51 protein-coding genes and 4 other annotated features (1 of these 55 running past the window's edge) are annotated in these 57,671 nt (G+C 35.6%); of the genes, 35 read left to right on the plus strand and 16 right to left on the minus strand.

Annotated elements, in window-relative coordinates:
• Positions 1 to 2: 2 nt before the first annotated feature.
• A complete protein-coding gene (locus DN394_RS15560; RefSeq protein WP_097918201.1) occupies positions 3 to 503 on the minus strand; it encodes a hypothetical protein in 501 nt (166 codons plus the stop codon).
• Between the two features lie 466 nt (positions 504 to 969).
• On the opposite strand from DN394_RS15560, the gene DN394_RS15565 reads away from it, so the two are divergent.
• The 4 genes from DN394_RS15565 to narI are packed head-to-tail and all read left to right on the plus strand — an operon-like array spanning position 970 to position 7,375.
• A complete protein-coding gene (locus DN394_RS15565) occupies positions 970 to 4,653 on the plus strand; it encodes a nitrate reductase subunit alpha (RefSeq protein ID WP_098092141.1) in 3,684 nt (1,227 codons plus the stop codon).
• Positions 4,643 to 6,118: a nitrate reductase subunit beta gene (gene narH, locus DN394_RS15570; RefSeq protein ID WP_000692672.1), complete on the plus strand. Its 1,476-nt coding sequence runs from the start codon at positions 4,643 to 4,645 to the stop codon at positions 6,116 to 6,118. Before DN394_RS15565 ends, narH begins: the two co-directional genes overlap by 11 nt.
• Positions 6,119 to 6,137: 19 nt before the next feature.
• Positions 6,138 to 6,668 (plus strand): nitrate reductase molybdenum cofactor assembly chaperone, encoded by a 531-nt coding sequence (narJ, locus tag DN394_RS15575; protein WP_097918199.1) that lies wholly within the window; start codon positions 6,138 to 6,140, stop codon positions 6,666 to 6,668.
• Between the two features lie 17 nt (positions 6,669 to 6,685).
• Positions 6,686 to 7,375 carry a respiratory nitrate reductase subunit gamma gene (gene narI / locus DN394_RS15580; protein ID WP_097918198.1) on the plus strand — a complete coding sequence of 230 codons (690 nt, stop codon included), beginning with the start codon at positions 6,686 to 6,688 and terminating at the stop codon, positions 7,373 to 7,375.
• Between the two features lie 93 nt (positions 7,376 to 7,468).
• Here the strand turns inward: narI and DN394_RS15585 are convergent, their stop codons facing one another.
• Positions 7,469 to 8,161 carry a Crp/Fnr family transcriptional regulator gene (locus tag DN394_RS15585; RefSeq protein ID WP_000185186.1) on the minus strand — a complete coding sequence of 231 codons (693 nt, stop codon included), beginning with the start codon at positions 8,159 to 8,161 and terminating at the stop codon, positions 7,469 to 7,471.
• A 278-nt stretch (positions 8,162 to 8,439) separates the two neighbouring features.
• Between DN394_RS15585 and moaA the strand changes: the two genes are divergently transcribed.
• From moaA to DN394_RS15625, 8 genes are all read left to right on the plus strand, one after another.
• Positions 8,440 to 9,453, plus strand: coding sequence for a GTP 3',8-cyclase MoaA (gene moaA / locus DN394_RS15590; RefSeq protein WP_097918196.1), 1,014 nt, complete (start codon positions 8,440 to 8,442; stop codon positions 9,451 to 9,453).
• Between the two features lie 17 nt (positions 9,454 to 9,470).
• Positions 9,471 to 10,484: a molybdopterin-synthase adenylyltransferase MoeB gene (locus DN394_RS15595; protein WP_098092142.1), complete on the plus strand. Its 1,014-nt coding sequence runs from the start codon at positions 9,471 to 9,473 to the stop codon at positions 10,482 to 10,484.
• Positions 10,485 to 10,526: 42 nt separating this feature from the next.
• A complete protein-coding gene (locus DN394_RS15600; protein ID WP_098092143.1) occupies positions 10,527 to 11,816 on the plus strand; it encodes a molybdopterin molybdotransferase MoeA in 1,290 nt (429 codons plus the stop codon).
• Positions 11,817 to 11,859: 43 nt separating this feature from the next.
• Complete coding sequence (locus DN394_RS15605) at positions 11,860 to 12,330, plus strand: molybdenum cofactor biosynthesis protein MoaE (RefSeq protein ID WP_097918193.1); 471 nt, start codon at positions 11,860 to 11,862, stop codon at positions 12,328 to 12,330.
• The gene (moaD, locus tag DN394_RS15610) at positions 12,327 to 12,560 is read left to right on the plus strand and encodes a molybdopterin converting factor subunit 1 (RefSeq protein ID WP_097918192.1); all 234 of its coding nucleotides are present in this window, start codon (positions 12,327 to 12,329) and stop codon (positions 12,558 to 12,560) included. The genes DN394_RS15605 and moaD overlap by 4 nt, the downstream gene beginning before the upstream one ends.
• An 80-nt stretch (positions 12,561 to 12,640) precedes the next feature.
• Positions 12,641 to 13,810 carry a nitrate transporter NarK gene (gene narK, locus DN394_RS15615; RefSeq protein WP_098092144.1) on the plus strand — a complete coding sequence of 390 codons (1,170 nt, stop codon included), beginning with the start codon at positions 12,641 to 12,643 and terminating at the stop codon, positions 13,808 to 13,810.
• Positions 13,811 to 14,077: 267 nt separating this feature from the next.
• The gene (locus tag DN394_RS15620) at positions 14,078 to 14,275 is read left to right on the plus strand and encodes a PspC domain-containing protein (protein ID WP_000737854.1); all 198 of its coding nucleotides are present in this window, start codon (positions 14,078 to 14,080) and stop codon (positions 14,273 to 14,275) included.
• A 185-nt stretch (positions 14,276 to 14,460) separates the two neighbouring features.
• Positions 14,461 to 14,838 carry an STAS/SEC14 domain-containing protein gene (locus DN394_RS15625; protein ID WP_097918190.1) on the plus strand — a complete coding sequence of 126 codons (378 nt, stop codon included), beginning with the start codon at positions 14,461 to 14,463 and terminating at the stop codon, positions 14,836 to 14,838.
• 152 nt (positions 14,839 to 14,990) lie between these two features.
• On the opposite strand, the gene DN394_RS15630 is transcribed toward DN394_RS15625, so the two are convergent.
• The 7 genes from DN394_RS15630 to DN394_RS15660 all read right to left on the minus strand — a co-directional run bounded on the left by DN394_RS15630 (position 14,991) and on the right by DN394_RS15660 (position 22,457).
• On the minus strand, positions 14,991 to 15,461 hold the full coding sequence (locus DN394_RS15630; RefSeq protein WP_097918189.1) for a precorrin-2 dehydrogenase: 471 nt from the start codon (positions 15,459 to 15,461) through the stop codon (positions 14,991 to 14,993).
• Entirely contained in the window at positions 15,454 to 16,164 is a 711-nt protein-coding gene (locus tag DN394_RS15635; protein WP_097918188.1) for a sirohydrochlorin chelatase, read from the minus strand. The genes DN394_RS15630 and DN394_RS15635 overlap by 8 nt, the downstream gene beginning before the upstream one ends.
• Complete coding sequence (locus DN394_RS15640; RefSeq protein WP_098092155.1) at positions 16,161 to 17,585, minus strand: uroporphyrin-III C-methyltransferase; 1,425 nt, start codon at positions 17,583 to 17,585, stop codon at positions 16,161 to 16,163. Before DN394_RS15640 ends, DN394_RS15635 begins: the two co-directional genes overlap by 4 nt.
• 58 nt (positions 17,586 to 17,643) lie before the next feature.
• A complete protein-coding gene (gene nirD / locus DN394_RS15645) occupies positions 17,644 to 17,961 on the minus strand; it encodes a nitrite reductase small subunit NirD (protein WP_141498596.1) in 318 nt (105 codons plus the stop codon).
• Positions 17,962 to 17,976: 15 nt separating this feature from the next.
• Positions 17,977 to 20,382 (minus strand): NADPH-nitrite reductase large subunit, encoded by a 2,406-nt coding sequence (gene nirB / locus DN394_RS15650; RefSeq protein ID WP_098092145.1) that lies wholly within the window; start codon positions 20,380 to 20,382, stop codon positions 17,977 to 17,979.
• 211 nt (positions 20,383 to 20,593) lie between these two features.
• Complete coding sequence (gene ric, locus DN394_RS15655; protein WP_098092146.1) at positions 20,594 to 21,301, minus strand: iron-sulfur cluster repair di-iron protein; 708 nt, start codon at positions 21,299 to 21,301, stop codon at positions 20,594 to 20,596.
• A gap of 202 nt (positions 21,302 to 21,503) precedes the next feature.
• Complete coding sequence (locus DN394_RS15660; protein WP_098092147.1) at positions 21,504 to 22,457, minus strand: excalibur calcium-binding domain-containing protein; 954 nt, start codon at positions 22,455 to 22,457, stop codon at positions 21,504 to 21,506.
• A gap of 208 nt (positions 22,458 to 22,665) precedes the next feature.
• Here DN394_RS15660 and exsG point away from each other — a divergent pair, with 208 nt between their 5' ends.
• The 3 genes from exsG to DN394_RS15675 all read left to right on the plus strand — a co-directional run bounded on the left by exsG (position 22,666) and on the right by DN394_RS15675 (position 25,067).
• Positions 22,666 to 22,818 carry an exosporium protein ExsG gene (exsG, locus tag DN394_RS15665; protein ID WP_000395678.1) on the plus strand — a complete coding sequence of 51 codons (153 nt, stop codon included), beginning with the start codon at positions 22,666 to 22,668 and terminating at the stop codon, positions 22,816 to 22,818.
• 216 nt (positions 22,819 to 23,034) lie between these two features.
• Positions 23,035 to 23,244: a hypothetical protein gene (locus tag DN394_RS15670; protein WP_046959276.1), complete on the plus strand. Its 210-nt coding sequence runs from the start codon at positions 23,035 to 23,037 to the stop codon at positions 23,242 to 23,244.
• 239 nt (positions 23,245 to 23,483) lie between these two features.
• Positions 23,484 to 25,067 (plus strand): esterase/lipase family protein, encoded by a 1,584-nt coding sequence (locus tag DN394_RS15675; RefSeq protein WP_370458313.1) that lies wholly within the window; start codon positions 23,484 to 23,486, stop codon positions 25,065 to 25,067.
• 185 nt (positions 25,068 to 25,252) lie between these two features.
• Here the strand turns inward: DN394_RS15675 and DN394_RS15680 are convergent, their stop codons facing one another.
• Complete coding sequence (locus DN394_RS15680) at positions 25,253 to 25,801, minus strand: preprotein translocase (RefSeq protein ID WP_097918182.1); 549 nt, start codon at positions 25,799 to 25,801, stop codon at positions 25,253 to 25,255.
• Positions 25,802 to 26,271: 470 nt separating this feature from the next.
• On the opposite strand from DN394_RS15680, the gene spoVS reads away from it, so the two are divergent.
• Positions 26,272 to 26,544, plus strand: a complete 273-nt coding sequence (gene spoVS / locus DN394_RS15685; protein ID WP_000427790.1) for a stage V sporulation protein SpoVS — start codon at positions 26,272 to 26,274, stop codon at positions 26,542 to 26,544.
• A 112-nt stretch (positions 26,545 to 26,656) separates the two neighbouring features.
• On the opposite strand, the gene DN394_RS15690 is transcribed toward spoVS, so the two are convergent.
• Complete coding sequence (locus tag DN394_RS15690; protein ID WP_097918181.1) at positions 26,657 to 27,403, minus strand: hypothetical protein; 747 nt, start codon at positions 27,401 to 27,403, stop codon at positions 26,657 to 26,659.
• A gap of 109 nt (positions 27,404 to 27,512) precedes the next feature.
• Here DN394_RS15690 and DN394_RS15695 point away from each other — a divergent pair, with 109 nt between their 5' ends.
• The 13 genes from DN394_RS15695 (at position 27,513) to ileS (ending at position 45,798) form a co-directional block, all read left to right on the plus strand.
• A complete protein-coding gene (locus DN394_RS15695; RefSeq protein ID WP_097918180.1) occupies positions 27,513 to 28,160 on the plus strand; it encodes an HD domain-containing protein in 648 nt (215 codons plus the stop codon).
• Positions 28,157 to 30,052 (plus strand): ABC-F family ATP-binding cassette domain-containing protein, encoded by a 1,896-nt coding sequence (locus DN394_RS15700; protein WP_000783183.1) that lies wholly within the window; start codon positions 28,157 to 28,159, stop codon positions 30,050 to 30,052. Before DN394_RS15695 ends, DN394_RS15700 begins: the two co-directional genes overlap by 4 nt.
• 75 nt (positions 30,053 to 30,127) lie before the next feature.
• Entirely contained in the window at positions 30,128 to 30,859 is a 732-nt protein-coding gene (locus tag DN394_RS15705; protein ID WP_001260655.1) for a Bax inhibitor-1/YccA family protein, read from the plus strand.
• 104 nt (positions 30,860 to 30,963) lie between these two features.
• Positions 30,964 to 31,218 carry a DUF4318 domain-containing protein gene (locus tag DN394_RS15710; protein ID WP_149293955.1) on the plus strand — a complete coding sequence of 85 codons (255 nt, stop codon included), beginning with the start codon at positions 30,964 to 30,966 and terminating at the stop codon, positions 31,216 to 31,218.
• A gap of 159 nt (positions 31,219 to 31,377) precedes the next feature.
• Positions 31,378 to 31,716, plus strand: coding sequence for a single-stranded DNA-binding protein (locus DN394_RS15715; RefSeq protein WP_088080138.1), 339 nt, complete (start codon positions 31,378 to 31,380; stop codon positions 31,714 to 31,716).
• Between the two features lie 164 nt (positions 31,717 to 31,880).
• The gene (locus DN394_RS15720) at positions 31,881 to 33,008 is read left to right on the plus strand and encodes a conserved virulence factor C family protein (protein ID WP_098084134.1); all 1,128 of its coding nucleotides are present in this window, start codon (positions 31,881 to 31,883) and stop codon (positions 33,006 to 33,008) included.
• A 3-nt stretch (positions 33,009 to 33,011) separates the two neighbouring features.
• Positions 33,012 to 33,395: a thiol-disulfide oxidoreductase DCC family protein gene (locus DN394_RS15725; protein ID WP_098084132.1), complete on the plus strand. Its 384-nt coding sequence runs from the start codon at positions 33,012 to 33,014 to the stop codon at positions 33,393 to 33,395.
• An 83-nt stretch (positions 33,396 to 33,478) separates the two neighbouring features.
• The gene (locus DN394_RS15730) at positions 33,479 to 33,913 is read left to right on the plus strand and encodes a BrxA/BrxB family bacilliredoxin (RefSeq protein WP_097993957.1); all 435 of its coding nucleotides are present in this window, start codon (positions 33,479 to 33,481) and stop codon (positions 33,911 to 33,913) included.
• Positions 33,914 to 33,962: 49 nt separating this feature from the next.
• Positions 33,963 to 34,739, plus strand: coding sequence for a class I SAM-dependent methyltransferase (locus tag DN394_RS15735; RefSeq protein ID WP_149293956.1), 777 nt, complete (start codon positions 33,963 to 33,965; stop codon positions 34,737 to 34,739).
• Between the two features lie 40 nt (positions 34,740 to 34,779).
• Positions 34,780 to 34,994: a binding site (T-box leader), on the plus strand.
• A gap of 45 nt (positions 34,995 to 35,039) precedes the next feature.
• Positions 35,040 to 36,728, plus strand: coding sequence for an arginine--tRNA ligase (gene argS, locus DN394_RS15740; protein WP_149293957.1), 1,689 nt, complete (start codon positions 35,040 to 35,042; stop codon positions 36,726 to 36,728).
• Between the two features lie 175 nt (positions 36,729 to 36,903).
• Positions 36,904 to 37,782 carry a class I SAM-dependent methyltransferase gene (locus DN394_RS15745; RefSeq protein ID WP_149293958.1) on the plus strand — a complete coding sequence of 293 codons (879 nt, stop codon included), beginning with the start codon at positions 36,904 to 36,906 and terminating at the stop codon, positions 37,780 to 37,782.
• Between the two features lie 318 nt (positions 37,783 to 38,100).
• The gene (locus tag DN394_RS15750; RefSeq protein ID WP_064469581.1) at positions 38,101 to 42,303 is read left to right on the plus strand and encodes a bacteriocin-processing peptidase family protein; all 4,203 of its coding nucleotides are present in this window, start codon (positions 38,101 to 38,103) and stop codon (positions 42,301 to 42,303) included.
• Positions 42,304 to 42,402: 99 nt separating this feature from the next.
• Positions 42,403 to 42,642: a binding site (T-box leader), on the plus strand.
• Positions 42,643 to 42,696: 54 nt separating this feature from the next.
• Positions 42,697 to 45,798 (plus strand): isoleucine--tRNA ligase, encoded by a 3,102-nt coding sequence (ileS, locus tag DN394_RS15755; RefSeq protein ID WP_149293959.1) that lies wholly within the window; start codon positions 42,697 to 42,699, stop codon positions 45,796 to 45,798.
• A 51-nt stretch (positions 45,799 to 45,849) separates the two neighbouring features.
• Here ileS and DN394_RS15760 read toward each other — a convergent pair whose 3' ends face one another.
• Positions 45,850 to 46,935 carry a DUF418 domain-containing protein gene (locus tag DN394_RS15760; RefSeq protein ID WP_149293960.1) on the minus strand — a complete coding sequence of 362 codons (1,086 nt, stop codon included), beginning with the start codon at positions 46,933 to 46,935 and terminating at the stop codon, positions 45,850 to 45,852.
• Position 46,936: 1 nt separating this feature from the next.
• A complete protein-coding gene (locus DN394_RS15765) occupies positions 46,937 to 47,521 on the minus strand; it encodes a TetR/AcrR family transcriptional regulator (protein ID WP_000045221.1) in 585 nt (194 codons plus the stop codon).
• A gap of 327 nt (positions 47,522 to 47,848) precedes the next feature.
• Here DN394_RS15765 and DN394_RS15770 point away from each other — a divergent pair, with 327 nt between their 5' ends.
• Positions 47,849 to 49,360, plus strand: a complete 1,512-nt coding sequence (locus tag DN394_RS15770) for a M36 family metallopeptidase (RefSeq protein WP_064460252.1) — start codon at positions 47,849 to 47,851, stop codon at positions 49,358 to 49,360.
• A 103-nt stretch (positions 49,361 to 49,463) separates the two neighbouring features.
• Here DN394_RS15770 and DN394_RS15775 read toward each other — a convergent pair whose 3' ends face one another.
• Positions 49,464 to 49,946, minus strand: a complete 483-nt coding sequence (locus tag DN394_RS15775; RefSeq protein ID WP_000709311.1) for a hypothetical protein — start codon at positions 49,944 to 49,946, stop codon at positions 49,464 to 49,466.
• A gap of 244 nt (positions 49,947 to 50,190) precedes the next feature.
• On the opposite strand from DN394_RS15775, the gene DN394_RS15780 reads away from it, so the two are divergent.
• The 4 genes from DN394_RS15780 (at position 50,191) to DN394_RS15795 (ending at position 55,999) form a co-directional block, all read left to right on the plus strand.
• Positions 50,191 to 51,546 carry a UDP-N-acetylmuramoyl-tripeptide--D-alanyl-D-alanine ligase gene (locus tag DN394_RS15780; protein WP_141550992.1) on the plus strand — a complete coding sequence of 452 codons (1,356 nt, stop codon included), beginning with the start codon at positions 50,191 to 50,193 and terminating at the stop codon, positions 51,544 to 51,546.
• 66 nt (positions 51,547 to 51,612) lie between these two features.
• Positions 51,613 to 51,824, plus strand: a binding site (T-box leader).
• Between the two features lie 105 nt (positions 51,825 to 51,929).
• A complete protein-coding gene (aspS, locus tag DN394_RS15785; RefSeq protein WP_097993975.1) occupies positions 51,930 to 53,228 on the plus strand; it encodes an aspartate--tRNA(Asn) ligase in 1,299 nt (432 codons plus the stop codon).
• A gap of 115 nt (positions 53,229 to 53,343) precedes the next feature.
• Positions 53,344 to 53,592 (plus strand) — a binding site (T-box leader).
• Between the two features lie 115 nt (positions 53,593 to 53,707).
• The gene (locus DN394_RS15790) at positions 53,708 to 55,048 is read left to right on the plus strand and encodes a sodium-dependent transporter (protein WP_088092678.1); all 1,341 of its coding nucleotides are present in this window, start codon (positions 53,708 to 53,710) and stop codon (positions 55,046 to 55,048) included.
• Positions 55,049 to 55,084: 36 nt separating this feature from the next.
• Positions 55,085 to 55,999, plus strand: a complete 915-nt coding sequence (locus DN394_RS15795) for an alpha/beta fold hydrolase (RefSeq protein WP_097993977.1) — start codon at positions 55,085 to 55,087, stop codon at positions 55,997 to 55,999.
• A 35-nt stretch (positions 56,000 to 56,034) separates the two neighbouring features.
• Here DN394_RS15795 and DN394_RS15800 read toward each other — a convergent pair whose 3' ends face one another.
• Entirely contained in the window at positions 56,035 to 56,610 is a 576-nt protein-coding gene (locus tag DN394_RS15800; RefSeq protein WP_097993979.1) for a nucleotidyltransferase family protein, read from the minus strand.
• 24 nt (positions 56,611 to 56,634) lie between these two features.
• Positions 56,635 to 57,432, minus strand: a complete 798-nt coding sequence (locus tag DN394_RS15805) for a lipid II flippase Amj family protein (RefSeq protein WP_087982567.1) — start codon at positions 57,430 to 57,432, stop codon at positions 56,635 to 56,637.
• Between the two features lie 191 nt (positions 57,433 to 57,623).
• On the opposite strand from DN394_RS15805, the gene DN394_RS15810 reads away from it, so the two are divergent.
• A protein-coding gene (locus tag DN394_RS15810; protein ID WP_097993981.1) for an HAD family hydrolase crosses the window boundary here: on the plus strand, positions 57,624 to 57,671 show its start. Its footprint extends 618 nt past the window's final position; the window shows 48 of its 666 coding nt (coding positions 1-48); its start codon is at positions 57,624 to 57,626; the stop codon falls past the right edge of the window.

Consider the following 57,671-nt stretch of genomic DNA (forward strand, 5'->3'; position numbering starts at 1 on the left):
AATTATAGTAAAAGTAGATTATTATTAAACTTATCTATCCAATATTTCTCTGATGTAGGTATGAATTCAGTGAAATCTTCATATGTACCACTCCAATCTTTTGGTACATAGTTTTCATATGAGGCCGGTTCTGGAAACATTGAATATAGTATTTTATTATCAAAGTTAATTAATAAGACTGGACTATAATCTAATAGATCTTCTCCTGCATTCTTCCTTTTAATATTTTCAAGTAGTAAATAATTTAATTCTTCTTTAGTTGTTTTATATTGATTAATCCTTACTAAAAATACTTCTACATTTTCATGATCTAATACTTTTATTCCATTTCTTTCTTCCGTTTCATCATTATCTTCAATGCTTATATCTAAATTTTTATATGCATTATCTAATTTATTATAATCTAAAAACCATAGTTCTTTATCTGTTACATACCATCTAAACTCATTTTTATATATGACGGCTACTATAATGTTTTCTGCATAAAGCGGTTCTAATATCATAATATCCTCCTTTTATTATTATCTTAAAATCCTGCCATTCTGGTGTATTCTTCTCTTTATTCAATCCAAGTTGCTGACAATTCATATAGATTTCCTGGCGTTTTTTGTTCAACTATTTTCAGGATAGTTACCCTTGGTATAGTGGATTTAAAGTATTATATTTTCATTTGTTAATTCATCTAACGATTTAGGCATATCAAATTTAACTACTCCCAAATTACTTCCTCTATTATATAAGAAATTTTTTGCATATCTGTACTTCATCTTAACCTTTGCTAGAAGCAAGGAAGTAATTTAACAGTCAGTGAAGGATATGAACCCTCCACAATGATTAGATTTTCACTTTTTTATATTTTTTTCGGAATTTTTGACAATCTCTTGAACTGTGCGAAATGTCACATCTGTATTTTACAAGCTCTCTTATAGTAAGGGTATGTAAGAGAGACGTATTAAAGGAGTGAACAGTATGAAGAAGAAACCTTCAGCACTAATGAGACGTTTAAAATATTTTTCGCCAATAGATCGTTATAACGATAATCATACACAAGAAACATATGAAGATCGCGAATGGGAGAATGTGTACAGAAAGCGTTGGCAACATGATAAAGTAATCCGTTCTACACATGGCGTGAACTGTACTGGTTCATGTAGTTGGAACATTTATGTGAAAGATGGAATTGTAACTTGGGAAGGGCAGGAGCTTAACTATCCAACAACAGGTCCAGATATGCCTGACTTTGAACCACGAGGATGTCCACGTGGAGCGAGTTTTTCTTGGTACATCTATAGTCCACTTCGTGTGAAATATCCGTATGTACGTGGTGTTCTTTGGAGTATGTGGCAAGAGGAATTACAAAATAACAAGTCACCACTAGATGCTTGGAAAAGCATTGTGGAAAACCCTGAAAAAGCACGTAAGTATAAGCAGGCGCGTGGTAAAGGGGGATTCGTTCGTGCGAATTGGGATGAAGTATTACAACTCGTTTCAGCTTCTTTACTTTACACAGTAATGAAATACGGTCCAGACCGAAATGTTGGTTTTTCACCAATTCCAGCTATGTCGATGTTAAGTCATGCTGCAGGTAGCCGCTTTATGCAACTTATGGGCGGACCAATGCTTAGCTTCTATGATTGGTATGCAGATTTACCACCAGCTTCTCCGCAAATTTGGGGTGATCAAACAGATGTACCAGAAAGTAGTGATTGGTATAACTCCGGATACATTATGACATGGGGTTCAAATGTACCGATGACGAGAACACCAGATGCTCACTTTTTAGCAGAGGTTCGATATAAAGGAACGAAAGTCGTTTCTGTAAGTCCTGACTTCGCTGAGTCAACAAAGTTTGCGGACGACTGGATTAGTGTGAAACAAGGTACAGACGGTGCACTTGCGATGGCAATGGGGCACGTGATCTTACAAGAATTTTACGTAGATAATCAAGTGGAATACTTCACAAAGTATGCGAAGCAATATACTGATTTTCCTTTCTTCGTCACATTGAAACAAAAAGGAGATCAATTCGTTGCTGATCGTTTCTTAAATGCTTCTGATATTGGACGCGAAACGAAGTTAGGAGAATGGAAACCTGTACTATGGAACGAAAACACGAATGATTTTGCAACACCTCAAGGCACAATGGGGTCACGTTGGGATAACGAAAAGAAATGGAACTTACGTTTAGAAGATGAACAAACAGGTGAAAAGATTGATCCACGCCTTTCTTTACTTGGAATGGAAGATGCGGTTGGTACGGTACAAATTCCGTACTTCTCTGATGATGGAAACAAAGTATTAGAACGCACAATTCCAGTGAAAAAGGTTATGACAGAAGAAGGCGAAGCGTTCGTTACAACTGTATACGACTTAACGTTAGCAAATTACGGCGTGAACCGAGGACTTGGCGGACAAGAGCCAAAAGATTTCAATGATGATATGCCGTTTACACCTGCATGGCAAGAGAAAATGACGGGAGTGAAACGAGAGCTTATTATTCAAATCGCTCGTGAGTTCGCACAAAATGCTGTTGATACAAATGGTCGTTCGATGATTATTGTTGGAGCTGGTATTAACCATTGGTTTAACTCTGATACGATTTATCGCGCTGTTTTAAATCTTGTTCTTCTTGTTGGGGCACAAGGTGTAAATGGCGGTGGTTGGGCGCATTATGTTGGTCAAGAAAAATTACGACCAGCAGAAGGATGGCAAACGATTGCGATGGCAAAAGATTGGCAAGGGCCACCGAAATTACAAAACGGTACATCTTTCTTCTATTTCGTAACAGATCAATGGCGCTATGAAGATACATCTGTTGGTCATTTAGCATCACCAATTGAAGGTAACTCACGTTATCAACATCACGGTGATTATAACGTATTAGCAGCACGACTCGGCTGGTTACCTTCTTATCCGACATTCGAGAAAAATGGAATTGAATTATATAAAGAAGCTGTTGCCGCTGGTGCAACAACGCAAGAAGAAATCGGGAAATATGTTGCACAAAAATTAAAAGAAAAAGAACTGAAATTTGCGATTGAAGATCCAGATAACAAAAATAACTTCCCGCGCAACTTATTCGTATGGCGTGCAAACTTAATTTCAAGTTCTGGTAAAGGACACGAATATTTCTTAAAACATTTATTAGGTACAACAAACGGATTAATGAATGATGATAGTGATTCAATACGACCAGAAGAAATTAAGTGGCATGAGGACGCACCAGAAGGGAAGCTTGATCTACTTATTAATTTAGATTTCCGCATGGCTGGAACAGCGCTTTATTCTGATATCGTCTTACCTGCTTCAACTTGGTATGAGAAGCACGATTTAAGTAGTACAGATATGCATCCATTTGTGCATCCATTTAACCCAGCAATCGGTTCACCGTGGGAAGCACGATCTGACTGGGATATTTTCACCGCTCTTTCTAAAGCTGTGTCAGATTTAGCGAAGAAAATCGATCTTGAACCAATGAAAGAAGTCGTTGCAACACCACTTCTTCACGATACACCGCAAGAATTAGCACAACCACTCGGCAAGATTAAAGATTGGAGCAAAGGTGAATGTGAACCGATCCCAGGTAAAACAATGCCACAAATTCATGTTGTCGAAAGGGATTATAAAACGATTTATGACAAAATGACAGCACTTGGACCGAATGCCGGGAAACAACCAATTGGTACAAAAGGGATCTCTTGGTCAGCAGAAAAAGAGTATGAGCAATTAAAGAGCAAATTAGGAGTTGTTCGAACAGATTCTATTGCGAAAGGTTGCCCAGACATAAAAGAAGCAATCAATGCTGCTGAAGCGGTATTAACGCTTTCTTCTACAACAAACGGTCATATGGCAGTAAAAGCATGGGAAGCACTTGAAAAACAAACGGATTTAAAACTACGTGATTTAGCAGAAGAACGTGAAGAAGAATGCTTCACTTTTGAACAAATTACAGCACAACCGAAAACAGTAATCACTTCTCCAGCCTTCACAGGTTCTGAAAAAGGTGGACGACGTTATTCACCATTTACAACAAATGTGGAACGTCTCATTCCTTGGAGAACGATAACTGGTCGACAATCTTTCTACTTAGATCACGACATGATGAAAGAGTTTGGTGAAACGATGGCAACATTTAAACCAATTTTGCAACATAAACCGTTCCGTAAATCACGGCCTGAAGTAGAAGGGAAAGAAATTACATTAAACTATTTAACACCACATAATAAGTGGTCAATTCATAGCATGTATTTCGATTCATTACCGATGTTAACGCTGTTTAGAGGTGGTCCAACTGTTTGGATGAATAAAGAGGACGCTGCAGAAGCTGGCGTTGCAGATAATGATTGGATCGAGTGCTTTAACCGTAACGGTGTTGTTGTAGCACGTGCTGTCGTAACGCACCGTATACCGAGAGGAATGGCATTTATGCACCACGCACAAGATCGCCACATTAACGTGCCTGGTACGAAATTAACAAGCACCCGCGGGGGAACGCATAATAGTCCAACCCGTATTCATGTGAAACCAACACATATGATTGGTGGATATGGCCAATTAAGCTATGGATTTAACTACTATGGTCCGACTGGGAACCAGCGTGACTTAAATGTCGTAATCCGTAAACTGAAGGAGGTAGATTGGCTTGAAGATTAAAGCACAAGTCGGAATGGTAATGAACCTAGATAAATGCATCGGCTGCCATACTTGTAGCGTAACATGCAAAAACACCTGGACAAATCGTCCAGGTGCTGAATATATGTACTTCAATAACGTAGAAACGAAACCTGGTATTGGTTATCCGAAGCAATGGGAAGATCAAGAGAAATATAAAGGCGGCTGGGAATTAAAAAATGGTGAAATTCAGCTGAAATCCGGTTCGAAAATGAAACGCCTTATGAATATTTTCCACAATCCAGATCAACCAACAATCGATGATTACTTTGAACCTTGGAACTATGATTATGAAACGTTAACAAATAGTCCGCAGCGTAAGCATCAACCAGTTGCTCGTCCGAAATCAGCAATTACAGGTGAATTTATTGACAAAATTGAATGGGGTCCAAACTGGGAAGATGATTTAGCTGGTGGACATATAACAGGATTGCAAGACCCGAACGTAAAGAAAATGGAAGAAGAAATTAAAACGGATTTTGAAAATGTCTTTATGATGTATTTACCGCGCATATGCGAGCACTGTATGAATCCATCTTGTGTATCTTCTTGTCCATCTGGTGCGATGTATAAACGTGAAGAAGATGGGATTGTCCTTGTGGATCAAAATGCATGTCGTGCTTGGAGATTCTGCGTATCTTCTTGTCCGTATAAAAAAGTGTATTTTAACTGGCAAACGAATAAAGCTGAAAAATGCACAATGTGTTTCCCTCGTATTGAAGCAGGTATGCCAACAATTTGTTCGGAGACATGTGTAGGACGTATCAGATATATTGGGGTAATGCTATATGATGCTGATAAAGTAAAAGAAGCAGCTTCTGTTGAAGATGAAAAAGATTTATATGAATCGCAGCTTACTGTTTTCCTAGATCCAAATGATCCTGAAGTAGCAGCTGAAGCGAAAAAACAAGGCATTCCTGAAGAATGGATTAAAGCGGCACAACAGTCGCCAATCTATAAAATGATTATCGATTGGAAAATTGCCCTACCTCTTCATCCAGAGTATCGTACAATGCCAATGGTTTGGTATATACCGCCACTTAGTCCAATTATGAACATGGTGGAAGGGAAAGGAAGCAACTGGCAAGCAGAAGAGATTTTCCCTGCTATTGATAATATGCGTATTCCAATTCAATATTTAGCGAATTTACTCACTGCAGGAGATGAATCCCATATTCGTCTAACATTGAAAAAAATGGCTGTTATGCGAACACATATGAGAGCGTTGCAAATTAATAAAGAACCAAATGAAGCTGTATTAAAAGAACTCGGTTTAACGAAACAGGATGTAGAAGATATGTATCGTCTTCTTGCTATTGCGAAATATAAAGATCGTTTCGTCATCCCGACATCTCACCGCGAACAAGTTGCAGATTTATATAATGAACAAGGAAGCTGTGGTTTATCCTTCGCAGGTGGCCCAGGCTCTTGCACGACAATTTCTTAAATAATGGGGGCGGAAAAATATGAAACAAAGTTTACAAACTGCTTTTTCATGTTCTTCATTCCTTCTCTCCTACCCGGAAATCGGGTGGAGAGAAGCTTTAACTGAATTGCAAGAAGAGATTGAAGCGATTGAACAGGAAGACGTTAAAGCAGCACTTACAGCATTTATAAAGCAAGCGCTGGATAAAATGGATGATCAATTAATTGACTGTTACGTATATACATTCGATTTTGGTAAGAAGACAAATATGTATCTTACTTATATGAACACCGGTGAACAAAGAGAAAGAGGTATTGAGTTATTAGAGTTAAAACAGCATTATAAAAAATCTGGTTTTGAAGTAACAGATAAAGAATTACCTGATTATTTACCGCTATTGCTTGAGTTCTTTGCAAATGCAAATGAGCAAGACAGTGAACCAATTATGAGTAAATACAAGGAGAACATACAAGCATTACACGTTCAGTTAAAAGAAGCTGATAGTATGTATGAACCAATTCTTACGGCTGTTCTACTCGCTATCGATACATGGAGTGTACAGACAAATTAGAAAGGAGGGTTGTCAAAATGATGGATCAATTTCTATGGGTATTGTTTCCCTATATCATTTTTGCAATCTTTATCGGTGGACATATTTTTAGATACAACTATGATCAATTTGGATGGACATCAAAATCTAGTGAACTATTAGAAAAGAAAATACTCCGAATCGGAAGTCTATTATTCCACTTTGGGATCATGTTCGTAATTGGCGGTCATGTTATGGGAATATTAATTCCAGAGGCTGTATATCGTTCAATAGGTATTTCAGAGCATATGTATCATGTAGTAGCGATTAGTTTCGGACTTCCGGCAGGTGTTGCTTCTATCATCGGTTTAATTATATTAACGTATCGCCGCGTAACAGTAAAACGTATCATTGCAACGAGCACAAAGGGAGATTATATTGCGCTTATTTTATTACTTATCGTAATGCTAGCAGGACTTTCCTCAACGTTTTTAAACATCGACTCAAAAGGGTTTGATTACCGTACAACGATCGGTCCGTGGTTCCGAAGCCTCTTCATTTTCCAACCGAAAGTTGAATATATGATGGAAGTACCTGTATGGTTTAAAATTCATATTCTTGCAGGATTGGGGCTTTTCGCAGTATGGCCATTTACTAGACTGGTACATGTATTTAGTGCCCCAATTAAATATGTAAGCCGTAGTTATGTGATTTACAGAAGACGTATTCCTAATGAGTTGAAAAAATAATGTTGTTTTATATGTTTAGTAACTTATAAAGAAAGCCGAGATCTAATTGGAGACCTCGGCTTTCTTTATAAGTATAAGTATCTAAATAAGACGCTAATCAATGCTACAAACAGAAGCAGAGCAATCTTCACAAGCAATTTCACGTTTTAAAAATTGTAAATCGTGGATTGTAATCTTTCCTTTATGAATAGAAATTGTACCTTGCTTTTTTAATTCATTTAACATTCGATTTACACTTTCGCGTGAAGTTGCACAGAAATTAGCAAGTTCTTGATTCGTTAACGGTAAATCGATGAGAATACCATTTTCTTTTAATACACCGTAACTATTTGTCATTCGAATGAGAGTAGAATAAAGGGCACCTTTTTTGCCGTGTAATACTAAATCTCGGAACTTCGTTTGCATTCTTCTTAAATGTTCACTAATCCATTTCATAAATTCAAATACAAGTGCGGGCTTTTGGAGTAATTCTCTTTCTAACGCTTCACGCTTTATAACGCCTACTTCAACATCTTCAAGGCATTTTGAATTTAATAAATACTTCGCATCGTCCGTGAACAATGTTAATTCTCCAATAATGTCATATGCTGAACAAATTCGAAGTGTTAATTCTTGTCCGTCAGCACTAAGTTTACTAATTTGTACTTTTCCTGAGTGGATAATATAGAGTTCGGTTGCCTCCATACCTTCTTGAAAAATAAAACTACCTTTTTTTATCTGCATTTTATATTCAACAGATGCAAGTAATTCCTTTAAATCTTGAGATAATTTCATACTGTTTGTCACAGCAATCACCTTTCTTCTTATAAGCAATCCATTTCCTATTTTGAGTGTAAGTATGCTGGAAATGCAAGAGATATTTGAAAAATATAGTGAAATTTCAATGACCGTAAGGAGTAGGCACTGAAGATGTGAACAAAATTCGAACGGATTTGTGAAGAATTTTTGAATGGGGAAAGTGATGTGAGAAAAGTCACATTGAATATGTAGCTTCTTTTTTATAATAAAGACAAATGAAAAATTGAAAACTTACTAAGGATTGCAGCAGAAAAGAAGGGATATAGATGCACGAGAAAATGAAAGATTCTTTAGAACGTCCACTTCAAGATTTACGTATTTCAGTTATTGATCGTTGTAATTTTAGGTGCACATACTGTATGCCTGCTGAAGTGTTCGGATCTGATTACGCTTTTTTACAGGAAGAGTTTTTATTAACTTTTAATGAAATAGAAAGACTAGCTAGATTATTTATAAGTATGGGAGTTGAAAAAATTAGACTTACTGGCGGTGAACCGTTATTGCGTAAAGACTTACCGAAGTTAATCGCTAGACTTACAAAGCTAGAAGGTTTAAAAGACATTGGGCTCACAACAAACGGAATTCATTTAGCAAAACAAGCTAAGGCACTAAAAGACGCGGGATTAAAGCGTGTAAATATTAGTTTAGATGCGATAGAGGATCACGTCTTCCAAAAAATTAACGGAAGAAATGTAAGTACAAAACCTGTACTGAAAGGAATTGAAGCAGCGAAGGCAGCTGGATTAGAAGTAAAGGTAAATATGGTCGTAAAAAAAGGAATGAATGATAGTCAAATTCTTCCTATGGCTCAGTATTTTAAAGAACAAGAAATACAGTTACGTTTCATTGAGTTTATGGATGTTGGCAGTACGAACGGATGGAACTTTGAACAAGTTATTACGAAGGAACAATTAATAGAGAAGATTAATCGCGTATATCCGATTGAGCCTGTTCAACCTCGTTACTTTGGAGAAGTTGCGAAATTGTATCGATATGTAGGGAGCGATGCCGAAGTTGGATTTATTACTTCAGTATCTGAGTCATTTTGTTCTTCTTGTACGAGAGCTCGTATTTCGGCAGACGGCAAGTTTTATACGTGCTTATTTGGAGAAAAAGGAACGGATTTGCGAACGCTTCTTCGAGAAAATATTTCGGATGCCTCACTATTAAAAATTTTACAACATACATGGCGATATAGAACAGATCGATATTCAGATGAAAGAACGGTGGAAAGTACAAATAAACGTCCAAAAGTTGAAATGTCATACATTGGCGGATAGCGAAAGGAGGATTCTCTATGCAAGAGCGATATTCAAGGCAAGTATTGTTTTCTGGAATTGGTGAAATGGGACAAAGCAAAATAAGAGAAAAGCAAGTGCTCCTAATCGGTGCGGGTGCACTAGGAGCTGCAAGTGCGGAAGCGCTCGTTAGGATGGGAATTGGGAAATTGACAATTGCCGATCGTGACTACGTCGAATGGAGTAATTTACAGCGGCAACAGTTATATACAGAAGAAGATGCAAAGCATTGTAAACCGAAAGCAATTGCAGCGGCAGAACATTTAAGAAAGATTAATTCTGAAGTGGAAATTGTACCAGTTGTAACGGATGTCACAATGCAAGAAATAGAAGAGTTAACAAAAGAAGTGGATCTCATATTAGATGCGACTGACAATTTTGATACGCGCCTACTTATAAATGACATTTCACAAAAAGAAAATATACCTTGGATATACGGTGGATGCATTGGAAGTTACGGTGTAACGTATACAATTCTTCCTGGGAAAACACCATGTTTTCGCTGTCTAATGGATCATCCTATGGGCGGTGCAACATGCGATACAGTCGGAATTATTCAGCCAGCTGTACAGATGGTTGTTGCTCACCAAGTGACAGAGGCGATGAAAATATTGGTGGATGATTATGAGTCGCTAAGAGGAACGATGTTATCATTTGATATTTGGAACAATCAATATCTCTCATTAAAAGTAAATAGACAGAAAAAAAGTACATGTCCATCTTGTGGGAAATCACGAACGTATCCAAGTCTAGCATTTGAAGCGCAGATGAAAACGGAAGTGCTATGCGGACGGAATACAGTTCAAATCCGTTCAGGAATAAAGAGAGATCTTAATTTAAACGAAATTCAAAAACGATTACAAAAAAGTGTACATGTCAAAAAAACGCCTTACTTACTATCATTTCTAATTGATAAATATCGTTTCGTTTTATTTACAGACGGTAGGGCATTTATTCATGGAACAAATGATGTGAAAATAGCAAAACGATTATACGCAAAATATATAGGATGAACAAAAAGAGCGTTGCCCCTTATTAAAACGAGGTGAAAAAGAATGTTAGAAAAACGTATACCAATTCCGGTGGCAGAAGCAGTGGCACGTGTAATGAAATACGCTCATCAAGGTGAAATAGAAGAGGTTTCTCTTATAGAAAGTTACGGAAGAATTCTTGGAGAAGATGTTATTGCAGATCATGATGTCCCTCATTTTGATCGCTCTCCATACGACGGGTTTGCGATTCGAGCAGAAGATACAAAAGAAGCAAGTAGCAGTAATCCCATTCTGTTTGAAGTGATTGGTGAAATTGGAGCCGGTTTTGTTTTTACAGAAGAAGTGAAAGCATTTCAAGCTGTCCGTATTATGACCGGAGCCGCAATTCCAAAAGGGTGTAATGCGGTTGTTATGTTAGAGCTAACGGAAGGATTTGAAGAAAAAGAAAAGACGTATATGAAATTAAAACGCTCCTTCGCCGCCGGTGATAACATTTCTTTTAAAGGTGAAGATGTAAAACAAAATACCATCCTTGTGAAAAAAGGGACTGTTATTGACCCTGGAGTAGTGGCGCTTCTTTCTACGTTTGGTTATAGTACCGTTTACGTTGTAAAACAGCCGGTTATCGGAATTGTAACGACAGGAAGTGAACTGCTCGAAGTACATGAACAATTAAAGCCAGGGAAGATTCGAAATAGTAATTCCTATATGATAGCTGCTCAAATTGAACGAGCGGGCGGAGTTGTACAGTATTATGGACAATTCGCTGACGATTTTGAGACGTGTTATAACACTGTGAAAAAAGCGATAAAAGAAGTCGATATTTTAATTACAACTGGTGGCGTTTCGGTAGGAGACTATGACTATTTACCTGCTATTTATGAGAGATTACGAGCAAATGTAATTTTTAACAAAATAGCGATGCGGCCAGGAAGTGTGACAACTGTAGCTGAGTTAGAGGGGAAACTATTATTTGGTCTATCTGGTAATCCTTCAGCTTGTTATGTCGGATGCGAATTATATGTTCGACCAGTCATTGGAACATACTTGCATAGAAAAGATCCGCACGTATATCGTGCAGAGGCAATTTTACAAAAAGACTTTCCGAAAGCAAATCCGTTTACTCGTTTTGTAAGAGGAAGAGTGGAAATTGTAGATGGCCAATTGCAAGTTACACCAGTCGGTTTAGATAAATCTAGCGCAATTTCTTCACTTACAGAAGCAACTGCATGTATCGTCCTGCCAGGAGGAACGAGAGGGTTTGAAGCAGGAATAACTGTTTCGGTACTGTTATTAGAATCAAACGCGGGAAGTGAATGGCCGTGGGATGAACCGCTTCGATCATATAAATAATAGAAAATAGATTGCTAACCTATACAAAGATAAGAGGTGCAAAATGACACATACGTATTATGAAGTAATTGATACACCTATTTCAATTGAAGAAGTTACAAGCAAAGTAATTCGTCGTGAGTGTGGTGCGGTTACTACTTTTATTGGTACTGTTAGAGAATTTACGAAAGGTCGACGTACACTTTGTTTAGAGTATGTAGCTTATAAGACAATGGCGGAGAAACAGCTTGAGAGAATTGGTACCGAAGTAGGAGAGAAATGGCCTGGAACATATGTGGCAATTACACATCGCATTGGTACATTACAAATTTCTGATTTTGCTGTTGTCGTCGCTGTTTCTACACCACACCGGAAAGCGGCATATGAGGCGAACGAATATATTATGGAGCGTATAAAACAAATTGTTCCGATTTGGAAGAAAGAGTTTTGGGAAGATGGTGAGTCATGGATAGGTGATCAGTTAGAGAAGGTAACATATGCAAATGGTGAGCCTGGAAAGGAGATGAGTATATGATTGAAGTACTATTATTTGCACATTTACAAGAAGAAGTAAGTAAGCCAGCATTACACATAGAGTGTGAAAACATTACAGTCGCGAAGCTGAAGGAATTTCTGGTTAAGGAATATAATGTAGCAATTTCAAACGAGATTATGGTCGCGATAAATGAAGAATATGCAAATGAGGATGACATCATTCAAACTGGTGATGTCGTAGCAATGATTCCGCCAGTAAGTGGTGGTTGATTCTTTTCAGCCTAATCATGTAAGGACGTGATTAGGCTGGAGGGAATGAATATAACTATGCATACATAGGAGGGAACAGGATGAAAAGTCCTAATTTTCAATTAAGTCTACAAACTTCCAATCTAGTTATCGGTTTTATGGTATGGGTTATTTTATCATCATTAATGCCCTATATTAAAGTGGATATCCCATTAAATGCGGGACAAATTTCTATGGTAACAGCAGTACCGGTTATTTTAGGTTCTGTTCTTCGCATTCCAATTGGTTATTGGACAAATCGTTTCGGAGCAAGAAAATTATTCTTTATTAGTTTTATTCTATTATTATTTCCTGTCTTTTATATTAGTGTTGCCAATTCTATGATGGATTTAATTATTGGTGGATTATTTGTAGGGATCGGTGGTGCTGTATTCTCTGTAGGAGTAACTTCTTTACCGAAATACTTTCCAAAAGAGAGTCACGGTTTTGTAAATGGTATTTACGGTGTCGGTAACGCTGGAACAGCAATTACTTCGTTTCTAGCACCAGTTATCGCAACCTCGGTTGGCTGGAGAACGACAGTACAATGTTATTTAGTTTTACTTGCAGCGTTTGCACTTATGAACTTTTTATTAGGTGATCGTAAAGAGAAAAAGGTGAATACACCATTAATGGAACAGATAAAAGGTGTATATAAAAATGAAAAACTTTGGTTTCTATGTATCTTTTACTTTTTAACATTCGGATCATTTGTCGCATTTACAGTATACTTACCAAACTTTTTAGTATCTCACTTCGGATTAGAGAAAGTAGATGCAGGTATGCGGACAGCCGGATTCATCGTATTAGCAACAATTATGCGTCCGATTGGTGGCTGGCTCGGTGATAAATTTAATCCATTTAAAATATTAATCTTCGTATTTATCGGTTTAACACTTTCAGGTATTATCCTATCATTTATGCCAAGCATGAACGTGTATACATTTGGTTGCCTACTAGTCGCATTTTGTGCTGGTATCGGAAATGGTACAATCTTCAAACTCGTTCCAATGTACTTCTCAGAACAAGCTGGTATTGTAAATGGGCTTGTTTCAGCTTTAGGCGGACTAGGAGGATTCTTCCCGCCGCTAATTTTAACATTACTATTCCAATTAACAGGTCATTATGCAATTGGATTTATGGCATTATCAGAAGTCGCACTTGCTTGTTTAATCATTACAGTGTGGATGTATAGCCAAGAGAAACTGTTAGTGATGTTAAAAAATCATTAATAAGGAAAAAGAACCGTTCCAAAGTATTTTGGGACGGTTCTTTTAGTAATAGGCTTCGCTATGTTTTTTGCTAACTTAACAAAAGCTTGTTTCCTGAAATAATGTGGTTTTAAAATGAAAAATATAAGTTTTATGGAATTTTATGTTAAAATATGAATGTTAGATGTTATTCAATTAAAGGGCAGGTTAGTTAAAGGAATCTTAAATTTCTTTCGAAGATCGAACTCATTTTTTAATGCAAATATTTAATTGAATCGGGGTGTTTAGATGAAAAAATTATATAAGTCCACTCAAGATAAACAAGTATCAGGTGTGTTAGGTGGCTTAAGCGACAAGTATGGAATTGATGTAAGTATTCTTCGCATAGTAACTGCATTATCAGCTTTTTTTACTAGTGGATTTACAGTGTTACTTTATATAATTGCTGCAATTGTTTTGCCTACGGATAAAGAAATTAAGGGATAAATGTATGACCTTAAACCTAATTCTACAATCAGGAACTTTAAAGAAACGAGTAGATAAAGGCATTCCGCTTCTTACACGTTTAGCGTACTAGAAAGAGGCTTCCTTTGGTCAGCTTGCTTTTGTAGGGATGGGAGTATCAAGTAAGAGTGTTATGAGATTTTTACGCTAAGGGGGATGATTCTAAGTTGAATAAACGGAATATTAGAACGACAGTTTCAGGAGATTTGATTGTTACCCATCTAATTGGCCAGATTAATACAGAGGATGTGTATGAATGGTTTAATGGCTTTGAGCAGGTTTGTCAGCAATTTATTTCTGAGGGTCGGAAATACAAATTATTGGTAGATAGAAAAAGATACAAACCGAATCATTTTTCTGTTCAAAAAGTATGGAAAGATAAGTTCTTCAATGAAACCATTTTGAATCATAGTAAGGCAATTGCATTTCTTCTTGAAGAAGGGGAGATACTGCATTATTTGCAACAATCCAATACGAAAGAATCTGTGAAATTTTTTGATGATTATGAACAAGCGCTAATTTGGTTGGATGAATACCCAATATAAGAACTGAATTGCCCCAGTTGCTCGTAATATGGTATTTGTCATAAATTTCACTTACTTGTGCGATGCTAAAATGAAATCAAAACAAAAAAAACAAGCGCTTCTAAAAAACGTTTGTCCAAAGGTAATTACTATTTTAGCTAAGAAATAGATTATTATTTGTGAGTACGAGAAAGCTTTTTTATAAGTTTAGGAAATATAGATGTTAGTTCCTGCTTCAAACGTTTCGTAAACGATGGATCTTTACCAGAAGTTGAAATAGTGACAACATATTCATCATGTCGGATGACACCAGGTGTGTGAAACGATGATTCTGCACCATCACTTACAACGTTAACCCACTGGAAATCATGGGCGGCCTGTTTGACCATCATATTTATAGCATGTTGATTTGTAGCTGCATAAATAAGATGAGCATCTTTAATATCATCATTAGTAAAAGTTTTTTGCTTCCAAGTAATATAAGGAAGTTCTTTCATTTCCTTGCAAATTTCTGGGCTGACAACGGTGACGAAAGCGCCTGTATCTTTTAATCCAGACGCTTTTCGATATGCGATTTTACCTCCACCAATAATAACGACCACTTTATTTTGCAGATTAAACATAAGAGGGTACATGTTATACATACACACATTCCTCCATTCGTTCTAATAATGTTAATTTCATATATGTATCAAACTGCAGGCAATTACAAGTCGTAACGTGATCATATTTTTTTGTATGCAACTTAATTTTTTGAAGCAACAATCCGGTAAAGAGAAGGTACGGCATGACATAAACATGGGAGGCAGTCGATGTTATAGCCTTGAGCTCAGCAGTAAAAGAGGGCGCTCCTTTCGTTAAAAAGGAACAACATACTCGCATACCGAGTTTTTGTTCGACAGCTGCTCCGATTTGTTGTAACTCATGTATCGGCTGTGGATCACTGCTACCTCTCCCTACGAGTAAAATACTACTATCTTGCATTGGCATAGTTTCACGTATTCTTTTTACTACAAGTTCCACCATATGTGGATGCGTACTAAAGGGTGGTACAACTGAAAATGAGATATGTGGATATTGCTTTTGCATTTTCTCTATCTCAAAAGGAATATCACGTTTATAGTGAGCTGCTGCAAATAATAAAACAGGTACAATTATTATTTCAGTTGCGCCCTCTAGTATCGTTTCTGTAACTGCATCAGAAATGGTAGGTGTTGTTAGCTCTAGAAAAGCTATTTTTTGAATTCTTTCGTTACGTTCTTTCATAACAGATTGAATAAAGTGAGTAAATTGTTCGTTCCCTTCTTGCAAGCGACTTCCATGTCCAACATATACAATTCCTTTCATCGTACCACCAAATCTTTCTTCATAATAAGGTCTTGTAATTGCTGATCTATATTATGAAATCCGACTTTATTTGCATAGTGTAAAGTTGGAATATCAGTGTAGGAGAATGGGAGAGTAAGAATATCGATAAAGCCAAGACGTTTTATTTCTGATAGAAACGTATCAATAGAAGCACGTCCTTCAAATACAATGCTATCCCATGAGAATTCAGAAAGCATACGAGAGTGAATTTCATCGAAGCGATGGTCAATTGTATATTCATGAGTCATCATATAAGAACCCGCACCAATTTTTTCTTGAATAAAAGCAATTCGGTTAATATTTCTACCTAAATAAACAGTAGTATCGGAAGAAAATTCTGCTTGTTTACTTAGTAGCCCATATTGCATAAGTTTTTCTTGAGTGGCAACGTTCATATACTGCAGTTTCGCTTGTAAGGAACGAATATCTTTCTGATGTTTACTACATGATCGTATCAATATTTCTACACTTTCAGCTGAACAAAAAACAAGACGATCAACGTTAAAAATTTCATTGATTTGTTTAGGTGTTAATGTGTATTCTTTCTTTTTGAAAGTTGGAATTTGATATATTTCTGCACTGGACTCTTGTAACGTTTGCTTGATTGCGCTTTTTTTATTTGTTGCAGATGCAACTAAAACCTTCTTGCCATGTAATGGTTTACGTTCTTTCCAAGCGATTTGATTACGTAAGGAAACGACATCACCAACAATTGTCATTGATGGATTAGAAATATTTTCGTTTTTGACGATAGAAACAATGCTTGAAAGAGTTCCTGTGACGACGCGCTGTTTACCAGTTGTACCCCATTCAATGACGGCTACCGGCGTATCTGTTTTCTTTCCTGCTTGTAGTAAGTTTTCACAAATTGTAGGTAAGTTTTTTATACCCATGTAGTAGGCAATTGTGTCGCTATTGTGGGATGAATTATATTTTCCATGATCGGTTAAAGGGCCTTTTGCATGCCCAGTTAATAAAGTGACGCTATTACTGTAGTTACGGTGGGTGAGGGGGATACCTGCATAGCTACTAGCGGCGATGCTAGATGTAATACCTGGTACGATTTCATATGGAACGTTCGCTGCTGCTAAAGTTTCTGCTTCTTCACCAACGCGGCCAAAAATAGATGGATCTCCGCCCTTTAATCGGACAACGATTTTTCCTTCTTGTGCGAATTGAAGGAGGTGGGCGTTAATCATTTCTTGTCGCATAGTATGATTCTTTGGCATTTTGCCGCAATAAATAAGTTCACATGTTTCTTTCGTATAACTAAGAAAGAAAGGGTTTAATAAACGGTCATATAAAACGATATCTGCACGCTTTAAACAATCTATCGCTTTCTTTGTAATAAGCCCTTCATCACCCGGTCCTGCACCAACTAAATATACATATCCGTTCATCATCGCACCTCTTCTATTTTTATTTATAAGGAAGCCTGAGGAGGCTTCCTTTCGTAAATTACATGTATATATAAATGTCACCATCAATAACTTCTACTTCGTATGTTTGGATACAGCCGTCATCAGGTTTTTGAACTTCACCTGTTATTAATGAGATTTTCCAATCATGCAGTGGACAAAAGATGAATTCTCCAGATACAATTCCTTCTGCTAACGGTCCGTTTTTATGAGGACAACGATTTTCTACAGCTCGAATATCTCCATTTGAAAGACGGAATAGGGCGATAGATATACCTTTCATTTGCACCTCTTTACCGATTTGTATAGGAAGGTCTTCCGCACGCATAACTTTTATTTTTTCTTTCGTTTGTATCATTTAAATCACAGCTCCTTATTTCACAGTTTCTACTTCATACATCGCTTTTAATGACTTCGTTTCTAGTGCTTGTCCCCACGCTTCCGTATATGTGCTACGAGCTGTTTGGAAGCGTTCATTTAGCGTAGTAACCATACTTGCATCTTGTAGTATTTCTTTTATGTGATCGAAGCCTAAACGTTCTGTCCAGTAGGCAGTACGCTCTCCGTATATACCAGTCTCACGATAATATTGCATGTAAGCTGTAGCGATGCGAAGGACATCATCTTCAGTAGGAACGATCATTACAAAATCAGCTTCGCGTACTTCTGTACCACCATTTCCGCCAATATAAAGTTGGTATCCATTTTCGACACATACAACGCCAAAATCTTTCGTCAGTACTTCCGCACAGTTACGCGGACAACCCGTTACTCCCATCTTCATTTTATGTGGTGTATCTACCATTTCTAATGATTGTTCAAGTAACATACCAAGTCCTAATGAATCTTTCGTGCCGAAACGGCAGAAGCGAGAACCGACACATGATTTTACATTACGAAGCGATTTTGAATACGCATATCCCGAAGTCATATGTAAGTCAGCCCATACGTTAGGTAAATCTTGTTTTTTCACACCATATAAGCCGATTCGACTCGCACCTGTAATTTTCACAAGAGGAACATCATACTTTTTCGCAACTTCAGCAATTTTCATTAAATCGTCTGCGGTTGTAATGCCTCCGTACATACGTGGAATAACAGAGAATGTACCATCGTGCTGAATGTTACCGTTCATTCTTTCATTAACGAAACGAGATGATTTATCGTCTGCATATTCTTCTGGAATTGCCATACGTAAATAGTAATTTAAAGCAGGACGACATTTCGAACAGCCATCTTCATGTACAAAACCAAGAACATTTCGTACTTCTTTTGGTGATTTTAAGCCTTTCTCGTGAATGGCGGCTACGACTTCATCACGTGATAAAGTTGTACATCCGCACATACCAGCAGACTGCGCAGAAGCATCAAAAGCATCTCCGAGTGTATGAGATAAAACTTGTTCCACAAGCGGACGACATTTACCACAAGACCCTGCGGCTTTCGTGCATCCTTTTACTTCTTCAAAAGTAGTTAACTCTTGCTCTAAAATGGCATGAACGATTGTACCTTTCGTAACACCATTACATCCACAAATCGTGTCATCTGCACTCATTGTAGCAACGTCAAGTTCACTTTCTTCACCAGCTTTGTGAAGAAGGGAAGCGGCTGTATATTCTTGTATATCTTCTTCTTTCTTTAACATGCTAAAGAGGCGTGTGCCATCAGCTGTGTCACCATATAAAACGATACCGACGACTTTATTATCACGAATTAATACTTTTTTATAGGAACGTTTACATTCATCAAATATTGAAATTGCTTTCGTCTGATCATCTTCATAAATTTGGCCAGCAGAGAATAAATCACAACCAGCAACTTTTAATTGCGTACCGACGATACTGCCCGCATATCCATCAGTTTGTAAATTCGTTATATGTTTTGCTAATATTGCACCTTGTTCATAAAGAGGAGCAACAAGTCCATAAGCGATACCATCATGTTCTGCACATTCGCCAACTGCATAAATGGATTCATCATTTGTAAGCATATAGTCATTAACTACAATGCCTCGATTGACAATGAGACCAGCATCTCTTGCTATTTTCGTATTTGGTCGTATTCCGACAGCCATTATGATTAAATCACAATCTACAACTTCACCATCTTCAAATTGAATGCCCTCAACATAGTCTGTACCAAGAATTTTTACAGTTTTCTTTTCCATTAAAAACTTCATGCCTTGTGCTTCTAAATCTTCACGCAGAAGAGAAGCTGCTTTCGTATCTAGTTGTTGCTCCATTAAGCTAGGCATTAAATGAACAACATGTACGTCCATTCCTAAGTTGATAAGACCTCTTGCGGCTTCTAAACCGAGTAACCCGCCACCAATGACAACGGCCTTTTTCTTTTCTTTAGCGGTATCTATCATAAATTGTGTATCTTCAATAGTTCGAAATCCTGTTACACCAGGAAGTGTGGAACCATCAACAGGTAAAATAAAAGCACTAGAACCTGTTGCTATAATGAGCTTGTCATATGTAAGAGTACGATTTTTTTCTGTAGTAATAATTTTTTCTTCTCGATTAATACTTTGAACTCTTTCGTTTGTATACAAAGTTATTTCGTTTTCATCGTACCAACTATATTCATTCATAATGATATCTTGCATATTTGTTTTGCCTTGTAAAACATGAGAGAGCATAATACGGTTGTAGTTTGGATGCGGTTCATCTCCAAAAATAGTAATCTCATATGAATCACTATCATGTTTTAATATTTCTTCCATACAGCGTATGCCAGCCATACCATTTCCGATCATCACTAAACGTTTTTTCATTTTGGTTTCCCCTTTTTATGTGAAATATTGAACAAAGGATTATATTTTTATTATAGAAAATCAAAAAAGGGAGAGATGTGATATTTATCACATTTTTATAATGATTCACAAATTATTAAAATGCGGGTTAATGTGAAGGGGAGAAGTGTGGATGTTATTCACGTAATGAAAAAGCAGGACATGAGTAGAAATACTCATGTCCTGCTTTTATTTATGCTCTTGTAATTGCACGTGGAAATAAAATATTATTTTCTAAATGAATATGCTCAAATAAATCAGACTCTAGCGCTTCAAGACGCTGGTAAACAAGTCGATAAGTGCCGCAAGCTCCTTCTGGAGGAGTAAAGTCATTTGTCACTTTACGAAGTTCTTTTATAATATTTCCGGCATGATTGTGTTCATTTTCTAGTTCATCTACTACTTTACGTAACTTTGCATAGTTTTCATCAGTTGGATTTTGTTCAAATTCTAAAATTAATGGAAAATCTTCCGTTTCTTCTTTAATTAAATGCCGTTCTAATTCCATTTTAAGTTCATGAAACAGCTTATGAATTTGTGCTAAATGAGGCTGATTTGCTCCATGAACGCGTAATACTTTCGTAACATAAGGGCTTAACTGTGGTAACTCTTCATTTAAATAACGATGATGCTTATTAATTACATAATCAATCAATTCGCGATAAGAAGCATTTTTCCAATCAATTTCAGATTCATTTAATTGTTTCGTAATATGATAAAGTGTATTTAACTCTGTAATTACTTCAGAAGGTGATAAATTTCTTTCATGAATTGCATCAATAAGTGGTTTATTACCACCGCAACAAAAATCTATTCTATACGATTTAAAAAGATCACTAGCTTTCGGAAATTGTGTAACAATCTCGCCAACAATTGAAGTTTCAGTAAATGTATGTTTCATATGAATGCCTCCATAAAATTTAAATGTAATATCTAAATTAAGAATAGCGATAAATGAAAAACAATGTGGTGATTGAAATCACTTATAATGTGTCAGTTTTGAGAATAATAAAATGAGTTTTATAAAAGGAAGAGAAGGACAATTCGTCGCAATAGTTTCTGATAATAAAAAAAGAAGCTTACTAGAAGCTTCTTTTTTACTACTATTTTTCACATGCAACTCCATCACCATCACGATCAAGTTTAGAGCTATAACCTGGTTGATCTCTATATAAAGGAGCTTTCCCAGCACTTCTAACTGCGGCACAATTTGCGTAGGTTACATTACTATTGCTACCTGAAGCAGGTTGTGTTTGAGCTTGCTGTGCTTTTTTCTGTTCCTCTTGTTGTTTACGAGCTTGTTCATCAGCTTGGCGTTTTTGCTCTTCTTGTTGTTTACGAGCTTGCTCATCAGCCAGACGTTTTTGCTCTTCTTGTTGCTTACGAGTTTGTTCATCAGCCTGGCGTTTTTGCTCTTCTTGTTGTTTACGAACTTGTTCATCAGCTAGACGTTTTTGCTCTTCTTGTTGCTTACGAGCTTGTTCATCGGCTAGACGTTTTTCATCCTCTTGCTTACGAACTTGCTCTTCGGCTTGGCGTTTTTCATCCTCTTGCTTACGAGCTTGTTCATCGGCTTGACGCTTTTCATCTTCTTGCTTTTGAGTTTTTTCGTCCGCTTCTTTCTTTTCTAGTTCTTTTTTCTTCTCGCCCTCTTTTTGTTCTGCATTGTTAGAAGCAACTTTTTTACTAGTTGCTGTCGTTTTTTCAGAAGTAGGGTTTGAAATACTTAATAATGCAACAAAAATGACAAATAAAATAGCTGTGATAATAAATTGTTTTTTTGCTACACCAGTCTTTTTAATTACGGATAAGATTGCTAACACAAGGAAGAAAACAAATAAAACAAAACTTAAAATAGAAAAGAATTCAACAATTGGGTTATTAGAAGTCTCAGCACTAGTTATTATTAATACAATCGAAATCATAAAAAGAATAACGGCAGGACGACCATATTGTGTTGCTTTTCCGTTTTTCTTAAAGAACGAAATGATACATAGTATTAAAAGAATAAAAGCAATAAAAAATAAAGCTGCACCAATATTACTCAAAATCGCCATTTTTATACCTCCATTTGTAAGATTTTCACTATTGATTATATAGGAACTTATTGGATATTACACGATTTATATAAATTTAGAAAATTAGTATTTTTAATAGACTTATAAACATTTATTTTATATATAAGGAAAAATAGATATATTTCCTATTACATTTTTAAATTGAATCCATAAAGTATAATATATCGATTGAAAGGAGGGGGTTTAAATGGAATTTCAATTATTGGTAACTTGTATATTACAAGAAGGTAATGCTTTCTTTTTAGTAACGAAAGTAGACGATGTTATTACGTTAAAAGTACCGATTACTGCGGGAGTAGCAGGTTTATTCTTAGCTTTAGGTGTACCAAGATGTTCTTAATTTAAATTTCTAGAGTAGAAGGGAAGAGATATACCTTTCTCTTCTACTCTTACATAATATGATTATGTAAACTAAAATATTGTTTTGCAATAGCACGTTTAAAATGGACATGCATATACTATAATGTTTCATTGGATGTTAGTGATGAAAGGTAGTTTTCACACGTGCATGTAATGATGTTCATTAAGTTATGAAATTAAAGAGGTGCTATTATATATGAAAAGAAGAACATTTGATATTCCAGTTACATTGCGAAGAGAGTGGTTTTTAATAGAATTAGCCCATTTAACGAAAAAATATGGAATTGAAATTGCAACTAGCAAAATGGAAGCTGCACCGTTTTTAAGAGATCAAGTTACGGAATCAAAAATAGGATCAGGGCTCCAATACGATAAATATGATGATGAGTATATCATTGATTTATAAGAAAGAAGCTGCGTATAAAAGGTTATGAAATAGACCTTTTATACGCAGCTTTTTTAGCTAGAAATATGTTGAGAAATTTTTAATGAGCTGAATAGGAAAAGGAATGAATACATGTTGAGAGAATAACGTTTCATAAGAAAGGACAGTTACTATTTATTTCACCTGCAAAAATAACTAGAGTAAAAATAGTGCTTCCTTTCAAAAAAGGGGGAATGTTAATGAGGATTTTGAAAAGGTGTATGTTATTACTTCTCGCATTTTTTATTATGACTCCGATGGCTGTTAGTACGAAGGTAGAGGCGGAGGAAGTAAAAGAAATTAAAACGGGATTTCCAGATAAAGAAGTATTTACACCTGGAGAATGGTTTTTAGGTCAAAAACCTGCTAATTACGATGAGAATAAGCCTCCGATTCTTTTTGTACAAGGAAGGAATGGGAATGCTGATAGTTGGTATGGAAAGACAGTGTATCACGATATAAATGATATGTATGACTATGCTTTAAAAGCAGGTTATCAAACAGTATTTATACAATTATATGATGCTGCTGGGAAAGGGTCAGCTAGTCAGTGGGATAACGGAAAATTGTTAGCACAAAAATTAGAAGAAATATATAATCATTTCGGTAAAAAAGTTAATATTGTTGCACATAGTAAGGGCGGTATCGATACACAAGCTGCATTAGTAGGATATGGTGCAAATCGATTTGTCGGAAATGTTATTACGCTTGCGACGCCACATCATGGTTCAAATTTAGCGGATTTATCATATAGTTGGTGGGCAGGATGGTTGGCTTCTATATTAGGTCAAAAAGATGATGGTACGTACTCATTACAAATGGGCGAAATGGCAAAATTTCGTTCAACGATTGATAATAATCCAGCAGCTAAATTAAACCGTTACTATACGGCTACTGGGACTAGCTGGGGACCAGTCTTTTCTGCGCTATCTATGGGCGGGTTCTATTTGTCATCATACGGTTCAAATGATGGACTAGTAAATGAGTGGAGTGCTAAGCTGCCATATGGAACGCATTTATTTACAGATTCCAGATTTGATCATGATAATATACGAAAAGGATCTGCTGTTTTCTCTCGAATTGAACCATATTTACGTACATCAAATGTAGCTGAACCAGCGTTAGTAGCATCCAGCACTAGTTCAAATGAAAATATAGAACAATTAAATACAACTTCAAATCAAAACATTTTAGGAGGAGAATTGCCACAAAATCAGTGGATAGAGCAAACTGTTACGGTTGATAAAAAAGCTGAAGGAATCGTTTCTATCTTAACAGCGTCTTCAGATGTAGAAGTACAAATGATGTCTCCAAAAGGAAAAATGTATACAAATAAGGATAGCGTTATTACTACTGGTGAAGGTGAATCTTTCTTTGGTGGTGCGACAATTAGAACATTTAAATTTGATAAAATGGATGTAGGAGAATGGAAAGTTAAAATGATGGCGAAGCAGTCGAAAGATGCATATTTAGTTGTAAGCGATTACAATAGTGGTGCACCATTTGTTCTCCAAATGCCTACAAAAGTTAAAGTGAATAAATCTGAGTATAAACTGAAAAAATCACCTGTGGCACCTGAAATGAAAGGGGATCTTTCTATAACAGTAAGAGTAGTTAATAAAGAAGGGAAACTAGTCTCTGAATACAATGAATTACAAAAGGGTAATAACAATACGTTTACTGGTGCTTTGAAGGACATAAAGCAACCAGGAGTATATAACGTTACGATGGATATAAAAGGGACGAATAAAGAAGGACAACCGTATAATCGTACAATTGTTAAGTCGGTTTATGTGGAGAAGTAAGAAAGAATGAGGGGTTTTTAATATAAAAAGTACCGAACTTTTGTAGTAGAAGAGTTCGGTACTTTTTTCATGTTTATTAGATTAACAGAAACGTACAATGGAATTTATGTTTGATTATAGGAATCAAAAGAGCATTATTCAATAAAAAAAGATGCTGAAATAGCATCTGAATGTGAAGAGGATTATTAACTTAGTTTTATAACTGTTAATTCAACTGAATTAATACCATTATCACAAGTTGCAATACTTTGACGATTAAAACCACTATTATTTTTCAGTTGAAGAGTGGAATTAGCTGTCACTGTAACAATCGTTTCGCCTGCTAGTTGAAGACATTCGTTATTTGATGAAGTATTCATTTGGAAAGCGAAATCACCTTGACTATTAGCGAGTGGATTATTATTTAAAAATATAGTCATGACTGGAATATGTGGAAATACAGGATTTGAAGTAGTGTTAATCGTTGAAATGAAAGAAACTCTATAATCACCAGCTTGACTAAATTGTATAGTAGTAGGATTTAGTAAGGAAACTCCTCCTGCTATAGGGCCAACGTGATTAAATGGAAAAGGATCTCCAAAAGGAACAGTTATAAACTCAGTTTGCCAAAAAGTGCCGTATGCTGGACAGCTTTTTTTATGTGAATGGTCGCATGAACATTTTTTATATGAACTGGAAGAAGATTTGCATGAACATTGTTTATTTGAGTTTGAAGAATGATAGTATGAACCCAATATATTACCTCCTATTATTAATAAAATTTATACTTATAATAGTTTATGCTTGTCTTATATATAGGGTGATAGATTTGGGATATAAAGTACTTAAATGAAGAAATATAGTAATAGAATAATAGCTGTAACAGTTTTTGAAGACACAAAGGTTAATTATTTGGTGGGGGAATTCTTGAAATGTAGCAGGAGTGCTATTTAAATTGTAATTAAACCTGCAAAAACAAAACCAGTATCCTCAGTTTCAATGATGTAATCGTTTAAGTGAATCCCTGTGTTTTAAATGTTTGTATATTAGGGTTTATAGTCCTTGGACTTTATTTACGTAGTGGAGCAGGAAGAAGACGAAAAGTATCGAATGAATGTACATATGTAGCATTATTTGCTTTTGGTGTGAATAAGTAGTAAAAGATACGTTGAAATATTTTAAACCGTAACAAAAGAGCGATTAAATAATAGAGGGAGCAACTTACATGGAAAATATATTAAAAGTATCTTCAAAATCAAAACCAAATTCAGTAGCAGGTGCAATAGCTGGTGTACTAAGAACAAGTGGCAATGTGGAAATTCAAGCGATTGGGGCAGGTTCTATAAATCAAGCGATAAAAGCAATTGCAATCGCAAGAGGATTTGTTGCTCCAAGTGGTATTGATTTGGCTTTTGTTCCAGCATTTCAAGAGGTTACTATTAATGATCAAGAAAGAACGGCGATTAAATTAATTGTAGGTCCTAGAAGGAAAAGGTAACTGCAGTAATTCAGTATTGAAATGAAATTCAACATAACGAACAAAAAGTGTCACAAATGCTTATGAAATAGGCATTTGTGACACTTTTATAGTTTTGTGAGAATAAAAACCTCTAAAACTGCTCATTCTTCTCCCAAGATTCTACAATATAATGTGCAATCGTCGGGTTGAATCCTTTCCCAACTAAAAACATAATCGCAGCAACTTCTGTTAAAGCGTGTTTGTGTGATGTATGTTTTGCTTCATTTAAACCGTAATCTACCCAAGGTTTTACGAAATCTAGTACAGGTTTTTTTAAAGGTAAAAACTGTGTACCGACAACTTGTTGGATTTGTTGTTGTGTTGGTTCTGTAATTGGTCCAGGGGGTAAGATTTGTGGTTGTGTAATATCAAATGTTGGTCCAGGGGGTAAAATTTGTGGTTGTGTCGGATCAATTGTTGGTGGTTTAGGCGGTGAGACACGTGCATCGTAGTTTGGCTGGTACATTTGTTGTTGGTATTGCGGTTGTTGTGGCTGATTTACGTATGGATTTTGTTGATATTGTTGTTCTTGATTTTGTGGTGCTACATATGGATTTTGCTGAAATTGTTGTTCTTGATTTTGTGGTGCTACATATGGATTTTGTTGATATTGTTGTTCTTGGTTTTGTGGTGCTGCATATGGGTTTTGAGGATATTCATAATTAGGACGTGTGTCGTATGAGTTTTGTTGATAATTAGCTTCTTGGTTTTGCGGTGTTTCGTATGGATTTTGTTCATATTGTTGCTCTTGTTCTTCATATTGTTCTGTGTATCTTTGGTCCTGTTGCTGAGGGTAAAATGGTTGTTGTGGATAAGGTGGTTGATTATTATAGAACATATTTATTCCTCCTCCATGATGATGCTTACCACTCAGTGTATGGGCGGACAAGAAAATATGTGATGAAAAAATGCGGGCGTGTTACAATAAGTAACTGGGTGAAGATAAAATGACAAAACAAGAAAAGATTCAAAAAACAATTACTTTTGTAAAACATATTTTAGAAAAAGATGCGAGTGGGCATGATTGGTATCATATTGAACGCGTACATAAACTGGCGATTTCTTTATCCGAGCAAGAAGGAGGAAATCGTTTTATAATTGAAATGGCAGCATTACTTCACGATGTGGCAGATGAGAAGTTAAATGAAAGTGAAGAAGCAGGAATGAAAAAAGTTTCTGATTGGTTAGAAGAGTTACATGTTGAAGAAGAGGAAAGTAAACATGTTCTTCATATCATCGCCAATATGTCTTATAAAGGTGGTCATGGCGGTAAAGTGGATTCACTTGAAGGGAAGCTTGTTCAAGATGCGGATCGCTTAGATGCTCTAGGAGCAATTGGAATAGCTCGTACATTTGCGTATGGTGGAGCGAAAGGGAGATTAATGTATGATCCAGCTATTTCGCCGCGTGAAGTGATGACGAAAGATGAATATAGAAAAAATAACGATCCATCTTTAAATCATTTCTATGAAAAACTTTTAAAACTAAAAGACTTAATGAACACGAACGCAGCAAAACAAGAGGCTGAAGTTCGCCATCGTTATATGGAACAGTTTATTGAACAATTTATGAAAGAGTGGAATGCACAAATATGAAAATGTTAACTGTGGAAAACTTATCGAAATCATACGGAGAAAAACCGTTATTTGATGGATTATCATGTAGTATTACAGAAGGACAACGTGTCGGAATTATTGGTGTAAACGGTACTGGGAAATCGACATTATTAAAAATTATTGCAGGGTTAGAAACTCCTGATACAGGTGATATGACGCATTCACGTGGGTATACAATTAGTTATTTATCACAGCAACCAGAGTTTGATGAAAAACTAACAGTATTAGAGCAAGTGTTCCATGGTGATACACCTTTAATTCGTCTTCTTCGTGATTATGAACAATCGTTATTAAATATCGAAAAAGATCCAAGTAATGAAAAAGTACAGGAACAATTATTTGCAGTGCAGCAACGTATGGATGCGATGAGTGCATGGGAAGCAAATGCGAATGCAAAATCGTTATTAACGAAATTAGGAATTACTGATTTCACAGCAACTGTTGGAAACCTATCTGGTGGACAAAAAAAGCGTATTGCAATGGCGCAATGTTTTATTGAAACACCGGATCTATTAATTTTAGATGAGCCTACGAACCATCTTGACCATGAGACAGTGGAATGGTTAGAGGAATATTTAGCACGATATAATGGTGCCGTATTACTTGTAACCCATGATCGTTATTTCTTAGATCGTGTGACGAATCGTATTTTCGAATTAGACAATGGAAAACTGTATAGTTATGAAGGGAATTACAGTACGTTTTTAGAAGCGAAAGCACTTCGTGAAGAACAAGAAATTGCGCAAGAATCAAAACGTCAAAACCTATATCGCCGCGAATTAGCATGGATCCGACGTGGTGCAAAAGCTCGTTCGACAAAGCAAAAAGCACGTATTCAACGATTTGATGAGTTAAAAGGTCAAGAAGGACCAGCTGCAAAACAGTCAGTTGATATTGCGCTTAGCGGGAGTCGCCTTGGGAAAAAAGTACTTGAGTTAAAAGATGTAACGAAAAAATTCGGTGATAAAACGGTATTACACAACTTTAATCATATTGTGAAACCAGGAGATCGTATCGGAATCATTGGAGCGAATGGAAGTGGGAAATCTTCTCTTTTAAATATGCTTGCAGGTAAGCTATCTCCTGATAGTGGTGAAGTTGAAGTAGGGCAAACTGTAAAAGTTGCTTATTATACGCAAGAAAACGAAGAGATGAATTTAAATCAACGTATGATTGAATACATTAAAGAGATTGCAGAAGTTATTCATACGACAGACGGAAAAGTAATTGGTGCATCTCAAATGCTAGAACGTTTCTTATTCCCGACGCATTCACATGGTACACCACTTGGTAAACTATCTGGTGGTGAAAGAAGACGTTTATATTTATTGCGTATTTTAATGGGAGAACCAAACGTACTATTACTGGATGAACCTACGAATGATCTAGATACACAAACATTAACAGTACTGGAAGATTATTTAGAAGATTTCCCAGGTGTCGTTTTAACTGTATCGCATGACCGTTACTTCTTAGATAAAGTAGTAGATGAATTGTTCATCTTTAGTGGCGGAGGCGAAGTGCGTGAATTCCTAGGTAGTTATACGGACTTTTTAGAAATGGAAAAGACGAAAGAGCTTATTGAGAAGGCGGAAGTTCAAAAAGAGAAAAAAGTGGTAGAAGAAGCTCCGAAACAACAACGTAAACGTAAACTTTCATACAATGAGCAGCGTGAATGGGAAACAATTGAAGATACAATTGCCGAACTAGAAGAGAAAATTGAGTCAATTGGAGAAGAACTTGCGAAAGTTGGATCTGACTTCACAAAGGCACAAGAATTATCTGAAGCACAGCAGAAAACAGAAGAAGAACTAGAAAAAACGATGGAAAGATGGAGTGAACTATCAGACATCGTTGAAGGATTAAAATAAAAACAAGCTGCATATATTGAAAAGTAAAGAGAAAAACTTTACACTATTGGTAGAACCTATTTTAGGAGGGAAAAAATGAGAACATCTAATCCAATGTTGAAAAAAGAGGCATTCCGTAAAGAGGGAGCAAGCGCTTCTGCGATGACGATTGGCGGAACAGTAGGCAAAACGTTTATTATGCTTATCTTGCTACTTGCAACGTCTGTCTATTCATACATACAAATGATGCAGGGGACGATGAAGATGCCAGTGTTAATTGGTGCTTTAATCGTTGCGGCAATCATCGCATTTGCGTCAATGTTCTTCCCGCGTATTTCACCTTTTGGTGCACCAATCTATGCGGCGGTAGAAGGAGTTGTATTAGGTAGTATTTCAGCGGTTTATACAATGAAATTTGGCGATTCTATCGTTTTAAATGCTGTATTACTAACAATCTCAATTCTATTTGCAATGTTAGTGTTATATGCAACGCGTGTAGTAAAAGTAACGGATAAATTCCGTACAGGCGTGATGGCAGCAACACTTGGAATTATGGTTATGTATTTAGTCGTATTTCTATTAAACATGTTTGGTGTGACTGTTCCGTACATTCACCAAGGTGGTACAATCGGTATTATTATTAGTGCAGTTGTTATCGTAGTTGCTGCATTAAACTTATTACTAGATTTCGATTTAATCGAAAATGGTGTACGTAGTCAAGCTCCGAAATATATGGAGTGGTACACTGCGATGGGACTAATGCTTACATTAGTTTGGTTATACTTAGAAATTCTTCGTTTCGTTTCTTACTTTACGAAAAATGACTAATAAAAAAATCCTGCATGAAAAATGCAGGATTTTTTTATTTTCAAAGATAAATTGAGAATGTAGTATCATTGGATGCTGTTAATTTGGAATGAAGGGGATGGAATATGATGAAAGAGAAGAAAGGGATTATGAAAAAACTATTTTCTAAAAGTTTTTTCATAGAACTAGATGATGCTTTAACGTATCCATCATCAGAAGTTATTATTTCCACTATCGAAAGGTATGCGGTTGAATGTCAGGAACAATTGAATTTTGAGAGTAAAGTTAAACCGATTACTTTTTACTTAGAAAATGTAATGTACCATGTTGAGATAAAGATGGCTCGCGGTGGATATTACATATCATGTAGTGAAGTATAAATTTTGAAACCTTACATGTTTTAAATATGTAAGGTTTCTTTTTTGTTTTTATAACATATAAAATAATATTTTTTTACTTTAAATTATATTATTTTACGCTTTTTACCCTTCAAACATTTTTCTTTACAATGAAGAAAAATATGTGAGGTGGTATAACTTATGATGAATCGAGTTGTATTAATCGGTAGATTGACGAAGGAGCCAGAATTATACTACACAAAGCAAGGCGTCGCTTATGCACGAGTATGTGTTGCGGTAAATAGAGGTTTTCGAAATAGTTTAGGTGAGCAACAAGTAGATTTTATTAATTGTCTCGTATGGAGAAAATCGGCTGAGAATGTAACTGAATATTGTACGAAAGGGTCACTTGTTGGAATTACCGGACGTATTCATACGAGTAATTACGAGGATGATCAGGGGAAGAGAATATATAGAACTGAAGTTTTGATTGAGAGCATTACATTTTTGGAGAGAAGGCGGGAGGGCGCATCACAATAAGAGGGGACTTTAAACAATGGTTTGGGGGAATTAGGTGGAAAGAGAAAGAATGAAAAAGTATGATGATGGAAAGAAATCAGCAAGATAAAGCATCCGAGTAGGTTTAGAGAGGTGGAACATGTTACAATACAGCTAAGAACATGCAATAAAGGAGAGTTTTTTACGTGAAGATTAAAGCAATTGAACCGACGCCAAGTCCAAATACAATGAAAGTTATTTTGAATGAAGTATTACCATCAGGAGCGCGTAATAATTATACAAATGAAAATAAAGAACAAGCACCAATGCAAGTGCAAGAAATTTTGAAAATTGAAGGCATTAAAGGTGTATATCATGTAGCCGACTTTTTAGCAGTAGAGCGAAATGCAAAGTTTGATTGGAAAGTTTTATTACAACAAGTTCGTGCTGTTTTCGGCGAAGAGGTAGTAGAAGAGAGTGAAGAACAACAACTTGCTCATTTTGGAGAAGTGAAAGTGTTTGTTCAAATGTTCTTTACAATTCCAATGCAAGTAAAGTTAACAGATGGAACAACAGAAGAACGTGTTGGATTACCAGATCGTTTTAAAGAATCAATTATGAAAGTTCAAATGTCTGCACCAAATGTTGTAAAAGAACGTAAATGGGTGGAACAAAGTACACGTTACGGTAACTTTGAAGAAATCGGGAAAGAAGTAGTGGAAGAGATTGTTGCTGCTTATTCAGAAGAACGTGTAAATGAAACAGTTAAAGAATTATTAAACCAGGCAGGTGCTGTTGAAGTAACGATTCAAAAGCGTGAGCCATATAAAGTAACAGAAGAGATGATGAAAGACTCTGACTGGAAAAACCGTTTTGCAGCATTAGAGCAAATGGATCCTACTGAAGAAGATATGCCAGTATTGAAGATGGCGTTAGATGATGAAAAAGTTTCAATCCGCCGTTTAGCAACAGCGTATTTAGGTATGGTAAAAGGTGATGGGGTATTGCCGTTATTATATAAAGCGTTATTAGATCGTTCAGTAAGTGTTCGCCGTACAGCGGGCGATTGCTTATCTGACGTAGGTGATCCAGCAGCGATGTTCGTTATGATTAAATCTCTGAAAGATTCAAGTAAATTAGTACGCTGGCGTGCAGCAATGTTCTTATTTGAACTTGGAGATGAAAGTGCGATTCCTGCATTAAAAGCAGCGCAAGATGATCCGGAGTTTGAAGTAGCGATGCAAGCGCGTCTAGCATTAGAGCGTATTGAAGGCGGAGAAGAAGCAAAAGGTTCTGTATGGAAACAAATGACGGAGTCTCGTAAAGGGGAATAATGTATGATTGTTTTCTATGATAGTTGGTGCCCGATGTGTACGGCGGTTGCAGAACGTACGAAAAAATTAGATAAAAAGGGTAAGATGAAATTTGTTTCATTTCGAGATGTAGATGTAGTTGAGAAGTATGAACTTTCTCAAGAACTACAAAGCAAGATGGAACAAAGATTGTATATTTTAAAAAATAATAAGTGGTATGACGGGATTCATAGCATACATGTATTAGCAAAGGCTGTTCCATCTTACTGGTTTGCCGTGCCTTTTATAAAACTATCTATCGTACTTGGATTTGGAAGTAAAGTATACGATTATATCGCTAACAATAGAAAACTTGTCCCAGTTGGACATTGCCGTGGTGGGGTTTGTGAAATCCCTACAAAAAAATGAAATCATCGTAATCTTTCTTTTGCACCTAGTAATAGAGCGTGATATGATGAATTTGGAATGAAAGTTGAAGGAGAGATTACAAGATGTCAAATGCTTATGAAGAATACATGCGCCAAATGGTAATCCCAATGCGTCAAGAATTAGTGCGTTCTGGGTTTGAAGAGTTAACTACAGAAGAAGCTGTAACAGAATTTATGGAAAACACAGCAGGTACAACTTTAGTAGTTGTAAACTCTGTTTGTGGTTGTGCAGCTGGTTTAGCACGCCCATCAGCAGGTCAAGCAGTTGTTCGTGCTAAAAAACAACCTGATCATCTTGTAACTGTATTCGCAGGTCAAGATAAAGATGCTACTGCAAAAATGCGTGAATACTTCGGAGAAATTCCTCCATCTTCACCATCTATGGCATTATTAAAAGGAAAAGAAGTTGTTCACTTCATTCACCGTCATGAAATTGAAGGTGCAACTATGGACGAAATTATTACGAACTTAGAACAAGCTTTTGAAAAGAATTGCTAAAGAAGGGGGAGAGTAAATCTCCCTCTTTTCTTTATATAGAGGTGAAACAATGATCGTAACAACAGCAGGAAGAACAAACAAAGAAATGACAGATTACGCAAATAAGGTAGCAGCAGAATTAAATCGTTCTTTCGTTAAACGTAATGACGTACCGGTACATAAACTACATGAGCAGTATGAACAAGATGTACTTGTTGTAGGGAAAAATCGATTAGCTATTTATCCGAGAGGAACGGAAGAGTCATTTTTCTTTCATCCAAACTCAGCGATGTTTCGTGTAAAAAGGTTAATGCGCGGAGAACACGATCCGTTTGTACAAGCCACGCAATTAGAGAGCGGGATGACAGTATTAGATTGTACGCTCGGTATGGCATCAGATAGTATTGTAGCTAGTTATATTGTTGGTGAAGGCGGAAAAGTAACGGGACTTGAAGGCAATGAGTATATGGCTTATATTATGGAAAATGGTTTGAAAACATGGTCTTCAACTATTTCTGAAATTGATGAAGCAATGCAACGAATCGATGTGAAGCAAACGGAGCATTACGCATTTTTAACACAATGTGAAGACAATAGTTATGATGTCGTGTACCTTGATCCGATGTTTGAAGAAACTGTAATAGAATCAGATGGAATAAAAGGATTAAAACACTTCGCTTTGTATCATGATATTACTGACGAAACAATTGCAGAAGCGAAGCGTGTGGCGAGAAAGCGTGTCGTTTTGAAAGATCATTTCCGTAGTTCTAGATTTGAAAAACATAATTTTCACGTATACAAAAGAAAAAGTGCTAAGTTTCACTTTGGTGTAATTGACCCTTGCTAATTGTTTGAAAAGATGTATAATAAGCAATAATTAATTAAATATACGATCTGTGATGAAGAGAGTAGTCTTTTTTAGAAGGAAAGCGAGCTAGGGATGGTGTGAGCCTAGTGCGGAAGAAAAAGATGAAGCGCACTTCGGAGATGCTTCTTGAACGAATAGTAGAGTAAGCCGAGGTCCCCTGTCCTCGTTATAAACGGGAAAGTGGTTCGTAATGAACAACAAGGGTGGTACCACGGGTTAAAACTCGTCTCTTTTTTAGAGACGAGTTTTTTGTGTTTTAAAAAACAAGGAGGTTGTAGTATGGATTATAAAACGCAGTTTGCGGAAAGTTTATCTAATATTTTCACGAATGAATTAACGCAAAACCAAATTTTAGATTTAATCGAAACGCCGAAACAAGATGAATTCGGAGATGCGGCATTTCCATGTTTTTCACTTGCGAAACAATATAAAAAATCACCAGCTATTATCGCAAAGGAAGTTGCGGAGAAATTAAGTGATCCATTTTTTACGAAAGTAGAGGCCGTTGGTCCTTACGTAAATGTATTTTTTAATCGTGAAATTGTAAGTGATGCAGTATTAAAAATGGTTTTAGCGGAGAAAGAAGAGTACGGTCAAAATCACATTGGTTGTGAAAAAACGGTAGTTATTGATTATTCCTCTCCTAATATTGCGAAACCTTTTTCAATGGGGCATTTACGTTCTACGATGATAGGTAATTCATTGAAACATATCGCTGAAAAATGTGGTTATGAAGTTGTAGGAATTAATTATATTGGGGATTGGGGAACACAGTTTGGAAAGTTAATTACCGCCTATAAAAAATGGGGAAATGAAGCAGTAGTTAAAGAAGATCCAATCCGTGAACTATTTAAGTTATATGTTCAATTCCATGAAGAGGTAAAAGACGACGAAGAACTAGAAGAAGATGGACGCGCTTGGTTTAAGAAATTAGAAGAAGGTGATGAAGAAGCGGTTGAGCTTTGGAATTGGTTCCGTCACGAATCCTTAAAAGAATTTTCTCGTATTTATGAACTTCTCGGTGTTGAATTTACTAATTTTCAAGGAGAAGCTTTTTATAATAATTTAATGGAAGATTTTATTGGAATTTTAGAAGAACATGATTTGCTTGAAGAGTCTGACGGCGCGTTAGTCGTTAATTTAGAAGAAGAGGGAATGCCGCCTTGCTTAATTAGAAAATCAGATGGTGCGACGATTTACGCAACACGTGACTTAACGGCAGCTATATACCGTCAAAACACATATGCATTTGATAAAGCGTTATATGTAGTTGGCCCAGAACAAAGTTTACATTTTAATCAATTTTTCACGGTATTAAAAAAGCTTGGTTACAATTGGGTTGAGGGCATGGAACATGTACCGTTTGGGTTCATTTTAAAAGACGGTAAGAAAATGTCGACACGTAAAGGAAGAGTTATTTTACTTGAAGAAGTACTTGAGGAAGCAATAGACCTTGCAAAACAAAATATTGAAGAGAAAAATCCAAACTTAAAACAAAAAGAAGAAGTAGCAAAGCAAGTCGGCGCTGGCGCAGTTATCTTCCATGATTTAAAAAATGAGCGTATGCATAATATTGAATTCTCATTAGAAAACATGCTGAAATTTGAAGGTGAAACAGGGCCGTATGTACAGTACACACATGCACGCGCTTGCTCTATTTTAAGAAAAGAAAGTGTAGAATTTGAAACGTGTATGTTTGCATTAAAAGATGATCATAGCTGGAGCGTCGTAAAATTACTTAATAAGTTTCCACAAGTAATTGAAGCAGCCTTCAATAAAAATGAGCCATCTATTATTTCAAAATACGTATTAGATGTAGCACAATCGTTCAATAAATATTACGGAAATGTACGTATATTGGAAGAGAGTGAAGAGAAAGACAGCAGACTTGCATTAGTGTATGCTGTGACAGTTGTATTAAAAGAGGGATTACGTTTACTAGGGGTAGAGGCTCCTGAGGAGATGTAAAATAAATAGGTATACGTATCATAGTAGATATGTATGCCTATTTATTTTTATAGAAAATGTGAAAGCAGAAGTTTAATTTTATTAAATCTAAACTTTTCTAGAATTGTTTCAAGTGTAGGAATGTCCATATTAAATGGAGAATTGTAATGTCATATATAAAAAGGAGGCGTTAAACTTGGAAACATACGATTGGAACAGTAAACTAACATATTTAAAAAACACGAGAGATCTATATTACAATGATGATTATGTAAGCTTTTTAATAAATACTGTGTGGAAGGTTACTAAGCCAGTACATATCGTTGATTATGGTTGTGGATATGGTTATTTAGGCTTAATATTAATGCCTTTACTTCCAGAAGGATCAAAGTATACAGGCATTGATAGTGGAGAAACATTATTATCTGAAGCGAGAGAGTTGTTTCGTTTACTTCCGTATGAGACAGAATTTCTTGAGGGAGATGCTACAGAAATTGAATTGAAAGATACATACGATATAGCAATTTGTCATGCTTTCTTATTACATATGAGTTCGCCAAAAATGATGGTACAAAAAATGATGCATTCAGTTAAAAGGAACGGAAAAATAATCTGTTTTGAACCACATTGGATATCAAATATGTCTTCATACTCTTTAAATGGAGAGAATCAATCGGAAATTATTAGGCTAGGTGCTTTGCAGAAGTTATTTGAAAGTGACATGCAGAGAAGCGGAAAAGATGGAAATATTGGTATGAAAATACCGATATTTTTAAGTGAACTAGGCGTAAAAAATATTCAATGTAGAGTAAGTGATAAAGTGAACTTTTTAGATTCTAATATGCATCATAATGATAAACAAAGGTTGTATCATTCGTTAAAAGAAGAGGGAATTGCAGGTGATCCGGGTGATAAACAGCAATTTATAGAACGTTTAATGTCTAGAGGGTTAATATATGATGATGCGCTAGCACAATATGAAGCTGAACTCCGATTTTTTAAAGCATTTCAAATGCATTCGTCTTTAGTATATGCTCCGAATATGAAAATTACATTTGGTGACATAGAATGTTAAAAGGTAGAGGTATATTGAGGATTGTCATTTTTTGTCGGTAAGTCGATATCCACTGTATAATCGCTGATATATTTTGAAAATCGCCGATATAATTTCATGTACGGATTTCAGCTTCCAAAAGATAAGCTCCTCATGTTACGTTATTCCATTTAATTAAACAAAATATGGGGGAAAACAATCATTTTTACTATATTTTGTTATAAATTTGAATAATATTAATTAATACCATCTATTATAAGAGATTTTAGTTGAATACCTACAATATGATGTGTAAAATCTAAGCAAGTAGCAGTACAAATAAATATTCGAGGTGAATACATGCTAGATTTTAAGCAGTTAGATGCTTGTTTGAAAGACAAGAGATTTATAGATGGATTACAGGAAATAAATAATGAAATTTCATATATAAAAGAAAAGAATACTTTATCTTATTTGAAGAGTTGGCTTGCTAGTGTTCCTTCACATAAGGAGTTTGACATATTAATACGTCTTACTGATGAAGGGCTTATGCACCAATACAGTTCATTCCTCATTCGCTACGCCTACAAAAAATTCCCAAATATGAGAACGCTCTCTTTATATTGTGATGAGTTAATTGATGAGCGGAAAATACTTGAAGTAGAACAGTTGTTAAAAGACTCATTAGAAGAGGTAAGTAAAGAAGAAATAGAAGCTGATCTTTTAGCGAAAACATATTTTACGTTAGTACGATGTTTGTTGGAAATGAAACGAAATGAAGAAGCCCTAATCTATATGCAAAAGGCAGAGGAGTACAGTTCACGTGCCGTATTTGATAAATGGGGCTACGTCTATATGCATACAGGTGAATGGGAGAAAGCAGAAGAACAATTTATAGCCGGCATGCAGCATAAAGATTGTGAAGAGCTATCTACCTATTTATTATCACAATTATATGCGAATCAAGGAGAACAAAAACGTGCATTACAGCTAATTGATGATGCGATTGTAAAGTTCCCACAAGTACCATATTTTCATTTTGAAAAGGTAAAATATTTATTAGATTTAAGGAAGTATGAAGAAATGTTAGCGGTAATAGATAACATAAATAATCAGCTTCCTTATCATGCGTATAAAGCTTACTTTGTACATTTACGTGCAGAAGCGCTTTACAAAATGAATAAACTTGTAGATTTACAACAGTTATTAAAAGAAGAAAAAAGTTTAAAAGAGTCTTTATATCATAATTTAGAAAAAAATCCAGATGGAAAAAAGGTGCATTTACCGATAGTTCCTATTGTACAAAAGGATAATTATTGTGTTCCGACAAGTTTAGAAATGATGTTGCAGTTATGGGGAGAAAAATGTACACAAGATGAAATAGCAGAGTTTATTTTTGATATGACAGGCTCAAAGTTTTCAGATACTGTTTCTTATTTAGAAGAATTAGGTTATGAATATCGTTATTTTAAAGGTAATGAGGAAAATTATAAGAGACTGCTGGATGAAGGGATTCCTGTTTTATTAAGTATAGATATTGAGCATGCTTCACATGTACAAGTGCTATCTGGATATGATGATACGTTACAAGCTTTTTATGTTCAAGATCCGAACTTTATAGAACCAGTTATTGTGGAATATAGTAAGTTACAAGAAAAATATCGTTACACAGGTTGTTTAGCGATTACGTTTGTTCCGAAAGAAAAGAAGGAGCAATTAGCATTTTTAAATGAAGAAGAAAATCATTATTTTAAATCTATTTTTTCTCTTACGGATCATTTAGATGAACATGATAAAGAGGGGATTTATAACTTAGTACAATTTTTAAAAGAGACGAGTGATAATCCGAATACGTGGTTATATACGGTTAAGCATTTAGATGTTGAAGTAGATAATGAGTTTATTATATGTTGTATTGAAAAGTTAATGGAGAAGTTTCCGAACTCAGATTTTGTTAAATTGCATGGTGCGCAGTGCTTTATTCGCCTTCAAGAATTAGAAAAAGCCGGGCAAATGCTGACAAGTGTTGAGAAGAAAAATAATCGTGCTTTATATCATTTAATAAACGGAAGATATGCTTTTGAACAGGAAAGTTATATAGAAGCGATTTCAAGTTTTCGTTCATCATTACAATTAGACGCAGATCAGCCGATTGCTTGGAGTTTTCTCGCTTTATCATACATGTATATCGATCAATCTGAAAAGGCGTTGCAGTTTTCTCAAGTTGCTTTAGAACGTACTCCAGAAAGATTCACTTTAACGAATCACGGATTAATATTAATAGATTTAGAAAGATATGAAGAAGCGTATGAAATTTTTAATGACCTATTAAGAGAGAATAAAAATGAGGCACATGTATGGTATGAGCGCGCGAGATGTGCGCATCATTTAGGGAAATTACATTTAGCGATAAAAGGGCTTAAAGTAGCGATTTATTTGGATAGTAATGCACCTTACATCTATACGAAACTTTCGGAAATATACGAGTCTGATTTGAAGGATGAGGAAAGTACGAAAGAAATTTTATTAAAAGGTATTGAGAATTGTGACGATAAGGCACCTCTATACGTAAAACTCGGTGACTATCATTTTCAAAATGATAGTCTGGAAGAAGCAGAAACATTGTATAATCGTGCTTTAGAAGAAAATCATGATGATGTTTATTCTCACTTTGGACTTACGCAAGTTTATATGGCGAAAGAACAATACAAGGAAGCGAAACAATATATTCTCGGTATTGAAAAACAAATTGAAAAGAGCCAAGATTTTCTTATGAATGCGGGAATGGTTTTATGGGATGCTGAGATTGAACTTGGTGGAAATGAAGAAGGGTTTAAAGTAGCTTTGTCTAAGTTAGAGAGTGGTATAAAGCAGAGCGAATATAATGTGGCAAGTGCGTTAGATGAATATGTGAATCGAATTAAAGGAACGGTATTTGTACAAAGAGGTATAGCATTCTTAAGAACGTTACACAAAGAAAGAAATGAAATAAGCGAATACGGTTGTTATACAGGTATTTTATATGAATCTATTGGGCAGTACGGCCAAGCGATGAAAAGGTATAATAAGGCGATAGAACAAAAGGAAACGGCATTACCGTATTACCGAATTGGTGAAACACTTATGGCATTAGGGCAATTGACAGAAGCAAAGCAAGCGTATGAAACTTGTTTAGAGCTTGATGGGAATTTCGTCGGTGTACATTTACAGCTTGCGGAAATATACGAAAAAGAAGAAAACCGTTCTAAAGAACAAAGTCATATGGTTCAGGCTATGAAAGAAGAGCCGATGCATATTAATATGGAATATTTGGCACAGCTTTCAGTAGAAATGAGTCTTCAGGAAGAGTTACTGACAGAACTAGAACAATTAGCGGACGAAGCACCTGAAATATGGCGATTAGATGCGATTGCATATGTGTATGGAGCGATGGATGAAATAGATAAAGAACAAGCACAGATTGAAGAGGCACTTCAATTAGATAGTGAGCATATAGAAGTTCTATATCATTATGCCAAAGTGTTAGTGAAAAAAAGGAATGCAAAAGCAATTGAAATTGCAATGAAAGTTATACAAAAAGATGCAAATAATGAACAAATATTTGATGTGTATGTAAAAACGATAGAACAACATAAGAAATTGTCTAACATACGAGATTTTCTTCATACATTAAAGGTGAAGAAGGCAGAAAGAAGTATGGCATTTATGTATGCTGCATCTGCGGTGACGGAAAGATGGATTGAACGGCAACAAAATGAACAGCCGAAAAAATCCATAATTACGAGAGCTTTTTATCGTATGAAAAACCGTGCGAAAGAAATTTCGATTATTACTACAATCATTGATTTGTATGAAATCTCGTTAAAGTTAAATCAAAAAAATAGTATGGCAGCGCAGCGATTTTCACTATTTTACGAGAATGTGGCGATGTATAAAGAGGCGATAGATGTATTGCAAACATCGTTAGAAAATAAATGGGATTACGATGTAGCGAAGCAACTTGTAAATCTTTTCATGGCGTGTGAAGAAGAAGATATGTTACGGGATGCTTCAGAATTAACGAAGCAAATGGTTCGAGAGTTACCAGATGATTATGATACGCTTCTTTTACAAGCACAAGTATTCTTTAAAATAGGAGAAGAAAGAAAAGCAGAAAAGATTACCTTACAATTAATGGAGCAAACACCGTTTGTAAGTAGAGCGTTTCTTGCTTTAGGAGAAATGTATCAAAGTCAAGAAAGGTTTGAAGAGGCAATTCATGTATTAGAAAATGCTTCTATACATCATCCAAATGAAGCAGCAATTCTTCTTTCTTTAGCATCTTCGTATCATGGTGCCGGACAAACACTAAAGGCAGAAAAAATAACAAATGATGTATTAACAATAGATGCGAGTGATTTGTTAGCAAGATATGATCGCGCTTGTTATTTAGCACAGTTAAATAGAATTGAAGAGGCGAAGCAAGAGCTTGAAATTGTTCTTCGTGAGGATGAATCAAGATTCTTTGCTGAGCTTATTGAAGAAGATGAAGATTTAGCTGGAATACAAGAATTTAAGAAATAATTGTATAGGAATTGTGAAAAAAGGGTATAATTAAATATATATTTCGAATTAGTTGACAATTTATTGCCCAATGGCATAAAATAGCTTTTAATAAAGTATACAAATCTGAAGACGAGAACGAGTAAAATAATGAATTGTTCCCCAGAGAGCCGGTGTATAGCTGAAAGCCGGTGTGCAGACGTTATTTGAAAATCATCTCCGAGGAGCCGAGGCTGAAAATAAGTAAGCCCGGACGGATGTCTACCGTTACAAAGAACACGTATGATAGTACGTTGCTAAGTGCTATTAGCGAAGAGCTAATAGAATTAGGGTGGTAACGCGGTTAAACCCGTCCCTACTTCATAGGGACGGGTTTTTTGTGTGCTTTAAAATATTCAAAAGGAGTGATTGTAGATGAAGAAAGTAGATGTAAAAGAGTCAGCTGTAGGGAGAGAAACACGTATTCGTAAGCAGTGGAACGAGCAAAGTATTTTCGAGCAATCAATTCAGAATCGAGAAGGCGCACAGTCTTTTGTGTTTTATGAAGGACCACCAACGGCGAATGGATTACCGCATGTAGGTCATGCGCTTGGACGGACAATTAAAGATGTAGTAGCAAGATATAAAACGATGGCTGGTTATAAAGTGCTACGAAAAGCGGGATGGGATACACACGGTTTACCTGTAGAATTAGGTGTTGAGAAGCAACTCGGTATTTCTGGTAAACATGAAATTGAAGAGTATGGAATTGAGCCATTTATTCAGAAGTGTAAAGAGAGTGTATTCACATATGAGAAGCAGTGGCGTGAATTCACTGAAAGCATCGGTTATTGGGTAGATATGGATGATCCATACGTTACGCTAGAGAATCCATATATCGAAAGTGTATGGCATATTTTAGGGACGATTCATGAAAAAGGATTATTGTACAAAGGGCATAGAGTCTCACCATACTGCCCAAGTTGTCAAACTTCACTAAGTTCACATGAGGTTGCACAAGGGTATAAAACAGTAAAAGACTTAAGTGCAACAGTTAAGTTTCAAGTAAAAGATAGTGAAAATGAATATTTCCTAGGGTGGACAACGACACCTTGGACACTTCCAGCAAATGTTGCGCTCGCTGTACATCCAAATATGGAATACGTGAAAGCGAAACAAGAAGGTCATGTATACATTGTTGCGAAAGAACGTGTACAAGATGTATTAAAAGAAGACTATGAAGTATTATCTGTTCATAAAGGTGAAGAATTAGTAAACACATCTTATATGCCGCCATTTCCAATGAAAGAAGTTACAAATGGCTATCACGTTATCGCAGCAGATTTTGTCACGGCAGATAGTGGTACAGGACTCGTTCATATCGCTCCAGCATATGGGGAGGACGATTATAGAGTCGTTCAAAGTGAAGGATTGTCATTCTTGCATGTTGTAGATGAGAAAGGTGAATATACAGAAGCAGTACCATTTTTGAAAGGGAAATTTGTTAAAGATTGTGACGTGGATATCGTTCGTCATTTAGCGAAGGAAGGTTTACTGTATCATAAAGAAAAGTATGAACATAGCTACCCACATTGCTGGCGTTGTGATTCACCACTTCTTTATTATGCAGGAGAGAGTTGGTTAATCCGAACAACTGCAATTAAAGATACATTTTTGCAAAATAACGATTCTGTTACTTGGTATCCAGACCATATGAAACATGGACGCTTTGGTAAGTTTTTAGAAAATATGGTGGACTGGAATATTAGCCGAAATAGATATTGGGGAACACCATTAAACGTATGGGAATGTGAAAGTTGCGATCATCAATTCGCACCGAAAAGCATTGCTGATTTAAGAAAGCATAGTACAAAAGAAACACCGGAAGATTTGGAATTGCATAAGCCATATGTAGATGAAGTGCAAGTTTGCTGTGAAAAATGCGGAAGTACAATGAATCGTACACCAGAAGTAATTGATGTTTGGTTTGATAGTGGTTCCATGCCATTTGCGCAATATCATTATCCATTTGAAAATAAAGAGTTATTTGAAGAACAGTTTCCAGCGGATGTTATTGCAGAAGGCATTGATCAAACACGCGGATGGTTTTATAGTTTATTAGCAGTATCAGCACTATATACAGGAAAAGTACCTTATAAACGAGTGTTATCACTAGGACATGTATTAGACGAAGAAGGACAGAAAATGTCTAAAAGTAAAGGGAATGCACTAGATCCAGTTGATTTAGTAAATCAGTTTGGTGCAGATGCTTTAAGATGGGCGCTACTCGTTGACAGTGCACCGTGGAATGCGAAACGTTTTTCTGAAAGAACAGTACTGGAAGCAAAATCTAAGTTTGTAGATACATTAGTCAATGTGTATAGCTTCTATGTTTTATATGCAAATTTAGATGGGTATAATCCGAAAGAAACGTATGATGTAAAGCGGACGAAATTGGATGAATGGGTATTATCAAGATTGCATAGCACTACGAAAAAAGTGAGAACAGCACTTGATGATTATCAATTTACGAATGCAGCTCGTGAAATCGCGGCACTTGTAGATGAAGTAAGTAACTGGTATGTAAGACGATCACGTAATCGTTTCTGGGAGTCTGGTATGAATGCTGAAAAAGCAGCTGCGTATGAGACACTTCATGAAGTACTTGTAACAATTAGTAAATTAATTGCACCATTTACACCATTTGTCGCTGAAGATATTCATTTGAATTTAACTGCAAGTAGCGTTCATTTAGAGGATTATCCAGTTGTAAATGAATCACTACTTCAGCCGAAATTAGAAGAGGAAATGGATGCAGTTTTACAGGTTGTTGAACTTGGAAGAAGTAATCGTAATCAGCATTCTTTAAAAGTAAAACAGCCGTTAGCAGAACTTGTATTACTAGCGCATAATGAAAATGATATGGATTGGGAATCTTATCGTGATATCGTCATGGATGAGCTAAATGTCAAAGCGTTTCATGTTGAACTCGATGAAACGAAATATACGTCCTATCAATTAAAGCTGAATTTTAAAACAGCTGGGCCGAAGCTTGGTAAAAATGTGAATGCAGTAAATACATGGCTAAAACAATTACCAAAAGAAGAAGTGCAACATTTTGTATCTACAGAAAGAGCAGTTTACGAAGCAGCACCAGGAGAAGAAGTAGTTGTAACAGCTGAAGATGTACTGGTAGAGAAAGTCGCAAAATCAGGATTTTCTAATACGACTAACGGACAATATACAGTTATGTTAGATATGAATGTAACGGAAGAATTGTTACAAGAAGGAGTAGCTCGTGAATTCATTCGAGCGGTTCAAGAATATCGTAAGCAGTTAAATTTACCGGTTAATTTACGAGTAGATGTTATTCTTGATACAGAGGAAGAACTACAACGAACATTAACGAACCATAAAGATTTATTGGAAGAAAATTTACTCGTTAAGCAATTTACATTTGATCACTTAACGAATGAAGACGATGAACTATCTTTAGGTGAAGCGAAAGTTCGAATTAAATTAAGCGCGGCTCATTAAAGAAAAAAGGAAGTTGGAATGATTCCAACTTCCTTTTTGTATGATGGAAATTTATCCGGCTAATTTCCTCATAATCCATTCGATAGGTCCTCTAGAAAATTTCTTTCCCCATAACACACTAATTAAAATGCTGAAAATGAAAAATCCACTAGCAAATAATAAAACGAATAGTAGTGATTGTTGTTCCATTTTATTTAATAGAATTAACGTCCCAATACCGATAAATACATGGCTGACATAATGAGTTAATGTTAATTGTCCTGTTTGTACAATGGAAGTGACAAACCAATTATTTCTATATTTTTCAGCGATGTTGAGGCAAATGATTAATATAGCAATAGCGGATCCTGTAGCAGATAAAATATATAATACATTTGGTAAGATGGGTCCTGTATTAAATAAAAATGTGGCAGCCCCTTTGCCGATATATGGAATAAAAAAGTGAGTAAGCCCTTTTGATAAAAGTTCTGACAATATTGTAATTGTAATACCCAGTAAGAGTAATCTTTCTCTAATTTTCTTATTATGAAGATCTAACCTGCCAATTATCATACCGATTAAGAAGAACGAGAACCAAGGGAAAATAGGGTGATAGCCATTAAAGAATAAATTGCGAAGAAAACCTTGTATTGTCCAGAAGTCTACATAGTTTATGAATGGAGTAGGTCCTCCCCAACCTTCGAAAGTATTGAAAGTAAGCTGAAGAGCTTGTGCGATTAATAAAATAATGATAGAAAGAAAAAGTAATAGTTTTTTGCGTACTGTAATGAGTAATGCAGCGACGAAAAGGTAAACACCGTAGTAGTGTATTATATCCCCAGTCCACTCTAGTCCATATAGTAGTAATCCTAAAATAAATAAGAATAGTGATCGTTTCCATATGGTCTTTCGGCTATTAGAAATTTTTATTTTTTCATTGCTAGCAACGGCTGACCTAGTCATTAAAGTGATACCGATGCCTGCAAGTATAACAAACAAAGCAGAAGCTCTACCTTCAAATAGTGACATGAGGGTTATTAAAAAAGGGGGACCATTTCCTTCTGCACCTGTTATCACCATGAAATTAACAAGTAGCATACCAAACATCGCCAAAGCTCTAGCGAAATCTAAGCCGATAATGCGCTTTTTTGTATTCACTTCAATCCCTTCTTTCAAAAATGCTATTTACAGCTTCAATCCAAATTTGTTTATAATCTATCTTTGCATCAATCATCATAAAATTCCCGATATTATCAAGCACTAATGCTAACATATGAGCTTTTGAAACTAGATTTTTATTTTCAATTAATTGAAGTTTATTTGCTTTTGTAAGGAGTACCTCAAATCCATGTAAATATTCTGTTTGCACAGTTAGTAATCGATCTTTGTACATATTGTTTCTTGAAGATAGTAAAACATATTCTTGTAACACAAGATTAAAATAAGGGTCGTTTCGCTGTTCATCAATTATTTTAAGGCCAATTGCAATACATTTTTCAATAAAATTTGTTTTCGTAAATTCTTCTGTATGAAAATACGAAGAGAACTGCATAGCTTTACATAATTCAGTAAAAATACATTCAATCAAGGCATCTTTAGACTTAAAGTAGTAATATATAGATGGTTTTGCGATACCAACCTTCTCACCAATCATCGTATAAGTTGTTTTAGCAATACCGTACGTAGCAAAAAGGCGATAACTTGCTTCCATTATTGAAGAGAGTGTTTCTTCACTTTTACTCATAATAGATCCTCCTAAAAAAGGTTATTTAAATCGTATCATTCATTAATAATTTTTTCAACCTACCGTTAGGTAAAAAGTCTATTTTTTTAAACAGTAATATGAAAAGTTTCAGGGATAAGGAATGACTTTAGAAATTTCTTTCTAAAGTATTGTTTTCACTTTACGCATAAATATTGAGAAAATTTCACTGACCCTAAATGGAAAGGTAATAGAATTGTTTATAGAGAATTACTCGTAGATTCAATTTTTATCCCCCCATGTTGTGGGGAATGATTGCCTAGTGGTAATGGGATAAGGTTGAGCTACTTTATTAGGGGGAGTGGTTCTATGTTTAATAAAAAAATGGTGGCAATGGCAATGACTGTGCCATTAGTAATGGGGACGATTTCTACGGTTTCGGCGTTGGAAAAACAACAGCAAGTAAAGCTAGAAGCTTATTCGCCGCAGAAAAAAGCAACTGAATATTTAAAAGAAAATGCTGCACAGTATGGATTGAAAACAGACCTTTCAGACTTGCAATATATTTCTACAACAGAAACGTCAGTAGCTTCATATGTTAGATTCCAACAAGTTGTTAATGGTGCGCCTGTATTTTCAAAACAAATTACAGTTACACTTAACGGAGAGGGAAAGGGCGTACTTGCTGTTTCTGATTATCAATCCGTCAAAGGTGTGAAGGAAGTAACGACAAAAATTAGTGAAAAAGATGCAATACAAAAATCAATGGCGTATGTTGGAGAAGCAAGTGAGCAAAACTTATGGGCTCCTACAGAGAAAGAATTCGGATATATTGTTGAAGAGGGAATTGCTCGTCCAGTATATAAAGTTGTAGTCCATTCTAATAACCCGTTTGGTGCATGGGAAACATTTATTGATGCAGAAAATGGGAAGTTAATTAAAAAGGTTGATATAAACCGAAAAGCTGAAGGGACAGGAAAAGTATTTTTACCTAACCCAGTCGTATCTAGTGGTAGTAAAGTAGGCTTAAAAGATAATAACGATGCGGATTCAACAGCGTTAACGAATCAATTGAAGACTGTTACGTTAAAAGGTTTAGATGGGACAGGATTTTTAATTGGAGAGTATGTAACAATTTCTTCAAAAGCAAAAACAAAATCTACAAATTTACAATTTAACTATACACGTGCAAATGATAGCTTTGAAGATGTTATGTCGTATTATCATATCGATACATTACAGCGTTACATTCAAGGGTTAGGTTTTAAAAATATTAATAATCGCTCTATTAAAGTGAATGTGAATGGAACGACGGCGGATAACTCATTTTATTCTCCGACAACGAAAGCTTTAACTTTTGGTACTGGCGGAGTAGATGATGCAGAAGATGCTGGTATTATCGCACATGAATACGGACATTCAATTCAAGATAACCAAGTTCCTGGCTTTGGTAGTTCAGCAGAAGGCGGAGCGATGGGAGAAGGATTTGGTGACTTCTTAGGTGCTACGTATGAAGATGCAGTATCGACAACAGGCTACGGAAAAGCATGTGTTGGAGAATGGGATGCGGCTGCTTATTCTAGTTCAGATCCGACGTGCTTGCGCCGATTAGATACGAATAAAGTGTATCCGAAAGATGTTACAAATGAGGTACATGATGATGGGGAAATTTGGGCACAAGGTCAATATGAGATGGCACAAGCTTTTGGACGTGATGTAGCAACGAAAATTATTTTACAATCACACTGGTCATTAACACCAAACTCTAAATTCAGTGATGGAGCAAAAGCGATTAAGCAAGCGGATGCTCTTTTATATGGCGGACAACATGCTGCTGATATCGATCGTATTTGGGCAGCAAGAGGAATTAGTACGAATTAATATAAAAAGTCGTGGCGTTTATAAGCCACGACTTTTTAATTTGCTTAAGAACTGGTACTAGTAAAGTAAGCTATATGAATGCTAATGTAAATTCATCCGCATTCTAGTTGTTTTTTTCGTCTTTAAAAACAAAATGCTCTTTAAATTTTCTAGACTCAACTTTTTGACCGTTTCTCATAGAGCGGAAAGGGTGTTCTTGCCAAGTAATGATTACATCAACTTCATCTGCTTTTGTGGCAACTGGAAAATTAGTATGTTCAAATCCAGTTTTTCCACTTGCTAAGCGACTTTCCTTTCGTGAGAAAAGTTCATATTTCGTTTTCGTTTTTGGCTCGTTGCGGAATACTTCGACTTGTACGTTATATACTTCACTGTTACCAACATTTTTTACTGAAAATTGATATGTTTTAAATTCATCTTCTTTAGCTTGAAGCATATTTTTATCTATGTTCTTCGGTTCATCAATATTCACTTTCCATTGATCAGAGTTTTGGGAGATTGGTAAAGATTTTGGTGAATAGGCGTATGTTTCATTCACTGCAATTAGGCATAACAAAAGAAGAAAGAAACTAATCGCTTTTTTCATATAAACACCTCGCTATAAAATTTTTATCCCGCATTAACGGGCAGTAAGAACCTCCACCTCAAAATTCAGGGAAAGCAAAGAAGTTAGGTGGGGGATCAACTGCCCGTAAAAGCCCGATTGGTGAGGGCTGATAATCAGTGGGGAGGAACAAAATCCCCACTGATTAAAGTTTCACTTTATCAATATGCGTAAATGAAACAGAAATTATGTAATAAAATGGAAAAAGGGTGATGATTTGATTCAAATGAATTTGAAAAAACTTGAAGAGATAGTAGGTGGTGAAGGGTTACAAGAATCGTTTTATCACATAGAGATATATGGTGTCTGTATAGATTCCAAAAGCATTAAAGAAGGAAATGTATTTGTTCCAATCATTAGGGTGAAAGATGGACATGATTATGTGAAAGAGGCATTCGATAATGGAGCTGTCGCTTCCTTATGGAAAAAGTCTTACGGCACTCTGCCAAAAGGGATGCCGATTATATTTGTAGATGACACTTTGTTTGCCTTGCAACAATTGGCACAATTTTATCGGAAAGAGCTAAATGTAAAAGTAATTGGAATTACAGGTAGTAATGGCAAGACAACGGTAAAAGATATAATAAGCACGATTTTAAGTACAACTCATCGTGTGCATAAAACAAAGGGAAACTTTAATAGTCAAATCGGTTTGCCATTAACTATTTTAGAAATGAAACGAGATACAGAGTTTTTAATTCTTGAAATGGGGATGAGTGAAAAAGGACAAATTCGAAACTTATCAATAATAGCACAGCCAGATGTAGTGATCATTACAATGATTGGCCATTCTCACTTAGAGACGCTTGGATCAAAAGAAGAAATTGCGAAGGCTAAATTAGAAATTATTGATGGATTAAAAGATGAAGGATTATGTTTGTATAATGGTGATGAACCGTTGCTTTTGAAAAATAAGAATCTATCGAGTATAAATTGTAAGGCATTTGGTGAAAAGTATACAAATGATTTGTTTCCAACAAACGTGCAATTAGATGAATATGGTGTTCATTTTAAATTAAATGATTCAAAAATACAGTACGATGTTCCCTTGCATGGAAAACATAGTATTTTAAATGCGATTGTCGGAATCGCCGTAGGTCAATATTATAATGTCCCTACAGAAAAAATACAGGAAGCACTACGGCAAGTAAATATTACTCATATGCGCTTTCAATTTTTAACTGCTAAAACAGGTTTTACAATTATTAACGATGCATGGAATGCCAGTCCCTCTTCAATGAAGGCCGCAATTGAAACGTTACAGACATTAAATGCCTATAAGAAAAAAATGATAGTAATTGGGGATATGTTGGAGTTAGGGGAGAATGCTGAAACATATCATAGAGAAATTGGTAAAATGTTAAATGAAGAGAGCATTCAATATGTATTCACTTATGGAGAGTTAGCTGAAATTGTAGCGGAAGAAGCGAGAAAGAAATATGATATAGGAAAAGTACAGTCATTTAATAGTAAAGCCAAGATAGCAGAAGAAGTATTAAAAGTTATAACGAAAATGGATATCATATTATTGAAAGGCTCACGTGGAATGGCTTTAGAGGAGATTGTACAAAATTGGATATGAAAAATCAAAATATATTTAAAAAGGCTTGCGTTTTATAAAACAAAGAGATAGAATACTCTGTAAATATAAAAAGTGAGGATCAGGAAAAGTACATGATGCAAAGGTCTACAGAGAGCAATCGGTTGCTGAGAAGATTGCGATACCGCATGATGGAAGGACACCTGTGAGTGTTGCTTTGAACGTGATAATTAGTAAAAGCAAACGGTACCTACCGTTATCAGGGCTAAGATGGTCATTATGACAATTTGGGTGGTACCGCGGAAAAATCCGTCCCTATTTATAGGGGCGGATTTTTGTATTCTTTGAAAGGAGGTGAGTGACCGTGGATGATGACGATGACAACAATAATGTAAATAAATATAAAATTAATGGAGGGAAAAATAATGGGGTCAATAATGAAGCGTTCACTCACAAAAGAATGTACGGAGCAAGGCGGCAAGGTTGTATTACTTCAAGGATGGGTAAAAAAGATTCGTCATCTAGGTAATGTTAGTTTTTTATTAATTAGGGATCGATCGGGAGTTATGCAATGTGTATTAGAAAATGAGTTAGCTGGATTTAAAGTAGATGTGGAAAGTGTCGTTCAAGTCGTTGGTGAAATTGTTGAGACTTCGAAAACAGAGTTAGGTGTCGAAGTGCTTGCTCACGAAGTGAAAATATTAAATGGCGCAGAACCACTTCCGTTTGAAATAAATAAAAAGAAGTTACAAGTTGGTTTAGATCAACTACTGAATGAGCGGGTATTATCATTAAGACATGAGAGAACCGCGGCGATATTTAAAGTGAAATCTACACTCGTTCAGAGCTTTAGTGAATTTCTTATAGAGAACGATTTCACACGTATATTTACTCCGAAAATTGTTTCGCAAGGGGCAGAAGGAGGAGCGAATGTTTTTAAGCTTCCATACTTTCAAAAAGAAGCTTATTTAGCACAATCACCACAGTTTTATAAACAGATGATGGTAGCTGGAGGGTTAGAACGTGTTTTTGAAGTTGCACCTGTTTACAGAGCGGAACATCATAATTCTTCCCGTCATTTGAATGAATATATATCGTTAGACGTAGAACTTGGATTTATTCATGATTTTTATGAAGTGATGCAATTAGAAACGGATGTTTTACGATATATGTTTCAACAAGTAGCAAAAAACTGTGAAAAAGAACTACAACTATTACAAATAGAAGTACCTGTTATTACAGAAATACCGAAAATTACATTGTTACAAGCGCAAGAAATTTTGAAAAATAAATACCGGAAAGAGTCGCCAATTGGGGATTTAGATACAGAAGGTGAAAAGCTACTAGGCAAGTATGTGAAGGAAACATATAAGAGTGAGTTAGTTTTCATTACACATTATCCGAAAGAAGCTAGGCCAATGTATACGATGCCGAATAAAGAGAATTCATCTATTACTGATTCATTTGACTTATTATATAAGGGATTAGAAATAACATCAGGGGCACAGCGAATTCATGATTATGAAATGTTACTTGCTTCTTTTAAAGAAAAAGGATTACATCCAGATACATTTCAATCTTATTTAAATACATTCCGATACGGTTGTCCCCCGCATGGTGGTTTTGGAATTGGATTAGAGAGAGTTGTATACAAACTATTAGAATTAACAAATGTACGAGAGGCGAGTGCTTTTCCAAGGGACTGTACTAGACTTATCCCTTAATAATAGGGGAAGAAAATTCCGCATTTTCTCATCAAATTTTAATATATCCCTTGACAGTTATAAATATAACCGATATACTTCATATTAATTTCAAAAGAAAATATATTCTAAATATTAAAATGTGTTGAATAGGAGTAGTAAGGTCGTATATTTGTACAGAGAGCTATGGGTTGGTGTGACATAGTCAAATAACATCCTGAACTCGCCTAGGAGCAGTAAGGTGGAACGGAATCACATTCTTAGTAAATCTTAACGGTTAACCTTCGATATTAGGTTTGTAATCAAACGATTACTACTAAGGTGGATTCATAATGGAATCAATAAGGGTGGTACCGCGTTAAGTAAATGGCTTAGCGTCTCTTTATATAGAGACGTTGAGCCATTTTTTATTTTATGGAAATAGAAATGGAGGGTTTATTTGGATTGGTTTATAAAATTTAATTATTTATATAAAGTAATTTAATTAGGAGGAAAATAAGATGAAACAGACGGAGCAATGGACTTCGAAATTAGGTTTTATAATGGCTGCAGCAGGATCAGCAATTGGACTTGGCGCAATATGGAAGTTTCCTTATATCGCTGGGAAGAGTGGGGGAGGAGCATTCTTTTTAATCTTTATATTATTTACTGTATTAATTGGACTACCACTACTTATAGCTGAATTTATGATTGGACGCAGTACGCAGAAACAAGCAGTTGGAGCATTTAAAAGTATCGCACCTAATACAGGATGGCACTGGATTGGACGCCTTGGCGTTGGAACATGTTTTATACTACTTTCGTTTTATAGTGTTGTAGGTGGATGGGTGTTAATTTATTTATTCAGAGGAGTAACGGGACAACTTATTACTCCGGGACAAAATTATGGAGCATTATTTACTGAAACAATTGGAAATCCCGCTTGGGCGATTATGGGACATTTCACTTTTATGTTCATTACGATTTGGGTTGTATCAAAGGGTGTACAAAATGGAATTGAAAAAGCAAGTAAATATATGTTGCCAGCATTGTTTGTTTTATTTGTTGCTCTTATTATTCGTTCATTAACACTTGATAATGCAATACAAGGTGTGAAGTTTTTCTTACAACCAGACTTCTCAAAGATTACTTCAGAAAGTATTTTATTCGCGATGGGACAATCATTTTTTGCGATTAGTATCGGGATTTCGATTATGGTTACCTATAGCTCGTATTTAAATAAAAAAGAAAGTTTACCAAAATCAGCAGTTACAATTGTTGGATTGAATTTATTTGTTTCATTATTTGCAGGTCTTGCTATCTTTCCGGCCGTATTTTCATTAGGAATGGAGCCGACAGAAGGGCCTGGATTACTATTTATCGTATTACCATCTGTATTTAGTCAAATTCCATTCGGTGGGTTGTTCTTAACAGTATTTCTTGCACTATTTACATTTGCAACATTAACATCGGCATTTTCTCTACTAGAGACAGTTGTTTCAGCATTAGCAAATGGTGAACAAGAAAAGAGAACGAAATTATCATGGATAATCGGTTTCGGCATTTTCTTAGTAGGTATACCATCCGCGTTATCATTTGGAATATGGAGTGATATTACGATTTTCGGAAAGAATATTTTTGATGCAGTAGACTTCTTATCTAGTAATATATTAATGCCACTTGGAGCACTATTTATTAGTATTTTCGTTTCATTCAAAATGGAAAAGAAGGTGCTAGAAGCAGAGTTTTTTGTAGGTGGAAATTATGGAAAGAAAGTATTTACTTGTTGGGCGTTTTTACTTCGATTTGTAGCGCCACTTGCAATAATCATCGTCTTTTTAAATGTAATAGGGATTATTTAATCTAGGATGTTATAATATTTAGAAAAAAAGAAGGTGATGATTATAAAGGCGAATTTGATGGGAACAGGGAAATACATGAACATTAGAGGGAAAAAGCTATACGTTGAAACGTATGGAAATCTTAAAAATAAACCAGTCCTATACTTGCATGGTGGACCAGGAGAAAGTTGCTATGATTTTTCATTTCATCAAGCGGAACGTTTAAAAGATTCTTTATATGTAATAATGATAGATCAAAGAGGTGTTTGTCGCTCAGAAGAAATTACTGAGGACGAAGCTTTTGGATTACATGATTTGATTGAAGACTGTGAGGAACTAAAAAAAGTATTACAAATTGAGAAATGGTCTGTCATTGGACATTCTTTCGGTGGATATGTAGCATTGTTATATGCGTCGATATATCCAAGTTCAATAGAGAAAATCATATTTGAAGCGTCAACTTTCGATTTTGCATTAACAAGTAAAGCTTTGTTACAAAAGACAGGGCATTTATTAAAAAAGTATGGAAAAGAAGAAGTAGCAGAAGAATCCCTTACTTATTCATCTAGCAATGCTACTTCAGAAGAGTTGCTAGAAGCCTATATAAGATTAAGCGATGAATTAAAAGAAAAAAGAATGGAGATTTACAATTATAAGGAAGATGAGACAGATGAGAGTTTATATAGTGATGAAGAGTGGGAAATATTTTCAAATCGCTCCAAAATTCATTTTGATAGATTAAAATTAGAAGGAACAGTTCATACTTCATTATTACGAAAAATAAAAGATATACAAAATCCAATGTTATTAATTGTAGGAAAACATGATGTAGTAACGTGTGAAAAACAAATTGAAACGTTTAATAAAGATGCTCAAAATGGGGATTGTATTGTATTCGAAGAGAGTGGTCATACACCGCATTATGAAGAAGCAGATAGATTTGCTGAAATAGTCATTCAGTTTTTGAAATAAAATAAGGAGCTTCGTATAATACGAAGCTCCTTATTTTAGATTTTGGGATAAGTGATTGTAATACTAGGCCATTTGATTTGCCAATTCTTTTTATGGACTCTATTTTTGTACATAAGAATACGTTCTTTTGTTTCAAGAAAATGAGCTGTTGGCCTCACTTGTAAGGAAAGAACATCTTCAATACCACATGGGGCTGTTAATATGACGTTGTTTAGTTCGTCAAGCGTAACTCCTAAAGCGGTCGCTGTTTCAGGAAACCTAGAAATAGCATCAACGGAAGAAGAATACGGTGGCATATTATTCACTACATGCATACGAGCTTGATTTTTTACCGACCAAGGTATAGAAGCATCCATATTTACCAGTGCTTTCTCTAGTGATTGCTCATATACCTCATCTGTATGTAATTGATCAAAATAAATGACATCAATATCTGGTGTAGCCGTTCGTATTTCGTAGTCATGTAAAGTATCCCAAATTTTAGAGCGAACAAATCCGGCGCAAATCCACCAATCTGGTAGCTCTAGTGATTTTGCCATTTGTAATATATCCATCATCCATTCGTCGTTTTCTATTAAGCGAATTATATCTTGCTCTGTTTTTATATTCATTGATAAATCTACCTTTCTAGTAAATTAATGCATCAGTTCAATAATCCATAAAATCCAGTAAGCACCTGGTACAAATAGTAGCTGTGCTAATAATGTACCGAGAAGTCTAGATATCATTAGCCAACCATACATTTTACTCATAGATTCAACGCCATTTTCTGATTGTAAAGCACGTTCTGTTAAAAGTGCAATACGTGGATCGAGTAACACTGTTAATAAAATAGTAGCAAAACCATTCACAAGTCCAGAAGCTGTACTTGCATTTGTTGCATAATCTGGATTTAAAAAAGAAGCGTAAAGGGCTGAAAGAACACCAGCTGTATAAATTGCAGTAGCAAACATGTTAATAAGCATAATACGTTTTGGAATACCACCAATACGTAGTCTATGAATCATTTCTAATTTTGGAAATCGTACATATTTTTTTGTATACTTTAATTTTTGAATGTTATTTGTTTTCATCATTCGAATGAAAGAACCGTCTGTTTCAAAGTTTCGAATGACATATCCAAATAGTTTTGTCAAAGTTGGATACAGAATAATCGCAAGCAGTGTACCGACAGAGGCAGATAATAGAACGAGCCGTATAATATGCTCTAAATCAATAGAAGAATCTAGTTTTGCTTCATCGACAATCCCGCCAATTAAAAAGGCTTGTAGTAAGTTAGATGTTCTTGAAATAAGCAGTACCATCCCTACGACGGATAAGGCAACGACAATCTTTTTTAAACGAACACCGGCTAATCGAATACTATAGGAACTTGTTTCGACTGCGTGGATAATAATTGTGAAAGCCAGAATAAATATTAAGGTAATTGACATTTAGTTCACCAGTTTCTATTTAGTTAATTGTAACTTTTTTACTTTATCATATCTATTACATTTTGTAACTGAACGTATGTGACATAGAAGAAGAAATTTCCGAAAAGATAAATAATGGTAGTATAGTAAAAGGTAGGCATGAAAAAGCCTTCTATATAATATGTAAAGTAAATAGGAGCGGGGGATTAAATTTGTACACAACATTTCTATTTGACCTAGATGGAACATTGACGGATCCG

Source organism: Bacillus sp. BB081, assembly GCF_008368895.1.
GTDB lineage: Bacteria > Bacillota > Bacilli > Bacillales > Bacillaceae_G > Bacillus_A > Bacillus_A wiedmannii.

What these genes read in the sequence shown, in the direction of transcription:
- DN394_RS15560 (WP_097918201.1), bottom strand. Translation starts at nt 503, where the DNA reads ATGATATTAGAACCGCTTTATGCAGAAAACATTATAGTAGCCGTCATA.
- DN394_RS15565 (WP_098092141.1), top strand. Translation starts at nt 970, where the DNA reads ATGAAGAAGAAACCTTCAGCACTAATGAGACGTTTAAAATATTTTTCG.
- narJ (WP_097918199.1), top strand. Translation starts at nt 6,138, where the DNA reads ATGAAACAAAGTTTACAAACTGCTTTTTCATGTTCTTCATTCCTTCTC.
- narI (WP_097918198.1), top strand. Translation starts at nt 6,686, where the DNA reads ATGATGGATCAATTTCTATGGGTATTGTTTCCCTATATCATTTTTGCA.
- moaA (WP_097918196.1), top strand. Translation starts at nt 8,440, where the DNA reads ATGCACGAGAAAATGAAAGATTCTTTAGAACGTCCACTTCAAGATTTA.
- DN394_RS15595 (WP_098092142.1), top strand. Translation starts at nt 9,471, where the DNA reads ATGCAAGAGCGATATTCAAGGCAAGTATTGTTTTCTGGAATTGGTGAA.
- DN394_RS15600 (WP_098092143.1), top strand. Translation starts at nt 10,527, where the DNA reads ATGTTAGAAAAACGTATACCAATTCCGGTGGCAGAAGCAGTGGCACGT.
- DN394_RS15605 (WP_097918193.1), top strand. Translation starts at nt 11,860, where the DNA reads ATGACACATACGTATTATGAAGTAATTGATACACCTATTTCAATTGAA.
- moaD (WP_097918192.1), top strand. Translation starts at nt 12,327, where the DNA reads ATGATTGAAGTACTATTATTTGCACATTTACAAGAAGAAGTAAGTAAG.
- narK (WP_098092144.1), top strand. Translation starts at nt 12,641, where the DNA reads ATGAAAAGTCCTAATTTTCAATTAAGTCTACAAACTTCCAATCTAGTT.
- DN394_RS15620 (WP_000737854.1), top strand. Translation starts at nt 14,078, where the DNA reads ATGAAAAAATTATATAAGTCCACTCAAGATAAACAAGTATCAGGTGTG.
- DN394_RS15630 (WP_097918189.1), bottom strand. Translation starts at nt 15,461, where the DNA reads ATGTATAACATGTACCCTCTTATGTTTAATCTGCAAAATAAAGTGGTC.
- DN394_RS15635 (WP_097918188.1), bottom strand. Translation starts at nt 16,164, where the DNA reads ATGAAAGGAATTGTATATGTTGGACATGGAAGTCGCTTGCAAGAAGGG.
- DN394_RS15640 (WP_098092155.1), bottom strand. Translation starts at nt 17,585, where the DNA reads ATGAACGGATATGTATATTTAGTTGGTGCAGGACCGGGTGATGAAGGG.
- nirD (WP_141498596.1), bottom strand. Translation starts at nt 17,961, where the DNA reads ATGATACAAACGAAAGAAAAAATAAAAGTTATGCGTGCGGAAGACCTT.
- nirB (WP_098092145.1), bottom strand. Translation starts at nt 20,382, where the DNA reads ATGAAAAAACGTTTAGTGATGATCGGAAATGGTATGGCTGGCATACGC.
- ric (WP_098092146.1), bottom strand. Translation starts at nt 21,301, where the DNA reads ATGAAACATACATTTACTGAAACTTCAATTGTTGGCGAGATTGTTACA.
- DN394_RS15660 (WP_098092147.1), bottom strand. Translation starts at nt 22,457, where the DNA reads ATGGCGATTTTGAGTAATATTGGTGCAGCTTTATTTTTTATTGCTTTT.
- exsG (WP_000395678.1), top strand. Translation starts at nt 22,666, where the DNA reads ATGGAATTTCAATTATTGGTAACTTGTATATTACAAGAAGGTAATGCT.
- DN394_RS15670 (WP_046959276.1), top strand. Translation starts at nt 23,035, where the DNA reads ATGAAAAGAAGAACATTTGATATTCCAGTTACATTGCGAAGAGAGTGG.
- DN394_RS15675 (WP_370458313.1), top strand. Translation starts at nt 23,484, where the DNA reads ATGTTATTACTTCTCGCATTTTTTATTATGACTCCGATGGCTGTTAGT.
- spoVS (WP_000427790.1), top strand. Translation starts at nt 26,272, where the DNA reads ATGGAAAATATATTAAAAGTATCTTCAAAATCAAAACCAAATTCAGTA.
- DN394_RS15690 (WP_097918181.1), bottom strand. Translation starts at nt 27,403, where the DNA reads ATGTTCTATAATAATCAACCACCTTATCCACAACAACCATTTTACCCT.
- DN394_RS15695 (WP_097918180.1), top strand. Translation starts at nt 27,513, where the DNA reads ATGACAAAACAAGAAAAGATTCAAAAAACAATTACTTTTGTAAAACAT.
- DN394_RS15700 (WP_000783183.1), top strand. Translation starts at nt 28,157, where the DNA reads ATGAAAATGTTAACTGTGGAAAACTTATCGAAATCATACGGAGAAAAA.
- DN394_RS15705 (WP_001260655.1), top strand. Translation starts at nt 30,128, where the DNA reads ATGAGAACATCTAATCCAATGTTGAAAAAAGAGGCATTCCGTAAAGAG.
- DN394_RS15710 (WP_149293955.1), top strand. Translation starts at nt 30,964, where the DNA reads ATGATGAAAGAGAAGAAAGGGATTATGAAAAAACTATTTTCTAAAAGT.
- DN394_RS15715 (WP_088080138.1), top strand. Translation starts at nt 31,378, where the DNA reads ATGATGAATCGAGTTGTATTAATCGGTAGATTGACGAAGGAGCCAGAA.
- DN394_RS15725 (WP_098084132.1), top strand. Translation starts at nt 33,012, where the DNA reads ATGATTGTTTTCTATGATAGTTGGTGCCCGATGTGTACGGCGGTTGCA.
- DN394_RS15730 (WP_097993957.1), top strand. Translation starts at nt 33,479, where the DNA reads ATGTCAAATGCTTATGAAGAATACATGCGCCAAATGGTAATCCCAATG.
- DN394_RS15735 (WP_149293956.1), top strand. Translation starts at nt 33,963, where the DNA reads ATGATCGTAACAACAGCAGGAAGAACAAACAAAGAAATGACAGATTAC.
- argS (WP_149293957.1), top strand. Translation starts at nt 35,040, where the DNA reads ATGGATTATAAAACGCAGTTTGCGGAAAGTTTATCTAATATTTTCACG.
- DN394_RS15750 (WP_064469581.1), top strand. Translation starts at nt 38,101, where the DNA reads ATGCTAGATTTTAAGCAGTTAGATGCTTGTTTGAAAGACAAGAGATTT.
- ileS (WP_149293959.1), top strand. Translation starts at nt 42,697, where the DNA reads ATGAAGAAAGTAGATGTAAAAGAGTCAGCTGTAGGGAGAGAAACACGT.
- DN394_RS15765 (WP_000045221.1), bottom strand. Translation starts at nt 47,521, where the DNA reads ATGAGTAAAAGTGAAGAAACACTCTCTTCAATAATGGAAGCAAGTTAT.
- DN394_RS15770 (WP_064460252.1), top strand. Translation starts at nt 47,849, where the DNA reads ATGTTTAATAAAAAAATGGTGGCAATGGCAATGACTGTGCCATTAGTA.
- DN394_RS15775 (WP_000709311.1), bottom strand. Translation starts at nt 49,946, where the DNA reads ATGAAAAAAGCGATTAGTTTCTTTCTTCTTTTGTTATGCCTAATTGCA.
- DN394_RS15780 (WP_141550992.1), top strand. Translation starts at nt 50,191, where the DNA reads ATGAATTTGAAAAAACTTGAAGAGATAGTAGGTGGTGAAGGGTTACAA.
- aspS (WP_097993975.1), top strand. Translation starts at nt 51,930, where the DNA reads ATGGGGTCAATAATGAAGCGTTCACTCACAAAAGAATGTACGGAGCAA.
- DN394_RS15790 (WP_088092678.1), top strand. Translation starts at nt 53,708, where the DNA reads ATGAAACAGACGGAGCAATGGACTTCGAAATTAGGTTTTATAATGGCT.
- DN394_RS15795 (WP_097993977.1), top strand. Translation starts at nt 55,085, where the DNA reads ATGATTATAAAGGCGAATTTGATGGGAACAGGGAAATACATGAACATT.
- DN394_RS15800 (WP_097993979.1), bottom strand. Translation starts at nt 56,610, where the DNA reads ATGAATATAAAAACAGAGCAAGATATAATTCGCTTAATAGAAAACGAC.
- DN394_RS15805 (WP_087982567.1), bottom strand. Translation starts at nt 57,432, where the DNA reads ATGTCAATTACCTTAATATTTATTCTGGCTTTCACAATTATTATCCAC.